This is a genomic window from Bacillus sp. EB600, assembly GCF_024494385.1.
Classification (GTDB): domain Bacteria; phylum Bacillota; class Bacilli; order Bacillales; family Cytobacillaceae; genus JAEVLT01.
In genome coordinates this window covers 1-57,671 of record NZ_JAEVLT010000017.1, presented here as the reverse complement: position 1 = coordinate 57,671, position 57,671 = coordinate 1, and the positions used below count along the sequence as shown (strand labels likewise).

The window sequence follows — 57,671 nt, the reverse complement described above, 5'->3', positions numbered from 1 at the left end:
AAAAGAAACGGCTTTATTGAAACATCAGGATGAAAAAACACTCCCTAAGGTTATTTTTGGAGGAAAGAAAAACTTCTATCTTCGGATGAAAAACAAACTATCAAAAGATGAATGGAAAGATCTTCGGTCGAACACCTTGTATTCCCGCGGGGATAAATCTAAAAAGGGCAACCTAAACACACGAGTAGTTGTATTTAATGAAGAGGATGAACAGTTTTATTTGGAAGTGGCAAACCCATTATTACAAGAAGAAGGTAAAAACAGCCCGCGAATAACATTTAATATCCATATTCCAGATAAATATTTCAATGAAATTCTAGATTTCATTATGCCAAATCAAATTGGACTTAACCCGAAAGGAAAACCGATTGAAGAGTATCAACCTTATTCGATTAAAATTAAAAGCAAGAATCAAAAATATTATGTTCATATCACCTATGATTTAGAGGTTCGGGGTTATGAATTAAAATGGAGCGAAAAAATCGCATCCGATCTCGTGGCCGGCATTGATGTAAACATTGACAGAATAGCCGTTTCTGTTCTAACAAGCCAAGGCAATCTTCTTGAGTCAAGGACCTTTTATTGTCACGAAATGGAGTATGTTAGAAGCAATCGAAGGACGAACATAGCTGGTGAAATGGCAAAGGAGATTATTGAATATTTAGTATCCTGGAACGTTGGTGCATTTGTTTTAGAGAACATCAAATTAAAACAAGATCATGATACTGACCACCGTTTTAACCGATTAGTAAATTCCTATGCAAAAAATAAAATACAAAAAGCGTTAATTTCAAGAAGATTGAAATTTGGGTTTAAAATCAAAAAAGTGAATCCAGCCTATACTTCCGTGATTGGAAGGTTTAAATACTCTGAGATGTACGGACTGTCCGTTCATGAAGCAGCTTCTTTCGTAATCGGAAGGAGAGGCTTGGATTTCGAAGAAAAAATCCCCACAGAATTATTGGAGGAACTTCGTGTTTTGGTCAAACCTTATTTGATTCAAACACTCGGGTCAATGGAAGAATCCGAGAAGAAATCAAATAGCGGCAAACAAATACGCAAATTTCTAGGCAGGATGCTCAAAAATATTGAAACATTTAAGGAAAATCACCATTGGAAATTGTGGAACGTGATCCACAAAACATTGATTTTAAAGAACCATGTTATTCAATTAAAGGAGGTTTAAACCTCGGTTACTAATTCAAATTTTGCGAATGGCTGACCCACAGAGGGAATGGACATTCGCAAATGCCGGCTCTAACAGAGCGCCGCAGGCTGCCTTGGACAGCAGGTTCATGGCGAGGGTTAGACTCCCTTCCTGACGGAATGACGTGGGAATCGTCACGGCAGCCCTTTTTACTTGGTTCGGGGGGCGATTATTCACTATTTGATAACTTTTAATAGTTTTCAATAGATTTTAGTAACCAGGACCAATACAGTCAAAATGAACTTTGAGAAAGGATGATGCCGTTTTTGCTGGACTCTTTCTCAGATGTAAAAAAAGAATTGAAAAAAAAGATGAAAAAGAAATCTTCCGGCCTTCTGCCCTGTTTATCAGAAAATGATAAACAATGTATTCACCTTATAAGAGAACAGACGAGACAACTTAACCAAAACAATCTAACACGGACGCAAGCTTATTTTCAGTTTTACCTTCAGCACCCTGAAATACATTGGGCCCTTCTCGGACATATGGTATCGCGAAACGTCGGATGGAACATGACGGATTTAAAAGGGGAATTGCTGACAAAACTTCTGCCTGAAAGAGATCAGAAAGCTTTTTTTTCCTTTTTGGAACGAGGCAGTTGGTTGATTTTTCAAGATGTGTTTCCTCAATTTTTGGTTTATGACCTGAGTGTGAGGGGTAGCCAAGAAATGTTCCATCTTTTACCTTTTTTTTACACTTCCACCTTCATGGAAACGATGTGGCGTTATTTTTGGCACAGCGGGGATAGCTATACGTTGGCGATTGCGACGGTGATAAACGAACAAAGCTATTTGGAAAAAAGATTGATTCAAAATAATCATTTCAAAAAAACTGTAACCGGTACGGTCAGCTTCAAAATGTATGAATTTTTGCGACTCAATAACATTCTTTTTCCCTACTGTGCAGGGGAAAAAAGGGAGAAAACTTCACTTGCCGGCGCCACCTCACGATATTTCACTTCGCTCCACGAAAGAATTTTATTCGGAAAAAAATTATATTCGCTTCTTTTTCAGCGTGAAAAGATTCTGGAGGGGGTCTTGAAATGGGCGCATGAACACCCTCACACGGGCTCACGGAAAGATTATTGGCCTGATTTGTTTAATGATGTAAATGAATCTTTTCCCCGATCCCTTTATAAGCGACGGGTCAAGAATTGCGTGTTGAGAAAGGGCGCCGAGCGGCTGTACAGCCCGCCTTTAAAATATGCCTGGCCGAATACCCCTCATGAAGAGGCGAAGAGCGGAGATTGGTTTGAGGATTGGCATGTTCTGGATTATATTCATGAAGAAGTCAGTTTGAATGGAGAGATTTTAAATCATTATTGCAAAACCCTTGAAACAATTGAGCTTGCGGTTATGGCGAAGGAAGCCCTTCTGTTACGAGAAGAAGAATAATCATGAACGAGCGGTGGTCCTGACACTGTTCAAATGATGCCAGTGTAGTGTGGAATGAATAAATGCATAAATTGTCAAAAAATCCACCTAACTTTCAAGTGTCCGAAACCAGTTCTTGTTTTCAAAGATCAAACAAAAAATCAGTTGAAAAAGAAGACCACGAGAATAGCCAAAAGACTGTGTAATCCCAGCTTTTCTTAGATGTTTTAGCACCTTTAATCCTTTAAATGTTGATGTTAGTTCATTAGGTAGTTGCTTATTTTGACCCGGGAGGCACCTCTTCTGTATCGTTATGGTGATTCTCGACAAATCAACTATAACAAACGATGAGGTGTTTTTTCATGCCTATTTTTAATGTCAAGACTATATTTCAACTACTCTGAACTTTACAGCCATTTAAACTCATCATATTTTTTAAGGTGCGAAAGTTGAGTTAAGAAAATTTTGAAAAAAAAAAGCGGCCGTAATGATATGGTAGACCAACCCCGGACAGCATTTACAAAGCTTGTCGTTCCTTTGTAAATAGTGGCGCTATAACTTTTTGATTCGAAACTTTAAATTTTTAAATTGAAGAGTTTCTAAATAATAAGGAGGAATGGTAAAATAAAATAGGGTGAAGATGAATGATAAAAAAATCATTACGAGATCGAATTATTGAGACATCGCTCCGATTGTTTGAAGCACAAGGCTTTCACAGGGTCACTGTTGACCAAATTGTTAAAGAGTGTGAATCATCAAAAGGAGGATTTTATCATAATTTTAAATCAAAGGATGAACTGCTTTATGTGATCCATGATCAATTTATTTCCTATGTATTAGAAAAGGGGCAAGCAGCTTGCGAACAGTGGAATACGCCAACCGAGAGGCTCCACAATATCATTAAATCCTTTGTTACCATGATTGATTTGTACAAATCAGAAGTTACTGTTTTCTATCAAGAAAGTTCATATCTGGCTCCTGAATACTTTAAAAAAATAAAGGTAAAAAGAGACCAGTATAAAAAATTAATGTTTAAAGTCATTCAGGATGGGGTCGAGTGTGGGGAGTTTCGTAAAGAACTGCCGGTGCCAATCATTGCGATGGCGGTATTTGGAATGATCAACTGGATTTATAAGTGGTATAATAAAAACGGTCGGTACACAATCGAAGAAATTGCCGATATTTATGCCGATATTATTTTACATTCAATTTTAACAAAGGAAGCAAAGGAAAATCCTGATTTTTCGAAATTTTTTATAAGGTCCTATCCTGAAGATCTTAGTTTGGGAAATAACTTTTTTTAATGCAGTAGTTGGTTTGTCTAACGCATGCAATCTATTTGCGGTAATGGCGGACCAACTAGTCAGTCTTATTGAAATAAAGTATTGACTTTTTTGACTGAATATTGCAAAATAGGAACCAACTAGTCGGTGCTAACTGTTACAAAATTTAATATTTTTATAATGTATCAGGCAAAAATGTTAAAAACGACTATTTTAGCTTTTTTTGATAGCAATTTCGGACCAACTAGTCCGTCTGAATGTGTACCCGATTAAAAGGGAAGTGACAATTACTATTCCAGTCGGACCAACTAGTCCGTCTGTGATGAAAATCCCATTATATAAAAATAATTATGTATTAATCGTTTGGGACCAACTAGTCGGTTTGAAGCTTGAGGGACTGCTTTTATTAGAATTACAGTTTAAAGGAGAAATCAGAGTTTTTTTCGACACATGAAAAGTAAATGAAAAAACAGTAAAGGAGTGTCAATCGATGATAAAAATGCTTGAACTGAGAGAAATGATTAAATTAGTAAATAAATCTTCCATTCAGGAATTTAATTTGAAGAATGGAGGAGTAAGGATTTCGATGAAAAAGCCTCTCCCTAAAATTATTGACCAGCAAATGGTTGAAACTCCACAGGAAATGCTGCAAACCGCCTTAAACGAAGCGGCAGCTACGTTAGAAGAATCTATACCTGCTGAACCGGCAGTAAAAGAGAAGGTCAAAGAGCACCAATTGCACACAATTGTTTCGACTTTTATCGGAGTGTTCTCTTCTTCCATCAAACCAGGTGCAGAACCTTATGTAAAGGTCGGAGACAAAATAACATCCAACAGTATTGTTGGCATGTGCAACATGGAGGCGTTAAAGCTCTCCCATGAGATTCTATCGGATGTAGATGGGGAAATCGTTGAAGTTCTTGTAGAAGAAGGTCAATTGGTGGATTACGGGCAGCCGCTATTTATAGTCATGCCGGAATAAGGGGAGGAATTATTGATGTTTAAGAAAGTACTTATTGCCAATCGGGGAGAAATTGCGGTTCGTGTGATCCGTGCTTGTCGGGAGATGGGGATTCATACTGTTGCCGTCTATTCGGAGGCAGACAAAGAGTCCTTGCATGTAAAAATGGCGGATGAAGCCTATTGCATTGGCCCAACAGCATCGAAAGACAGCTATTTAAATATGACAAATTTGATAAGTGCTGCTTTACTATCGAATGCAGATGCGATTCATCCCGGCTATGGTTTCTTAGCAGAAAATGCAGATTTTGCAGAGTTTTGTACCGAGTGCAATATTACCTTTATTGGACCTGCTGCTGAGGCAATCAATAAGATGGGGGAAAAAGCGGTTGCTAGAGATACGATGAAGCAGGCAGGCGTTCCTACTGTTCCTGGTACAGAGGGGTTAGTCGAGGATCTGGAAGAAGCAGTCAAGGTCGCAAATGGAATCGGTTACCCTGTTATCGTTAAGGCCACTGCTGGCGGCGGCGGAAAGGGAATGAGGGTAGCTAACGATGAAACCGAACTGAGAAAGGCCATCCGGCAAGCGCAGAAAGAAGCTGAAACCGCTTTTGGGAACTCGGGTGTTTATATCGAGAAGTATTTGGAGGAGCCTCGCCATGTAGAAATTCAGATTATTGCAGATAAAATGGGGAATGTCGTTTACCTTGGGGAACGGGATTGCTCAATCCAGCGGCGCCATCAAAAACTAGTTGAAGAAGCTCCATCACCGGCCCTTAATCAAGAACTAAGAGAGCAAATGGGAAATGCAGCCGTCGCAGCAGCTAAATCTGTTAACTATCACGGTGCAGGGACCGTCGAATTCCTTTTGGATAAACATGGACAATTCTTTTTTATGGAGATGAATACCCGCATCCAGGTAGAGCATCCCGTTACGGAGATGATTACAGGGGTCGATTTGATCAGGGAACAGATTACTGTAGCTGCAGGCTATCCACTGTCTTTTCAGCAAAGCGATATAAGGATAAACGGTTGGGCGTTAGAATGCCGGATTAATGCAGAAAATCCGGCAAAGAACTTTATGCCGTCACCAGGTAAGGTTGAAATGTACCTTCCCCCAGGTGGATACGGTGTAAGAGTGGATAGTGCAGTCTATCCGGGTTATCAGATTTCTCCATTTTATGATTCGATGGTGGCAAAAATCATCGTTTGGGGAAAGGACCGTAATGAGGCCATTCAACGGATGAAACGCGCTTTATCAGAGTTTGAGATAAGCGGTATTAAAACAACGATCCCATTCCATCTTCAATTATTAGAGCATGAAGCTTTTGTCAATGGTGATTTCAATACTAAATTTTTAGAATTGCATTCTATCAAAATAGAAGACTAATAAGGAGAGAATGAAAAATGTGGAAGATGCATGAAATTAGAGAAATAATCAACCTTTTTGATGAGTCAGCCCTTCAGGAATTGGAAGTTGATTTGGGGGAAGCTGAATCGAAGATTTCTTTAAAGAAGCAAGAAGGCGCTTTAGCCAGTTTTGTAAAGATAGAACCACCAAAAGCTCAGGTATTGCCTTTAGCTGTTAAAGAAGCTCCAACTCCGGCGGAAAAGGAAATCTCAAAACCTGCATTTCAACCCTTTTCAGTTGAAACGAAACCTGTAAAAGAAGAGCGTCAAAAGCCAATCGATGCAGATGATCCAAGTTTATTTAAGATTGTTTCGCCAATGGTAGGAACATTCTATCAAGCTCCGGGTGTGGATGCAGATCCGTTTGTGAAAATCGGTGATAAAGTCGAGAAATCGACCGTCGTATGCATATTGGAAGCGATGAAGCTATTTAACGAAATTGAAGCAGATGGTAACGGTGAGATTGTTGACGTGTTGGTTGAGAATGGCCAGTTAGTTGAGTATGGTCAGCCGCTCTTCCTTGTGAAAACAGAATAGCATGAAAGCTTGAAGAAGAGAGGGGGATAACGGATGTTAAAAGTTGATCAAAAGCAAGAATTAAGTGAGGAAAACCGGTTATTCAGCGAGTTTCCCGTCCCTACGTATCAAGAGTGGCGCAAAGCAGCGGAAAAGTCATTAAAAGGCGCCTCTTTTGAGGAGAAGCTTGTTTCGAAAACATATGAGGGTATTTCTCTGCAAACGATGTATCGGCAGGAGGATATTGAGGGGCTTTCACACCTATCTTCACTGCCGGGAACAGTTCCTTATGTGCGTGGAACACGCGCATTAGGTTATCAGGAAAAACCTTGGGAGGTATGTCAGGAGCTCGTCTATAGTACAGCTAAAGAATTTAATGAAGCCGCTAAACATGATTTAAACCGCGGCCAGACAATGCTCAACCTTGTTCTCGATCAAGCCTCTGCCTTAGGACAGGATCCGGATCAAGCCCTGCCGGAAAAAGTAGGGAACGGGGGAGTATCGATTAGTTCCTTACAGGATCTAAATCAAGCCTTAGAGGGAATCGACCTTGAACATACTCCACTTCTTATTCAGGCAGGTTGTGCAGGATTACCGATCTATAGCATGCTTGTTAGGCATACTCAACAGAAGGGAATGGATATAAGCAAGCTGCGCGGTTGTGTGGGTATGGATCCGTTAGGAACACTGGTAAAAGAAGGGACGATCCCGTTTTCGCTGCAGAAAGCTTATGAATTAATGGCAGACCTTACCTTATGGGCAAATAATGAAACCCCGGAATTAAAAACAATTCTGGTACAGGGAGATCCTTTCCATAATGCAGGAGCGAATGCTGTTCAAGAGCTGTCATTTGCGCTTGCTTCCGGTGTGGAATATGTTCGTGAAATGCAGGAAAGAGGATTGTCTATTGAAGAGATTGCACCGAAAATGCTCTTTTCCTTCTCGATCGGCTCCAATTTCTTCATGGAGATCGCCAAGCTTCGTGCCGGACGTTTACTTTGGTCTAAAATCATTGATGTGTTTGGGGGAAATGAAGAAGCACAGAAAATGACAATTCATGCCCGGACATCATTCTGGACCAAAACCGTGTACGATCCGTATGTCAATATGCTTCGTGGTACGGCGGAAGCTTTCGCTGCCATTATTGCCGGCGTTGATAGTCTTCATGTCTCGTCTTTTGATGAAGCAGTTCGGCCGGCAGATGAATTTTCGCGCCGAATTTCCAGAAATACGCAAATCATACTGGAAAAAGAAGCACACCTATCGAAGGTGGCGGACCCGGCAGGCGGCTCCTGGTACATTGAATCTTTAACCGATTCTCTTGCTAAACAAGCTTGGGAACAATTCCAGCTTATTGAAGGGAATGGCGGGATGTTTAAGACGCTTGAGAGCGGTTATGTACAAGCCCAAATCAAAGAGATCGCAGACCGGCGTTTTGTGAATATCGGACGGCGCAAAGATAAATTTGTAGGAACGAATATGTATCCAAACTTGAGCGAGCAAAAGCTTTCAGAGCATGAGGGGGATCGGGAATCTGCCTATCAATCCCGATGTTTAGAGGCATGTTCGTCCCGAAAATTAACGGATGGATTGAAAAAGGAAACATTGCTTAATCGATTGAGAACTACTAGAGAAGAAATCGTGGATACCTCACTAAAGGCGGTCCATGCGGGTGTCTCTTTAGGTGAATGGGTTCAGGCTGTCAGCGAATCAGATGAGGCTCCTCCGACAATTCAAGCATTAAATCTGCATCGTGGAGTAGAACGCTTTGAAGTTTTACGGCAAAAAGCTGAAATTTTTAAAGAAAATAACGGCTCCTATCCGAAGGTCTTCCTTGCCAATATAGGGCCGATTCCACAGCACAAAGCGCGGGCAGATTTTGCGAAAGGATTTTTTGAGACGGGCGGCTTTGAAGTGATTTCCAATAACGGATTTGACACCGTAGATCAAGCGGTTCATGCTGCACTGGAATCCGGTGCTTCCGTTGTTGCAATCTGTTCGAATGACGCCGTATATCCCGAACTAGTCCCACTGTTGGCGCGGGAGCTTAAACAGGAAAATCCTGAAATTACCCTGTTCGTAGCAGGGCTTCCAAATTTAGAACATATGGAACTTTATAAACAGGCCGGCGTGGATGAATTTGTCCATTTGCAATCAAATTGTTATAACGTGCTGTTTGACCTTCAACAGCGGAAAGGAATTGGACGATGAGAAGAAATCCGGATTTTACAACGATTACCTATACAGGAAACTCTCAATCTTCCAGCGCAAAGCCAATGGATCATGCTGCTATAGACAATTATAAATGGAAGACGATGGAGCAGATTGATGTAAAGCCAGTTTATGAAAATAAAGACTTGTCTGGGATGGAACATCTTGGGTATGTTGCCGGGATTGCTCCATTTTTGCGTGGGCCATATCCGACAATGTATGTGACAAAGCCATGGACAGTTCGTCAATATGCAGGATTTTCTACAGCCGAAGAAAGCAATGCGTTCTACCGCCGGAATCTGGCTGCAGGGCAGAAAGGGCTTTCAATTGCTTTTGACCTGGCTACACACCGCGGCTATGACTCCGATCATCCTCGTGTAGTCGGGGATGTAGGAAAAGCCGGGGTTGCCGTTGATTCGATTCTGGATATGAAAATTTTGTTTGAGGGCATTCCGTTAGATAAAATGTCTGTTTCGATGACAATGAACGGAGCGGTTCTTCCTATTCTGGCATTCTACATCGTTGCCGCAGAGGAACAGGGTGTTCATCAATCACAGCTGACCGGAACGATTCAAAATGATATTTTAAAAGAATATATGGTACGGAATACGTATATTTATCCTCCTGAAGCTTCGATGCGGATTATCGCTGATATTTTTGCTTACACTTCACAGCACATGCCGAAGTTCAACAGCATTAGTATTTCCGGTTATCACATGCAGGAAGCGGGAGCAACTGCGGATATTGAATTAGGCTATACGCTGGCGGACGGATTGGAATATGTAAGGACCGGATTAAAAGCTGGCATCGATATCGATTCGTTTGCACCACGTTTATCTTTCTTCTGGGCAATCGGGATGAACTATTTTATGGAAGTGGCCAAAATGCGGGCGGCCCGGATGATTTGGGCAAAGCTTATCAAACAGTTTAACCCGAAAAATGAAAAATCGATGGCTTTAAGGACGCACAGTCAAACCTCCGGCTGGAGTCTTACGGAGCAGGATCCGTTCAATAATGTGACAAGAACCTGTATTGAAGCAATGGCAGCGGCATTAGGGCATACCCAATCGCTTCATACGAATGCACTGGATGAGGCGATTGCCCTGCCAACGGACTTTTCAGCCCGGATTGCCCGCAATACCCAATTGTTTTTGCAGGATGAAACAGGGATCTGTAAAGTGGTTGATCCATGGGGAGGATCCTATTATGTAGAATCACTTACCCAGGATTTAGTCAATCGAGCCTGGGCACATATACAGGAGATTGAAGAACTTGGAGGTATGTCGAAGGCAATCGAAACAGGCTTACCAAAGATGCGGATTGAAGAAGCTGCGGCCCGCCGCCAGGCTCAAATTGATTCGGGGAAGGAATCGATCATTGGTGTAAATCAATATCGTTTAGATAAGGAAGATCCGCTTGAAATTCTCGAAGTAGATAATACTGCGGTGCGTGAAGCACAGATTCGGAGATTAGCAGAATTGCGGGCAAACCGTGATGAAGCTGTAGTCAAATTAACACTTGATGCCATTACCAAGGCAGCTGAGACAGGCGAAGGAAATCTATTGGCTTTAGCAATTAAAGCAGCAAGAGCAAGAGCGAGCCTTGGGGAAATTTCTGATGCTTATGAAAAGGCAGTCGGCCGCCATAAGGCTGTCATTCATTCCATAACCGGAGTATACAGTGCGGAATTTGGCGAAGGCGAACAGGTAGCACACGTAAGGAAAATGGCTGATGACTTTGAAAAACGGGAAGGCAGACGCCCAAGGATTATGATTGCCAAAATGGGACAGGACGGACATGACCGCGGGGCAAAGGTCATTGCTACAGCATTTGCTGATTTGAGCTTTGATGTCGATATTGGTCCTTTATTCCAAACACCGGAGGAAACCGCAATGCAAGCTGTAGAAAATGATGTCCATGTTGTAGGGATGAGTTCCTTGGCTGCAGGTCATAAAACATTATTGCCACAGTTAATAGAAGAATTAAGAAAGCTTGGACGTGAAGATATCGTTGTGGTTGTGGGCGGTGTTATTCCGGCACAGGATTATGAATTCCTAAAGGAGAATGGAGCGGCAGCAATTTTTGGACCGGGTACAGTGATACCTTCAGCAGCGCAAAAAGTACTCGAAGAGATCAACCGCCGTCTTGAGGACGAATGATGGATAAAAATGAGAAAAAACCGGAATGGGTACCTGAAGGCGGGGGATCTGAATTCGCTTCTCGTGTGCTGGAAGGGGTTACAGGGGAACATTCTGAACTGCCAGACTGTTTAAATCGTTCAGCACCGCCATCTCCGCCAAAAAGGCGCCGGTTATCTATAAGTGACTATGTTCAGGGGGTACTTTCAAAGAACCGGACAATCATCGCACAAACGATTACTCTGGTTGAAAGTAATAATGCGAAGCATTTGGAAACAGCACAAGAAGTGTTGAAGCAGCTGCTTCCCTACACCGGAAATTCGATACGGATCGGAATTACCGGTGTTCCCGGTGCAGGAAAAAGTACATTAATAGAAGCGTTGGGGACAATGCTTTGTGAGCAAGGGAATTGCGTCGCGGTGCTGGCGGTTGATCCGAGCAGCACGGTTACAGGAGGCAGCATTCTTGGAGACAAGACAAGAATGGACATGCTCTCACGGAATCCAAATGCCTTTATTCGCCCTTCGGCTTCTGGAGGAACCCTTGGCGGGGTAAACCGGAAAAGCAGGGAAACGATGCTTATATGTGAAGCAGCCGGGTTTGATGTCATTATTGTTGAAACCGTGGGGGTTGGGCAAAGTGAAGTAACAGTACGTTCAATGGTTGATTTCTTCTTATTGGTTATGCTGACGGGCGGCGGAGATGAACTTCAAGGGATAAAAAAGGGTGTCATGGAGCTGGCTGATGCGATCCTTGTTAACAAGGCGGATGGAGAAAATAAACAGCGTGCATTAACAGCAAAGGCTGAGTTTAATCGAATTCTACATTATTTACAGCCGATAACAGAAGGATGGTTTCCCCAGGCCTATACATGCTCGGCATTAACGGGTGAAGGGATTGCGGAAATGTGGCAGGTCATTCAAGATTTCCGCAGCAAAACATCTGAATCAGGTATGTTCAGTCAGCGGCGCCGAAAGCAGACCATTGATTGGATGTACACAATGGTAGAGGATTACCTGCGAACAAGCTTCTTTAACCATCCGGAAGTGAGCAGATTTATCCCGGTGATTGAAAAGGCATTGGTAAACGGTGAAATGTCGGCAACCATGGGTGCGCATCAATTATTGAAAACGTTTGAGGATATTAGAACGATATAGAGAGGAAGAAGAAGATGCCGGTTACACCACCAAAGCAAATTGCGCATATCGGGATTGCGGTAAAGGATTTAGAAAAGTCAGTTCAATTTTATACTGAACTGCTTGGATTAACTTTTCTCGGTTATGAAACGGTTGAAAGTGAGAAGGTTCGCACAGCATTCCTCCAAATAGGAGAGACCCGGCTGGAACTTTTAGAAGCAACCAGCCCGGACAGCCCGATTGCCCAGTTTATTGAGAAGAAAGGGGAAGGAATTCATCATATTGCCTTACAAGTGGATAATTCAATCGAACGCTTAGAGTTCCTGAAGGATCAAGGAATCAAGTTAATCAACGAAGTACCAAAACAAGGAGCACACGGCAATTTGGTCGCATTTCTTCACCCGAAATCAACAAACGGGGTATTGCTGGAATTGTGTCAGCCTCAATCACATGACAATCTAACTGAAAAATAGAATTATAAATTGCATTTGCAGAAGATTAATAGAAAGCCGGGTGAGTAACACTATGAGTACCATGTATGAAAAGATAAATGACTTAATGGAAAGAAAGCGTAAGGTAGAACTTGGCGGTGGGGATGATCGAATTGATGCCCAGCATGACCGCGGCAAACTCACAGCCAGAGAACGAATTGACCTGCTGTTGGACGAGGATACATTCGTCGAATTAAATTCGTTTATCCATCATCGTGCAACCAACTTTGGGATGGATAAGATGGAGGCCCCGGGTGAAGGCGTGGTCACTGGCTACGGTAAAATTAATGGCCGTCTTGTTTATGTGTTTTCCCAGGATTTCACCGTGTTCGGGGGAGCACTTGGTGAAATGCATGCACTGAAAATCTCTCGAATGATGGACTTGGCAGCCAAAAACGGTGCACCTGTAATCGGTTTAAACGATTCCGGCGGTGCCCGGATTCAAGAAGGGGTAGTATCCCTTGACGGTTACGGTGACATTTTTTACCGCAATGCGATTTACTCAGGTGTTGTTCCGCAAATCTCTGTTATTCTTGGACCATGTGCCGGCGGCGCTGTTTATTCCCCAGCCATTACAGATTTTGTGTTTATGGTCGAACAGACGAGTAAGATGTTTATTACGGGTCCTAAGGTAATTGAAGCAGTAACGGGTGAAAAAATTTCTGCGGAAAATCTCGGCGGTGCAAAGGTTCACTCCAGTATAAGCGGTGTTGCCCATTTCACAGCAGAGTCTGAACCGGAAGTATTAGATCAGGTAAGAAAGTTAATAAGCTATTTGCCACAAAATAACATGGAAAAACCGCCAGTGATGGAGGCGGAAAAAGATGATGGCTGGAACGATGAATTGGTAGATCTTGTACCGGTTGAAGGTACTAAAGTTTATGATGTGATCAAGGTGATTGAAGAGGTACTTGATGACGGTGACTTTTTCCAGGTTCAAGCGAACTTTGCAAAAAATATTGTTGTCGGTTTCGGAAGAATTGATGGCCACAGTGTTGGGATTATCGCGAATCAGCCGAAAGTGATGGCAGGAGGTTTAGATATTAACTCTTCCGATAAATTGTCCAGATTTATCCGCTTCTGTGATTCTTTTAATATTCCATTAATTACATTTGAAGATGTTACGGGATTTTTTCCAGGGGTAAATCAGGAGCACGGCGGCATTATCCGACACGGAGCAAAAATCCTTTACGCTTATTCGGAAGCGACCGTTCCGAAGATTACCGTCATTCTAAGAAAAGCATACGGCGGTGCCTATGTTGCCTTGAATTCAAAAGCAATTGGAGCAGATGTGGTTTACGCCTGGCCGAATGCTGAGATTGCCGTTATGGGACCAGCGGGGGCGGCGAATATTATTTTTGCAAAAGAGATTGACCAAAGCGAAGATCAAGCCGCAACCAGAGCCCAAAAAATCGAAGAATACCGCGACAAGTTTTCAAATCCTTATGTAGCTGCCTCAAGGGGAATGGTTGATGATGTCATTGATCCGCGTGAGACACGGAAGAAGCTTAAGGAATCTTTGGAAATGCTCCGTAATAAGAAAGAAACAAGACCAATGAAGAAGCATGGGAATATCCCATTGTAAATGGATTCTAAAGTCCTGGTATACATTTGAGAGTCTCGGAGACTTTTATCTTTTAAAAAGAAATTACTTTTTAAAAAGGAAGACACTAAACCAATGTTAGTGTCTTCTTTGTGCGCTAGGAGCGCTTCGGTCTAATAGGTGGAAGACCCTAATGAATTTGTGAATGAAGATAAAAAGGTTTACTATACTTCTGAGGAAATTGATTCATTAGGATCCTTTGAAGAATTTGAAGGAGTTAAAGTTGTACTTCCATGTTCTGAGGCATATAAAAAGTTATTAAAACTACCACAAGAGGAGTACTCTGTTGAAAAAGGTAATCCAATAAGTGATTTCTTTGTTTCCTAAGTACTTATACAAGGAAGTACAATCGTAGGTTATCTAATTGGGCAATATTATAATCAACAAAATGACACTAAATTGTATTCAGTTAAATCAAATGAAATTTCTAATTTCCTAGATAAAAACCCGGTAGTAAAACAATCAGGTTTTATTAATGCTCGGCTGGGTTTAAGAACAAACAAAACTACTTATGAAAAAACATACTATTTGAAAAGCTGTTTAACCAATCTATCTTTTAGGGATATTCCAAATCTCACCTCAAAGATAGATAATATTAATGATTTTTTTAATACAATTCAATGAACTTTCTTATTGTTTTCATTCTTAAAACTTGTTACTACACTCTTTGGAACAAGACTTGTATTTAGCAAGAACAATGGTGGGAGACTTATGGGATAAAAGGCTTGCTCTAATCACGTTTTTTTATTTAGTGATTTGTCCCTCTGATACCAGAACTAGAACTATATTCGCATTTACTAGAGAAGGTTACGATGTGACCTTCTCTTTTTATGTCCGCTTGGCAATGGGAATAAATAAAATTATTAGAAAACAAGGGTGTCAAAATAAATATTTATGATAAAAATTGAATTATTAGAAATAGCTTTCCATATTTTATCCTCTTGGTCCTACAAATTAAAATGATTTCCTAATATTTGGGTTATCAAAATATGAAAAAGTTCACCACTAAGTAAGTGTGCTATTTATATTTTTTTAAATATTTACAAATTCTTAAGATAATATTAATTGAATTATTGATTTTTTTATGCATATGGTAATGGTGAAACAAAGCCTCAACCCTTGCAGAATCTGGGTTAAGGACATGGTTTTTGTTGTTCACAAGGCCTTGTGGAAGGACTTCTCACTTTTCTTTTTGATAGCTTAGAACTATAATTATAGTAGAAATTTTTTAATTCTATAAAAAATAGTGTTATACTATAATCAATCATATTAAAATTGTTGCAGAATGGTGTATAACTTTGTCGTATCCTGGCTTGCATTGACACCTAAGCAGGAGCGCCTACCTTCTTTTTAAAAATCATAGGGGATAAGGATGGGGAAAATGAGTAACAGTCAAACTAGTACAGACGTTATCTTAATTGGTGCCGGTATTATGAGTGCGACTTTGGGAACATTGCTGAAAGAATTAGTACCGGACTTAAAAATTACAGTATTTGAGAAGCTCGCAAACGCAGGAGAGGAAAGCTCTAACGTATGGAATAATGCTGGAACGGGGCATTCAGCACTGTGCGAGCTTAACTACACCGTTGAAAAACCGGACGGATCCATAGATATTAACAAAGCTATAAAAATTAATGAGCAGTTTCAGGTTTCAAGGCAGTTTTGGTCTTATCTTGTAAACAGAAATCTGATACGTAATCCGCAGGACTTTATCAAGCCACTGCCACATATGAGTTTAGTACAAGGGGAAAAAAATGTAACGTTTTTGAAAAAACGTTTTGAAGCGCTTTCGAACAATCCATTGTTTCAAGGGATGGAATTTTCCGATGACCCAGGAAAACTGATGGAATGGATTCCACTTATTATGAAAGACCGTACATCGAATGAGCCTATAGCAGCAACAAAAACTGACTCTGGAACGGATGTTAACTTTGGCGCTTTAACGTGCATGCTTTTTGACCATTTAAAAAATAAAAACGTTGATATCAACTATAAACATAAAGTTGATGATATTAAACGTACTAGCGGCGGCTTATGGGAATTGAAAGTGCGAAACGAAAGCGGTCAAGTCGAACGTCATACTGCAAAATTCGTCTTTATCGGCGGCGGTGGCGGGTCCTTGCCTTTGCTTCAAAAAACTGGTATTCCTGAAAGTAAACATATTGGAGGATTCCCAGTAAGCGGACTATTCTTAGTATGTAACAATCCAGAGGTAATAGAGCAGCATCATGCAAAAGTATACGGCAAAGCTAAAGTTGGTGCTCCTCCAATGTCTGTTCCGCATCTTGACACGCGATTTATCAATAACAAAAAATCATTGCTCTTTGGACCGTTTGCCGGATTCTCACCAAAATTCTTAAAAACAGGTTCAAATATGGATTTAATTGGTTCCGTAAAACCGAATAATGTCATAACTATGTTAGCGGCAGGTGCAAAAAACATTCCTTTAACAAAATACCTGATCCAACAACTTATGTTATCGAAAGAACAGCGTATAGAAGAGTTACGCGAGTTTATTCCAACCGCCAAAAACGAGGATTGGGATATCGTGGTAGCGGGCCAACGTGTACAAGTTATTAAAGATACAGAAACTGGCGGCAAAGGAACGCTTCAATTTGGTACGGAAGTTGTGAGTGCAGCTGATGGCTCGATCGCTGCATTGCTCGGCGCTTCACCTGGTGCTTCTACCGCTGTTTCCGTCATGCTTAATGTAATCAAAAAGTGCTTCCCGGAACATCTAAAAGCGTGGGAACCGAAAATAAAAGAAATGATTCCGTCTTATGGCGTATCACTATTGGAAAACCCAGAGCTTATCCAAGAAATTCATACTTCAACTGAGCGAGCGCTTGGTCTAAGAGAAACCTTGCCGGTACAGATGGAGGACCGAAGCGAATTATTGGTAGGTACGGGTGTTTAAAGCTATAACCGATAATGAAACGACTTAAAGATTCAGGCGTATATATTATCATAGAATACGAGTTCTACTATTCTATTGAAAAAGGGCTTCTCACTCTGTGGGAAACCCTTTTTCTATTTTGATTAGGAGAAAAACGATGCGAATATATAGTATGGTCTATAGTTACCATATTGTAGTAATTTTAAAAGTAAGAAACCATCGAATGTGTTTTTACTGATTACAAAGGAGAAGCTTAGTATGAGTAGGACACCCTTAAGAGGGAATTAAGTTGTTTTTATTCATATTAATGAAGGAGTTAAAAATGGATAAACTAGGTAAAAGTAAAATTAAGAAAAGGGGATAAGATAATCCATGGAAGAAGTAAGCTTAGAAGAATTTATCAGCAGCCTTGATCCATCCTATCGAGCGGTATTTGACCTTTTGGAAGATAAAACCTTAATAAATTTTGCAAAAAGTATTATTCCCATTATGAAAGATAAAGGGATAACTGCCGAAACCATCTTATTTGATGAAGAAATTAAGGATCAAATTGACACAATCATTGACGGCAACGCTGATAAACTTCTTGCCATTGAAACATTACTTAAAGGACTTGAATACCTAGAAAGTTCCTTAGAATCTTTTAAAAGTAAGGAAAGTATTTCTAAGCTTGAAGATACAGCACCTAAAATGGTGACATATTATATGATTCACTATATTCTTTCAAAAAAATCAAATAAAAACATTCTATAATGCTAGATCAAATCGATTGCATATTGGCAGCTGTTGTTTGCAGCACCAATTTGCAAATGCCAATCTGATGAATAAACTTTGAAACTATCAATACTAAGAAAGTAATGCACTTCAGTGGGATTCCGCTACCAATGATGATTCATCGGGTCTTTGTCCATTCTGCAGGTCAGCAATTGTCAACCCAAAGTCCATTTGCAGATGGGGATAATCTTTAAATTTAGCCCAATCTCCGCCCCATGTAAACCCTACTGACTTTGCGATTTCCACTACCTCGGTCCAGTCGGTCCTTCCATTTTTATTGCCATCATATTTCCTATCCCAAATGACATTTCCAGAAGGGGTCTTAAGTGCAAAATCAACAGCAAGTCCATAATTATGATAGGATTCTCCTCCTTGTGCATTGGTGACAATAGTTCCCTGTGTGGTACGTCCTTGTTCATAAAGGCGGTTCTGCTCCTCCACACTGCGGAAGCCATTTGTAATCACGACAACAATGCCTTTTTTTGCTGCCTGTTGGATCAGTCGGTTGCTTCGCTCCTTGACAACCGGATCAAGGTCGGTTGGTAAAGGCACAGCTTGATTTTTGTTTGTGTCATTAGCAGGAGTAGGGTCCTTGTAAAATAATATGAAAATAGTGACTAGCCCGAGACTAATTAGAAAAAATGATAGTCTGTTCCATTTTCGTTTCCTTTTCCGTTTCATGTGGCACATTCCTCTCGTCTTATGAAAATCCCTTTATTTTGTAAGACAACAAATCGAGACTCATCGTTATAAGAATACTATTTAAGCCAGACATATTTTAGGTGAATGGGAAGCCTGGCTTTAGGTGCACTTCCTGTTTAATAAGGAGTTCCGAATAATGCTCCGGATTGTAAAGTTTCCATCATAACTTAATATACTATCTAATTTTACACCATTTAAGCTTTTCGTCATCATGGTTATCTCCTTTTTTAATGCAAGACATTAGTAAGGATAAACCTTTAGTAATTCTTAAATACTATAAAACTTAAAAAAGGTCATTAATGTTATTTACAAGTGTGACTGTATAGAGTGAAAAAATGGTGAAAAATAACATAATGGAATTTATGAACTTTGGTTTATGAAAAGGCTTGGATAGTATTAAAAATAGCCCCCATCCATCATGGTTGGGGGCTTCATAGAAGGAGATAAACTGATGTGGGGTGAAAAATTCATGAAAGCATTTCTGCTGCGATTAGCTTATACGATTCAATGCGGTCCTTTGGAGAGTGTGTAATCGTCACGATCATGATTTCATCCGCTTTATATTTAGCTTGTAACTGGATAAGTTTCTTACTTACTTCCTTCGGATTCCCAATGATCATATGTTGCTTCATTTTTGCTAATTGTTCTTTTTCTTTTTCGTTCAGTTCGTATTTCTTCGCTTCTTGGATAGAAGGAACAGATTGCCCTTCACCTTTTTCTTTTTGCAATGCCCAGAAAAGGGAACTTAAAGCAATTTCATCTGCTTTTTCAGCAGTTTCCGCACAAATCACGGAAACAGTTACCAATACTTGAGGAAATTGCCCGTTTTTCTTGGGTTGAAAGGCATCTAGATACTGCTGGATGATCGCTGCTCCGTCCTGCTCGCTCATGAACTGCCCAAATGCATATGGCACGCCATTTTCAGCAGCAAGCAAAGCACTTTTTTTACTTGTTCCAAGTATCCACGGCATCGGTGTATCTTGCGGGATTGGCGAGGCCGTCACTTTTGAATACTCGTGATCATCAGGAAAATCATGATTGATAAAATGAAGCAGGTCTTCTACTTTGGTTGGCATTTTCCATACCTGTTGTAAAAAATTATCGGATAAAGCGTTAGTTGCTTCAGCTGACCCACCCGGTGCACGCCCTAATCCGATATCAATGCGATTCGGATACAATGTAGCCAGCATATTAAATACTTCAGCCACTTTATATGGTTTATAATGCGGCAATAATACAGCCCCGGAGCCGATGCGAATCCGTTTTGTATGCGCTCCAATATAGCTAATCATCACTTCAGGTGCAGAACAGGCGAGTCCCGGTAAATCATGATGTTCTGCAATCCAATACCTTGTGAATCCAAGCGCTTCTCCGGCTTGAGCTAACTTCATCGATTCATGGAGCGCTTCGTTAGCTGTTTGATTGGAAGAGATTGGCGCTTGATCCAATATGCTTAATTTCACCACACCATGCCTTCTTTCTTATTTCTTGGCTTCAAGCAAACATAAATTAAAATCTCCAACTTGGCCTTTTTCATATAAGTTCGTTACAGAAGTGGAATAATGCTGAATACTTCCTCTAAATGCTAAGCCAGTTTCGGGAACTTTTACATCAAAGCTTCCTCCGTATAACAGTGTTGTAACGTCATGATATTCTTCACTGGTCACTTTAAAATGAATAGAGATTTTAAGCAAACCGTTCTCTGTCTCTTCTTTATAATCGTCTACCTGAATCGGTGTATCATTTAAGATTACTTCTCTTACCAAAAAATCGTCCCCTTTTTATGTTTATATAGAAATAATATCATTTGAATCCACCATTCTTCCATCCACCAGTATCGTACTCTCGGCAAGCGTCTTTTTCCTCTACCTACTATGTACATCAAATTCTCATTTCATAATCACGGGGACGGTTCTTGTGCGTACTTTTGTCGAAAAGTTAGCGCAAGAACCGTCCCCGTGAAGCGTGAAGTGACGATTTTTTTATGAAGAAAAAGCTAATCAATCATTCAGGATGCCGAGGCATTTGAGAATTGGTCCGTTCTTTGGAATATTCATGATAAAATTTTTTGCTCTCTGTGGGAAAATGCCTATTGTCACATACCAATACCAAAACAAATCACTTTTTTGTTTTCCAATGGTTCCGTCCATTATCATTCCAGGTACGATCAGATCATCTGGCAGTCCTTTTATGGAATAGGATTGCTTTGTTTTTAAATCCATCAAAATAACCGAGTCATCGAGGACACTCGTTACCTCATATATGCCGCCCAATTTAATAGGACATTGGTTAAATTGCTGATTGACTTTTTCAAAATCTTGTGAGGGATTATAGTCTTCGTGGTGAATTCGGGGATAGTCCCTGAGAAAGAGGGAATTCAGCAGTTTTTCACATTTTTGCAGTTCGGGAAAAGCGATCAAGGCATATTCTTCAACGGCGGGATACCAAGAGGTACCTGCTTGTTTATCAAGCCAACGGACAAACTTCAATAATTGTCCAATAAAATTTTCCGTTTCGTTGTTATTGGGTGAAATATTCATTGTATGGGGATAAAAAGTAAAGATCAATTCTTCCCAAAAAGAAGGCTGGCATTGTTTCCAAGAGGATGGGCAGTTATCTTCCAAACATTCTGACATAAACTTTGCTATAATTCGGAGAAACTCGTTGCGGGCTTGATCAAAGGGTTTTAGCCGTTTGTAGGTAATGAAATCCTTTCCGTAATATTCGAATAACCCTCGGTGCCTCATGTCAAATTCCGAGCTTGTCGCCAGGTCCCTTAACATTTGTTGGTGTTCCTCGGGACTGTTAAACGGGATCATTCGAACGCTGATCTGTGGCATCATTTCAGGACCAATACTTCTTGTTTTTTTCTTCATAAAACCTATCAACCTGCTTTCTATTCATTTTTAGGAGATGTATAAGTAATGCGGAGACTATTTGTATTATACCGTTGAATGAGGGAATTTTACCGAGATAATTGTTTATATTTTGTGAATTTTTTGACATAAGTCTCCTGGAAGTTAGCTAGTGGTTCAGCATACGCTGATCTGGAAGAGGAGTTGGTATTAAGTAAAAGGCTAAGCAAAGAACTCCACTGGGGAGAAATCATACATAAAGGAAACAGAGGATTATTATATATTTAAAATCATGATCCTTATCAAGTTGTTTCATTTCGCAAAATATTCACAATTATGATATATTAATAGTAACAATAGTGAAAATAAAATGTGAAGGGTGCATTGACGTCAGGTAATAGGTATTGCTTCGATATCCTGCTTCTTACACATGAAATAAATGGCGGGAATGATCGCTGGTATATAAAATGCTCAGATATTCTCCCCCATGAAACGGATTGTACCTATTTAGGTATGGCAACCGTTTTATGGGGGTTTTTTGTTTACAGGGGGGACTTAGATTGTCGGAAAAAGTGAATGTTCTTATAAATGGAACAACACATCAAGTAGAACAAGGAACACGTATTTTAGATTATCTTCTTTCACAGGAGGTCCAGCATCCACATATTTGTTATTCAGAAATTCTTGGTCCGGTTCAAAGCTGTGATACATGTATGTGTGAAGTAAATGGCAGCATTATGCGCGCCTGTTCTACTGTAATAGAGGATGGTATGAATATTCTAACCGCTTCTGAACTTGCAAAGAAGGCGCAGGATGAAGCGATGGACCGGATTTTAGAAAACCATTTATTATATTGTACGGTTTGTGATAATAACAACGGTAATTGCCGTGTCCATAATACAGCTGAAATGATGGGAGTGGAGCATCAAACACGTCCGCATCGTTCAAAAGGTTTTGAAGTGGATATGTCACATCCGTTTTATCGCTACGATCCTGATCAATGCATCTTGTGCGGCCGCTGTGTTGAAACATGCCAGGACTTGCAGGTAAATGAAACATTGACAATTAACTAGGAAAGCCAGCAGCCACGTGTATTGTGGGATGGCGGAAAAAGTATTAATGAATCCTCCTGTGTTTCATGTGGACAGTGTGTCACCGTTTGTCCTTGCAATGCATTGATGGAAAAATCAATGCTTGGTAATGCGGGAATCATGACGGGGATCAAGGATGACTTACTGACTCCAATGATAGATCTTGTGAAAGCGGTAGAACCTGATTACCAAACCATCTTTGCCGTTTCTGAAGTTGAAGCTGCCATGCGTGATACACGTACGAAAAAAACAAAAACGGTTTGTACCTTCTGCGGCGTAGGCTGCACCTTCGAAGTTTGGACAAAAGATCATGAAATTTTAAAAATTGAACCATCTGAATACGCACCCGTAAACAGTGTTTCTACATGTGTGAAAGGAAAATTCGGCTGGGATTTCGTCAATTCACCAGAACGGATTACATCGCCATTAATTCGGAAAGGCGATGTATTTGTTGAAGCATCTTGGGAAGAAGCATTGGGGCTTGTTGCGGAGAAATTAGGTGCGATTAAAGAAACTTATGGAAGCGATTCCTTAGGATTTATCTCTTCTTCTAAAATTACAAATGAAGAGAACTACTTAGTTCAAAAGCTGTCCCGTCAAGTATTTGGCACAAACAACGTGGACAATTGCTCCCGTTATTGCCAATCTCCCGCTTCTTGGGGCTTGCAGCAAACAGGCGGAATCGGCGGCGACTCGGCATCCATTACAGACATCGCCGGTGCTGGACTTGTGATACTTGTTGGATGTGCGCCTGCAGAGGGACACCCTGTCCTTGCATCCCGCATTAAGCGTGCGCACAAGCTTCATGGCCAAAAATTAATAACCGTTGACGTTCGCAAACATGAAATGGCAGACCGTGCTGATTTATTTGTTCGTCCAAAACAAGGAACTGACTATGTATGGCTGTCTGCTGTTACAAATTACATGATTGACCAAGGTTGGCACGAAGAAGCGTTCGTCCGCAATCATGTCAACCAATATGATGAATTTGTAAAAATGATCTCACCGTATACGCTGGAAGAAGCGGAGAAGATTACTGGCATTACCAAAGAGAACTTAATCCAAATCGCCGAAATGATTCGTGATGCCGATGGCACAGCTATTTGCTGGGGTATGGGTGTTACGCAAAACATTGCCGGTTCTTATACATCTGTTGCCATTGCCAATCTTCTTCTTGCAACAGGAAACATGATGCGCAGGGGTGCAGGTGCGTTTCCGCTGCGCGGACATAACAACGTACAAGGTGCGAGCGACATGGGAACAATGCCAAATATTTTCCCTGGATATCAGCAGGTAACGAACGAAGAAGCTCGTGCGAAGTTTGAAAAGGCTTATGGTGTAACGATTCCAGCCAAGCCTGGTCTTGATAATATTCAAATGCTCGAAGCAATCGACAAAGGCGAATTGAAAGCCATGTATATTGTTGGTGAAGATATGGCATGGGTAGATGCTGATTCCAACCATACACAAGACATGCTTTCTAAGCTTGATTTCCTTGTGGTCCAAGAAATCTTCTTAACAACAACGGCTCAATTCGCAGACGTCATTTTACCAGGGGCGCCTTCCCTTGAAAAAGAAGGGACATTTACCAATACTGAACGGCGTGTACAGCGTTTATACCAGGCATTAGAGCTAACAGGTAACAGCAAGCCGGACTGGTGGATTCTTCAACAGGTTGCAAAAAGAATGGGCTTTCATTGGAATTACAATCATCCAAGTGAAATCTTTGCTGAAATGTCTTGCTTAACACCATTCTTTACACATTGTAACTACGATGTACTTGAAGGCTGGAACAGTTTCACTTGGGGTTCCCCAAACGGAACAGATACTCCAGTGTTATACTTGGACGGCTTTAACTTCCCTGACAAAAAAGCTCGGTTTGGTTTATTTGACTATGTTCCTCCGGTAGAATTCCCGGAAGAATTTGACCTGTCGCTTGATAACGGACGTTTGCTTGAGCACTTCCATGAAGGAAATTTGACCCATAGGTCAGAAGGGCTTCAATACAAATTCCCGAAAGTATTTGTTGAAGTATCACCTGAGCTTGCGAAAGACCGCGGTGTGAAGGATGGATCGCTTGTCCGTCTCGTATCGCCATATGGTGCCGTGCGTCTTTCGGTTCTTGTAACAGACAGAGTCGAAGGCAAAACAGTGTATGTACCGATGCACTCCTCAAGCCACGAGAGCGCTGTTAACTTATTGACAGGCGGTGCAGTGGATGTGGCGACACATACACCTGCTTATAAACAGACAAAAATTCGGATGGAAGTGCTTACTATAGAGGGGGAAAATCCACTTCCAAAATTCAACCCGCGCAACGCAACACGAACACCGCAACTGGGTCTTGAAATTTACCGCAAATGGGAACGAGGAGATTATATGCCAATCGCCAGTGTGAACGAACATGTACAGCCTGGTCTGTATGACAGGAGGAACGCATAATGGCAAAGCCAATTAAATTGATTAAAAAAGTCGAGTTCACTGAAGAACAAAAAAAGTCACAATCCTTGGAAAGCCTTATTTCTGAGGTTGCCCAAAATAAAGATTCCTTGCTCGACACGCTTCAGCTAGTACAGGAGCTGCACAACAGCGGCATTTTAGAGGCACTTAACAGCCTTGTTAAAGCGAAAGAGGAAGTGGCAAAAATCGCTGTTGGCCAAATGATGCGGGAGCCCGTTGCGAATATTATTAATAATGCAATGGCAGCAGGAGGAGCATTGACTGCTCTGGAGCCTGAGACGACAAAGAAGCTAATGGGAAGCGTTGCGAAAGGATTGGAAAAAGCAGAGCAAGGGCTGCAATCGAATTCAAAAGTTGGAATCCTGGACCTATTAAAGGTATTGAACGATCCAGATATTAACCGTGCAATCGGATTCGGTTTAAATCTCCTAAAGGGTATCGGTGAGGGCTTAAAGGAATAGAAGCTGCGGAAATCCATTTGTCTTTGCAAGAATAATGGATTTCCTTGATTTAATAGAAACTATTCTGAGATGAAGGTAAGGGGAAGCAGACAATGGGCAAAAATTTGGAACATCAATTTAGTATGCTTGTTCGGGAAATTAGAAAGGAATATGTTGGAAATGGTCCAAAAGAAATTAGTACCCGATTTATGGGAAACTGGGCCGTTAGCGAAATGAAAGGAAACCTGACTAATGTTGAGAAGTTTATGATTAACTCTGAACAAGGCAAGCAAATGGTGCATGAGGCTCGGACGAAGATGGTAAAGGAAATCTATAAAAGGACAGAGGTGCTGGAAAAATTCGAGGCTTTAATCGGGGCAAAAGTATTGCGGCTTTTTTCAGATATTAATATTGATGAAGATATTGCAATGACAGTTTTTGTCTTCGATCAAACAGTTGATCTAAATGCAAAATAAGTTTACAAGGGAGACGGGAACTATGGATCAGCAAATGCAGGTAACCAATCAAGTGCTGCGTTATGAAAATGGAGTGGTTCAACTTGTAGAGGATGTAATCGTAACAGAGTATCCGATTACGATTATTTTAAATGGCCAAGAATTCGCAACCCTTGTATGCAGTCCAGAACATATTGAAGAGCTAGTAGTCGGATTTTTGGCATCAGAGGGTGTTATTAGCCGCTATGAGGACATAAAGGAACTTCAGGTTATAGAAACAATAGGAAAAGCCATTGTTATGACACATCGAGTGAATAAATTCAATGAAATGTTCCACTCCAAGCGATATGTGACATCATGCTGCGGAAAGAGCCGCCAAAGTTTTTATTTTTATAATGATGCAAGAACAGTGAAGCCGCTTGAAACGAAAAACAAAGTGCTTTCGATAGAGGATTGCTTCCGTCTCATGGAGATGATGCAGAAATCTTCGACAATTTTTCAAGATACGGGTGGTGTTCATAATGCAGCATTATGTGATCAGAATGGAATTGTTGTGGCGAGAACAGACATTGGCAGACATAATGCATTGGATAAAATATATGGATACTGTCTCAGAAACTCCATTTCAATAGAGGATAAAGTGATCGTGTTTAGCGGTCGTATTTCCTCAGAGGTATTATTAAAGGTAGCAAAAATTAAATGCGGTGTGGTTCTTTCAAAATCTGCACCTACTGAACTGGCATTGCGCTTAGCAAACGAACTTGGTATTACTGCTGTTGGCTTTATCCGTAAAAAAGCATTAAATATTTATACCAATCCAGAACGAATTATTAAAACTGGATTAGCTAAATAACTGAATAACAAAGAAGATAGTACAGCGTGGCTGCTACACGAGTTAACAAAAAATGACGAAAGAAATGCAATTATCAATATTACAGCAAATTCTATCAAGAAACTGGAAAATACAACAGTTAGCCTTGGAAAAAGTGATCAATCACATAAGACTGTTCAAATCGAGTTAATATAATTAATTTTCTAGCACTCAATTTTCAATGATATAAAGATCAGGTCAGTCCCACGGCAAATTAATACTTTAATCCGGTGGAGGACTGACCATAATCCTCTTTTTTCATATGTATGGCTCGTTTACAAATGTTTTACTTTTTGAATTAGTTGTTCCCATTGGAGATTCTCCGGCGCTAAGGGAGGGCTATAGAGAAATCCTTGCACGTGAGTACACTGTTTCTTTTGCAAAACATTCCTTTGCACCATAGTTTCTACTCCTTCTGCAATCACATCAAGCTGCAAGTGCTTCGCCATTGAAATGATGGTGGATACAATCGTATCATCCTGCTCATCTTCTGCGAGATCGCGGATAAAATATTGGTCAATTTTCAGGCGGTCAATCGGTAGGTGTTTTAAGTAAGGGAAGAATACCGCGTTCCAAAATCATCAATAGCAATTTTACATCCTAACCGTTTGAGGTCTTGCAAGGTTTTTGATACGTGTTCCATATTCATCGTCATGCTTTCTGTAATCTCAAGTTCCAAATTTTCGGGGGGTAATCCTGTTTCAAGCAATATCTCTTGCACCGTTCCGATTAAGTCTTGAGAATAAAATTGGCGAGTGGACAGGTTCACAGCGATGCCAAGGGATGAAAGCCCTTGATCGTGCCATTCTTTTAATTGTCTGCATGCGGTCCGAAGCACCCATTCACCGATTGGGATAATAAGCCCTGTGTTTTCGGCAATGGGGATAAATTGGGATGGAGAAATTGAGCCATAGCTTGGATGATCCCAACGAAGCAACGCTTCCAACCCTTGAATTTGCCCGGTTACAATATTGACCTGAGGATGATAGACCACACGGAGTTCGTTTTTTTGCAAAGCATGATGCAAATGGTTCTCCAAAACCAGACGATCGAATGCTTTGCCATCCATTGATGGCTGATACATTTGAAAAGGAACATTTTGTTGTTGTGCTTCCATGAGCGCCATATTCGCGTGCTTTAAAAGCTCGTCCCCCACATTTCCATGGTTGGGACACAAAGCGCCACCTATGGTTACCGACACGTTTAGGAGGAAATTCTCTACTTGCAATGGTTCGTTGATTTGGTTTTGAATCCACTTGCATACTGAGACCAGCTCGTCTTCTTGATTTAAATTAGGGTTTTTAGCAGTTTCTTTAAATGCATCTATTTATGGACAAATAGGTGATTTTACTGTAAAATTAAATAGAAACATATGTTTGTTTTAGTATTTGTTTTTTAAGCTTTATTTTCAAAAACCGGCTTACAGCCAAAACTTTCCTTTAGAACTCATACATGATCTTCATCACTTTTATGAGCAATTTTACCTCATGAGTACCTTAAATTTAATAGGATTGGAGGGAGGATGAGATGCTTCAAACGTATCAAACAAAACTAGGCAATATCCCAATCATTCATAATCTGACATCGGATATGTATCTTTCAGAATATGGCCACTTTTTCGGTATGCTCGAACAGAAATTATTTGTTCAATCCCACAGTAAAGGAATTTCAACCACTTCCCTGAAAAAGACTTTTTCCAAACAATACGGGTTAACCGCCAGACAATTCAACTCCCTGAGGATGCAACTGGATGGAAAGATCTCCTCTATTCTTGAAAAAAGGAAACTTGATATTCAAGATTTAGAATCTAAAATTGCCTGTTTACAAAAAATTATCCTCAAGAAGAGCATACAAAAAGAGAAGCTTCTTCAAAAACTTCTACGAATTCCTCAAACTAGTCAGGACTTCTCTAAACAAAGAAAAAAATACCATAATATAAAATTTTACTTTCACCAAAAAAAGCGGAGGCTCCGAAATTTACAGCACAAATTAGATAAATTGAAAACAGATGAGAAGAATCATAAGGTTCGGATCTGTTTTGGCTCTAAGAAGCTATTTCATAAGCAATTTCACTTAAAAGAAAATAAATATGAGAATCATGAACAGTGGAAGGAAGAATGGGTCGAGGCAAGAAGCTCCCAATTTTTAGTGGTTGGATCTAAGGATGAAACGTTTGGAAATCAATCGGCCACATACGATTTGAACAATATCTTAAGACTGCGGGTGGCCGATCATTTTATTTCAAAATATGGTAAATATATCACTTTTCCGGAAGTAATATTCCCCTATGGACAAGAAATCATAGATAAGGCAAAGGTTTCTTATATGGGCTATACCCAAAATGGCAAACCGCAAAAATATTATTCCTCCATTACCTATCGTTTTGTAAAGCAGAGAAAAGGATGGTATCTATACGCAACCGTTGAAAAAGAGACTCCCAAAATAGGAACATCCAACTTAAATGGATTGATTGGAATCGACCTAAATGCAGGATTTTTGTCTCTTTGTGAAATTGACCGATTTGGCAACCCGATTAAAAGCTGGAATCTGGACGTTCCGATGTACTGCCGGAGAAAAGAACAGGTAGAGGCTTCTTTAAGTGATGCGTTAAAAGAGATTCTAGACTATGCTGTTTTCGTACAAAAAGATGTTGTCATCGAGAAATTAGAATTCTCCAAAAAGAAAGCCAGTTTAAGAGAAACGGGGCCAAAATACGCACGGATGCTTTCTGGTTTTGCTTATTCCTCCTTTAAACAATTAATTGAAGCCAAAGGAAAGAAAGCGGGAGTAAGGATCAGAAAAGTAAACCCTGCTTATACAAGCCAAATAGGGCAGATGAAATTTATGGCGCGTTATGGCTTAAGTTCCCATAGTTCCTCTGCCTGCGTGATAGCAAGAAGAGGCTACTTTTTTAAAACAGAAAAACCAAAATATGATTCCGTGCTGTCATTCCCCCAAAAATTTGATAAGCAAAAGTCCAATTTCAGTAATTGGCGGTCGATTACACGGCATTTAAAGAAACAATATTCCTTCCAAGACAAAATTGAACTATTAAAGGCAGATGCTTGACAAAAAACAAGAGAATTGGAGCAACGCTTCCTATTTACCTGCAAGGAAGAATAGGACCACGTACTCCAATTTGAATGGTTATTCGTAAAACCAGCGTGGCTAACAGCCAATCTAGAGTATCTTATTGATATCCTGTGACGTGGATCTCATCGTAAGGATGAAGGAAATGTCACTGTGACGGAAACGATAAAGTTTGGAATGGCCGATAGACTCTTCCAAACGGATGTATCCATTCTAGAATTAGGGCGTGATTCCCTAACGCGATTCGCAAAAAGCTCTGTTCGTTTTGCGTGCTAAAGAATATTTCTTTAGATCATATATATACTTTTGTATATAAATGTATATAAATTTAAGAACGGTAATTAACAAGACGTAAAGTACACGATGCGCTCCTTCGTTGAGGTCGGGTAAATAGGCGCCAGCACAAACAATCCAATTCCAATTTGGATCTTTTTCCACATAGGTAATTTTTAGTACATGCACACTGGGTTTGTCGGGCAATGGTCATGCATAGGTGACAAACCCCCCGCCATGGTTGGCGGCTTTCACGACTTCTTGCGTAGAATAAACACCGTCGACAGTCTTTATATTCCATACATTTTGCCCTTCAAAGTTCGGGTGTGCGATTTCAACCCCCGCGGAATTGATAATAGATATAAAGCCGTGTTGCCCAAGGTTTAGACGCTGATTAATGGGGCGTTTCCCGTTGGCATCTCTTTTTCCCAAAACCGCCTCTTTGACTTCTTCCTATGCTTCCGCCAATGAAACCTTTCCTACTTTTACTTGTTTTTGTAACGCGTCAATCATTTCAATGGTCATTCGAACATCGGTTTGAAGACCTGAAGCTCCAAGTGTATTTAAACTATTTGCTGCAGATTGATAGCCGATGATTCCAATTAATAGACTCGGTACCGCAAGAAATAGTAAGGAAATAATAATGAGTTTTGTGCGTATGGACATTTTCAAAAAACTCTCCCCTTAGTGATCTAATAGTCCTATCTATTTAAATTGTTACTTGTAATTCGAATAGTTCAATAAATGATTTAGAAAAAATAGATAAAATTTCAAACTTTTTTCCGCTTAACCATCCGAAAAATGGAGTTGAACATGATCGAGATCAAATAAGGGGACATTCCTTTGTACAAAGGTTCTCTCCATTTGCTTATTAACATCAATAAATTACTAGGTTGAATCAATGAAACTCCTGAAATCAGCAGTTTCATGTGGGTATGATAGCCCGTTCTTTCAAAGGGAGACAGTGGGAAAATTTCAATCTGTCACGAGTTAAACGCTTTCTTTCTCGAATAACCGAGGGACACTTATATTTATGTCCTCTTCACTAAACCCTTTTGGAAAAGGGAAGTTTTCCTTTTCAAAAATGTCTTTAATTGTTTTCATGAACTCTTCGCATAATTTCAAGGCATTTTCTAATAAAGTTTTAATATTGTTATCCTCAACGTGTTGAAGGAAGTAGCTTAAAATACATTTTGACATGCTGTTTCCCATATATATAGCCCAAAGCTTACCCATTTCTGCCGATGTTAGCTTTTCGGTAGTGTTTGTTTTATAAGAATTTAATTTAATTGGTTTAATTGTTACCATGGTAACTCCCTTTATCTAATTTTTGGCTTATTGTTTTCCTCTATCCGCAATCATATTCCTAATGAGGGTTTACGGTATTACTTAAATTAATGCGTTTTATTTATTTTGTTCATGACTTTGATGAATTCTTTAGCAGCAATAATCCGCCGATGCGGTTATTCATATTTATAATTTTATTAAAAACCAAGCATCTTTTTTACCTTTCAACATATATTAGCTTCTGTGTGGGAAATAAGATTGGAAGGAAGAGCGTGTGATGAATAATAAAAAAGTAACGATATGTAACGACAAAGATTTTAAAAATGTAGGAAATGGATATAAGGTCGTTAAAGTCAATGTTTCTAATTCAGGAGAAAGTTTGTATGCAGTTTGTACACCTATTCAAAATCAATAATAAGTTTATCTCTAAAAAAACCATCTTTTTGTAAAAATACAAAAATAAGATGGTTTTTCTTATGTAAAGGTTTAATTTGAATTTTTTATAATAACTTTAATAGACTACTACTTAGTGCTCTCTATAGTGTACCTATGAATAGAAAGCCTTTCCTCTTAAAAAGTACTTTTTCGCATCAGGTTCCATGGTTCCTTGTGTAAAGCCTGTCATCAATTTCACCCTTATAATGTTGGTTTCATGGGATTGTTTGCAATTCGACTCGACTAATAGTTAGTCAACTAACTATGATATAATAATTGACAAGGGAGGGATTATGAATGGAACATCTAATTGAACAGTACAAACAAGGATACTCTAAGATCCTTAAAGAACTTGAAGGACTTACAGAAGAGCAATTATTGTTTAAACCATCTGAAAAAAGCTGGTCAATCAGGGAAATTATCATCCATGCTTCAGATGCGGAACTAGTACATATCCACCGTATGAAAGCTATTTTATCCGAGGACAATCCTGTTTTGACTGCCTTTGATCAGGATTTATGGACGAAACGTTTAAATTCCCAACAGATTGATCATCAATTATATCTTCAATTGTTCAAATCGATGCGTGAAAGTTTTCTGCCTATTCTTCAAAACTTAACTAAACAGGATTATTTGCGAATTGGGACACATAATCAAGCTGGTCCACTCACTTTTAAAGAAATCTTTGAACATTCCATTGAACATGTTGATACTCATATCGGACAAATAAAACGGGTGAAAAGCTTTTTTAAATAAAGAATGCTTTTGTAAAGTTTGTATTTTACTAAAACCTTGCGTATATATATGTCAGTCGCTTTCTACTATTGAGATGTAGGAGCTTTTTTTTTCTAAATTTGAAAATAAAAATTGTAAAGAATCCGTTGTGAAAAAAATATATTTTAGAGGAATTATTGACTGGACTATTGAATTTAAAATGGATGATTTCTTCGACTATCGTGGCAGATTAGCGGCATAAACTCCCTGCAACTTTCCAAGCCAGGTCTGCTTGACACGCCACCAATTATTGTCCTATTGAGAGTCGGACACAAATTGGAGTGCCAAGTGGGTCGTGGAAAATGATTTAATGTTGATGAATATTCAAGTAAAACCAAATAGTGACAGAAAGAATTTAAGAAATTGTGAATGATCATTCTTGACTGTCAGCTGATCGAAAATTGAAGAGGGGTATTCCTTGATGACAAATAGTAAAATGAATCCTAAGGTTGATGAATTTTTAAGTAAAGCTAAAAACTGGAAGGAAGAATATGAAAAGTTGAGAAATATCGTTCTTGACTGTGAGCTGACCGAAGAATTTAAGTGGATGCATCCTTGTTACACGTTTGAGAAAAAAAATATTGTTTTAATACATGGATTTAAAGAATATTGTGCGCTTTTGTTTCACAAAGGTGCCTTGTTACAGGATGCCCATGGGATTCTAATCCAACAAACGGAGAATGTACAGGCAGCGCGCCAGATTCGGTTCACCAACGTTCAAGAAATAATTAAAAAGGAAACCATTTTAAAAGATTATATTTATGAAGCCATTGAAGTGGAAAAAGCCGGTTTGAAAGTAAATACTAAAAAGAATACAGAATACATAATTCCTGAAGAACTTCAAAATAAATTCGATGAAACCCCTGCCTTGAAAACTGCTTTTAAAAGCTTGACGCCGGGACGGCAAAGAGCATACCTTCTTTATTTTTCTGCACCCAAACAATCCAAAACTCGCGAGTCAAGGGTTGAAAAATATATGCAGCAAATTCTCGATGGGAAGGGATTAAATGATTGCACTTGTGGACTATCTCAAAAGCAGCCCAACTGCGACGGCTCGCACAAGAATATTCGATGAGGAAAATAATCAAACTTTAAGATATTCCCTTCCTTTACGTTTATTTGAACACCTTTTTGGATCACAGGTAACACTTAGGTTAAATTATTTAAAATGGAAAAAAACAAAAAAGGTGATCCGTAGAGTATAAGAAAACTACTGGAACAATGACCCTTACACTAACACAATTTACAGAATAATTTACCTAAGGAGTGGTAGAAATGGCACGTGTTTTATTTATTAATGGTGGATCAGAAGGACATGTAAATCCAACCATTGGAGTTGTGCAAGAGCTTATTTCGCGTGGAGAAGAGGTAGTGTACTTTACGATAGAAGCTTTTCGAGAACGTATCGAGAAAACGGGAGCTACTGTACTAACATTTGATGGTAAAAAATTTATAAAAGCCTTTATCTCAGGTGGAAGAAATTATTTACTCGAAAGAATCAACGGTCTTTTGCGTACGGCAGATGTCATGATACCTAGCGTTCTTGAGCAAATCGAAGGAGAACATTTTGATTATATCATCCACGATTCCATGTTTGGCTGCGGACGTTTACTTGCCCAAATCCTAAAGCTTCCCGCAATCAATTCTTGTACTTCTTTTGCGCAGACAAGAGCAGGATTCGATAACATGCTTGAACAGCTTTCGAAAAACATTCCTACAGAAATATACGATGAATATCAAAGTCTGACGAAAATGGTGAAGGAAAAATATGGGGTAGAAATCCATTCTCCATACGAAGTTTTTTGTAATCCTGCACCACTTACAATCGTCTATACAACTAGGGAGTTTCAACCTTTTGGAGAAGCATTCGACCAAACTTACAAATTTGTAGGTCCATCCATCTCTTCACGATTCATTCAGGATAACTTTGACCTTGCTGCTATAAAAGGAAAAAGTCCCATTTACATTTCACTCGGGACAGTTTTTAACCGTGCTATTGATTTTTATAAGCTTTGTTTTGAGGCATTTGAAAATACCAATCATACGGTTGTCATGTCGATCGGGAAACAAACCCCACTACTTGAATTAGGAGAGATCCCTCAAAACTTCATTGTAAAAAATTATGTTCCACAAACGGAGGTGCTGAAATACACGAAATTATTTATCACACATGGTGGAATGAACAGTACCCATGAAGGTCTCTATTACGGGGTTCCGTTAATTGTAATCCCCCAAAGCGCGGATCAGCCGATCATTGCCGGGCAAGTTGCCAATATCGGAGCGGGTATTCAATTAGAAATGCAAAGCTTGACGGCAAACCAACTGCGTGAAGCCGCAGATCATGTGTTAAACCATCCATCTTTCCCAAAAGCTGTTGCAAATATTAGAGAATCCTTTCAAAAACCGGGTGGGTATCACCAAGCTGTTGATGAGATTTTCGAATTTAAAAGTCAAATATGATTTATAAATATAAATATCACTCATCTGCCATTATTGGTAGCTTTTTCTTGGTGGTATAAAATATTGTGAAGTTATACACTTAAACGAACAGGTGCTCTAACACAATAAGGAATAAAACGCGAGCAATGCCTCGTCTCTAGGTTTTTTATAGAGACGGGGCTTTTTTATACATTAATATAACAAAGGAGTGTTTTTGAATGAAAGATAATCCATTTTGGAAGTATATTCATCTTGAAGTGTTATCCTCAAGCAATGGTACTGCTAATGTTAAATGCTTCAGATTCTGTTCACGGAGGAGTGCTTGCAACACTCATTGATACTTAAAGTGGAAATGATGTTCTTTCCACACTAGATTCTAATTAAAGTACAGTAACAGTCGATTTAAATATAAAATACATAAAGCCAGCTAGGGGTAATGCATTGTTACATTTGAACAACCATCTGATGTAGCAATTAATGAAGTGATTATTCGTCCTACATATCAAGAGTTTTAGGTCAAACTCTTTGACAACAAATTGACACACTATATAATAGTAAACATTGGGATTTACTACAGTAAAAGCAAAAATACTTCATATATAAGTGTTCCTTCTTATTCAATTACAAAGCAAAAAATAACTTTGACTTTCAGTTTATTTAATAACTTCACCAAAAATTAATAATAAAAAGTACATATGGGGGAATTTACTTGTCAACCGCAGAAAAAAAATCAACGCAGCCACTTCGAATAATACCAATTTTTGCAGTTATGCTGGCTGGGGGCTTTATAGCATTTTTGAATCAAACCGTTATTAATGTGGCGCTGCCTCCAATTATGAGTTCTTTTAAAGTTTCAGCAGATACTGCCAACTGGTTAAGTACCATTTTCTTGTTAACAAATGGTATTGTCATCCCTATCACTGCTTTTTTAATGCAAAGATTTACAACTAGACAATTATTTTTGTTTTCAATGGGAATCTTCGCGGTTGGAACCGTTATTTGTGCGGTGGCACCTGCCTTCACAGTTATCTTAGTTGGAAGGGTCGTACAAGCTATTGGTGCAGGAATTCTTTTTCCATTAATTATAAATGTTATTTTTACGATCTTCCCAATAGAGCGGCGAGGGTTTGCTATGGGAATCTTTGGAATTGCTTTGAACTTTGCACCAGCTATAGGACCGACATGGGCCGGCTGGATTATCCAAACATATTCCTGGCATGTAATGTTTTATGTTATTGCGCCAATTGCTTTTATTGACTTTTTTATGGCCATTTTCTTTGTGAAAAATGTGACAGAGACCAGTCGCCCAAAACTTGATGTCCTTGGTGTTATTTTATCAACGTTTGGATTTGGCGGTTTACTTTATGCCTTTTCGACAGCAGGATCAAAGGGGTGGGGTGATCCAGAGATCGTTACCTTGTTTATTATCAGTGGGGGAAGTCTGATCTTGTTTGTATGGAGGCAGCTTACTGTAGGTCAACCTATTTTAGAATTTAGGATTTTCAAGTACAGGTTGTTTACGTTAACGACCATCATTAACGTTATTGTTACGATGGCCATGTTCTCGGGAATGATTTTAATGCCGATCTATATGCAAAATGTTCATGGCTTCAGCCCTCTGCAAGCAGGCTTCATGCTCTTGCCTGGTGGAGTGGTGATGGGGATTATGTCGCCAATCACTGGAAAGCTCTTTGATCGATATGGAGCAAGGTGGTTAGCAATTATCGGCTTAGCTATTACGATTCTTACCACCTATGCTCTGACAAGGCTACAAACTAATACAGCCTTTTCTTATGTTTTATGGGTTTATACTGTCAGGATGTTTGGTATTTCTCTTTTGATGATGCCAATCTTTACAGCGGGTCTTAATGACTTGGGACTTAGTTTAAATAAATATGGTACTGCTATGATTAACACATTAAGAATGGTTGCAGGGGCTGTTGGATTGGCGTTCTTTGTCTCCATCATGACCAATCAAGGGAAAAAACATATAGAAACAATGATGAGCCAATACCATATTTCTCCAACGGATAAAGTTCATATGGCAATGATTGTTAAGCAAGGAACGGTTATGGGAATTAATGATGCTTTTATGGTTGCAACCTATCTAACTATTTTAGCTTTTATATTGTCTTTCTTTATTCGAACAGGAAAGCCTAGCAAAGAGGGAGAAGTAGCTAATCAAAGGAGAGTTTTAAGAAAAGTACCAGAGCCACAGTGAACCAGTTAACTAATTGCCTGAACTCTGTGGAAATCACAAACAATGGTGAAAAGAAAAATATATAAACAAATGCAAAATGCTATTGCAAAAAATGGAAGGCGTTCAATTTTATCTTCATAGAAACATTTCGAAGAATTTCACTTAAACAATTGGGTAGCTTTAATACAATAAGGAGAAAAATTAAAGAGCCCGAAATATGTAGGTTTTTATGCACTTTTTGTATATTTTGGCTCTTTTTGCATTCATAAAACATACTGCTATAAACAGCATTTTTATATGCCGAACACAGTTAGGACTTTACTTGGAGAGGTTGGAATGATCGCCTCGTTTGCCTGATGAACAACTGCTTCAGCCTTTCAAGACAAATCATACCCACAGAGGGTCCAGGTCAAGTCCTTAAACGCTTATCTATGGATACAAAGATAAAAGGTGCACTATTCCAAGGATTTGCAGTTGTTACTGTATATATGCCCCCTTTTGTTGAATAAAACCATCAAAATATTATATTATACAAATAGAATCATTGCCTAAATATATTTAAAACGACTGTATGGAAAATAGGGTGTATTAAATGAAAAAGTCTTCTCCAAAACTACCTTTAACTGCCGAAGAAAAATTAAATTTAAGAAGATGTAAAGTAAAATTATGTGAGATTGCCGATATGGATGTCTCTTCATTATCCAAGTGTCTAAAATCTTCTTTTGAACGTGCCAAGTATCTTCGTGCTGTGGGCCAATTTCAATCTATACCTTCTATTGGACCAAAGTTGGCTCAATGGGTAACTGAATTGGGATTTTATTCTCTTGAAGAGATTAAGAATGAAGACGGTGCTAATCTAACTGATAAATTGGAAGAACTATTCGGATATTGGGAAGACCCTTGTGTGGAAGATTCTTTACGTTGTATAGTATATCACGCCAATTATCCTGATAGAGATAAGAGCTGGTGGTATTTTACAGATGAGAGGAAACAATATCGGGAGCAAAATGGGTATCCTGCTACAAGACCTACAACTCCTTGGTATGAAAAGAAACCCCGAAAATGAGTAGGGTAAATTTTATCTCACTTGAAATGGGGATGTTGCGGTCCCTTTTTTTGAGCTAAGAGTTCAGTTTAGTTCAACACTAAAAATATCTTTTAACGAAAAGAGCGAGGTACTCTCCGCCTGATTTTATACTTTTGGAACATATTGATCATGATGCCGCAGTCCACGATCGTCCCGTCGACCTTTTGGCACTAAATCGAGAAATTGGTATGTGATATTCATCATGTCAATGCCACGAGCGTAAGTCGAGTATGTATGAAATATATTTCCTTCTTCATCTTTGTAAAAAACGCTCACGCCCTCCCTGTCAGAACTCATAGGATTCTGGAGTGTATAGTTGTAAAATGCTTGCTTTTTCTCTACTTCATCTTCTGTGAAAGATGCCTGATAATCATAATTAAAATCTGTATGTCCTGATGAATACGAAGGAAATGTCCAACCCATTCGTTTTTTGAATGCTTCCAGCTTTTCTAAGGGTGCACGAGAAATACAGACAAAAGAGACATCACGGTGAAGTAAGTGCGGTATCATCCCACTGTAGTGATCTGCCCAAAAAGAACAATGTTTGCAGCCCTGATCCCAACTAGGATCGAACATGAAATGATACACAATCAGCTGACTTCTTCCAGCAAATAAGTCTGATAGTGGTACCTTACCGTTGGGACCGTCAAATGTGTAAGACTTGCTGACAGCTTCCCACGGCAAATCTCGTCTCTTCTGCGTGAGTTCATCCCGCAACTTCGTTGAATTCCTTTTCTTTCTGAAGCAGTTCTTTCCTCGCTTCGATCCATTCATTCCTGGGCAGAACTTTATGTTCCATAACAACACCTCATCATCTAGTTTTCACACCTATTCTATCCAATATCAAACCTGGTATGCTTTTGCCTCTTCAAACCAAAACAATCCAATAAACAGTTCTTCAGTAGAAGGAAGTTTTAATTAACGGTCTTATTTGGGAAATCTCCAAGGTATTGAAGCCTGAGTATCTTGGATACGGATTGGCAAGAAATCGCATAGACGAAAGTGAAAAAAGGGGCGCTGCAAGAATTTGGTTAAACGCATTTAAGGATGGAGAACATATGTACAAAAATGGGCTTTACTTATGAAAGTTAGTGAAATGGAGCTGTTTCTCTAATATGTTTATGAACATTATAATACGATTTTGTAGAAGGATTTTGATTTTTTAAGATTTTAATAACATCAGAAAAGTCTTCCAGGTTTAGAGGAAAAGAAGAGAACGAAATAACACAAGTTGTTGCTTAATTTGCCCATTGTTTTACAACTTGTTCTTGTGCTATTTGGTAAACCTCTTCTTCTGATTGTTGTTTGTTAGCTATTACATTGGTTTGATAAATTTTCCCCTTGAATGTAACGTATATTGTATAATTGTACATTTTGTGCTTGCTCCTTCCTTTATAATATTGGCTTAACAATTATATTATAAAAGTAAATTTTTAAGCTCCGATGGATTTTATGTAAAGGTTTATTAAGTTTTTCCCCTCTTGAAAAGGAAAGATAAAAATTAAATTTTACAGAAAATTAGGCTTGAATTTGGCTTGACATGATAAAGACACTGCTTTTTTTAGATAGAGGAAGGTAAAACGTTGAAGTAATAGCACCTTTTTAATGCGATTCGTAACGTTTAGATACTAGAAATAGAACGTTAGTTCGCGTATAATGGGATTGAGGTGCCAACATGTCATATCATATTATGCTGACAAGGAAAGTTTCTAATTTAGAAGGTCAAACACAAATTGCGGTTCAAGTAATGGATTTAAAGAATGGACAAATCATTTATTTTACGCTTGATGAACTTGAAAAAAATGAGTTGCCGGAAGAGCTGAAGGAATATATAAGGGGCATTTTACCCGACATTGTAGAAGGCAGATGGCTGTATAGTGGGAAATTCTATAAATGATAATGAATGACCAATTAGTGAATAGTGTATTACTTTCTCTTTAAAGGTACTCTACAATGGGAAACAATAAGTTTTTCATGACCAAATTCTACGCTTCTTGTATGACTCTATAATCCTCTTACTAATTCGGTTCATTAGGGTAAAAAAATCGTTTTTTAGCAGGGAGTAAGCTATACTATTTAATGTTCATTTTTTAAATGCCATTACTAATTTTTAAGGAGATAAGAAATATGTCAAAAACAATGACGAATCGTAAAATGGTAACAGTTGCGATGCTTGTTGCTATTCTTTTAGTCGCCATTGATGTCACTGTTGTCAGTACGGCGATGCCTCGGATTGTCAGTGATCTTAGTGGGTTAAAATTAATAAGCTGGGTTTTTGCTATCTATACCCTTACAACTTCTGTAACGACTCCCATTTATGGAAAATTAGCTGATTTATTTGGAAGAAAGAAAGTTTTTATTACCGGGGTCATTTTGTTTGTAATCGGCTCGATGCTATCTGGTGCTGCTCATACGATGACCCAATTAATTTGGTTCCGCGCCTTTCAAGGGATTGGTGCTGGTGCAGTGATGCCGATCACCTTTACGATTATCGGGGATCTCTACCCTGGTGAACAGCGCGCAAAAATGCAGGGAGTGTTTGGCGCGGTCTGGGGAATTGCAGGTCTTCTTGGCCCATTAGTTGGCGGCTTTTTTGTGGATCAAATCAGCTGGCGTTGGATCTTCTATATTAACTTACCTGTTGGTTTAATCTCACTCATTTTAATCACTACTTTTTTCCATGAAACGTTTGAAGAGAAAAAGGATCATAAAATTGATTATCTTGGAGCGATCACCTTTACAATTGGGATTTCATCTCTGTTATACGCTCTTCTAAATGCTGGTCCGGGGCAGAAATATGCTTGGAATTCAGCTCCAATCTATTTACTATTTGCAGTTGCGGTAATCTTTATTGTGCTCTTTGGCTATATTGAAACAAAAGTGAAAGAGCCGATGCTTCCACCATCGTTATTTCGGATACCTGTTATCTTAGTTTCAAATCTCGTGGGTTTTCTATCTAGTTGTGTCCTAATTGGGGTTAACGTTTATTTACCAATGTGGATTCAAACGATCCTTGGCCACAGTGCAACGAGCTCTGGACTGACCTTAATGCCAATGTCTATTGCTTGGCCATTAGGGGCAACTTTCGCCGGACGTTATATGTACAAAATCGGTTCTAAGCTAACTGCTGTCCTTGGTGCAATTTTTATTGCACTTGGGGGAACGTGGCTACTGGCCCTGGGACTTGGCTCACCGTATTGGTATTTCGTTGGGATTATGATTGTCATTGGCCTTGGGATGGGTTATGCCACAACCCCAACGACGGTTCTTGTCCAATCAGCGGTTGGCTGGCAAATGCGTGGAGCAGCAACCGCTTCAAACACATTTACTCGTTCCATTGGCCAAACAATTGGGATTGCTATCTTTGGTACCATTTTTAATAACTCGCTCCTGACTTATGGAAAAGAACATTCAAATGGAGCATGGGGCGGAGGAGGCAATATTAGTAATGTATTAAGTTCAGGTGCCATTAATAAGTTGCCTGCAAACGTTATTGATATGATCCATCAAGCGCTCTCCCATGGGATGCACCTTGTGTTTATATTGGTGTTTTTCCTCGGGATCGCAAACCTCATTGTTTCTCTCTTCCTTCCTGCACACAAGAAGGTAATGGAACAGCAAAAGCAAGTCCAACAGTGAACGTCTAACGAAAAGCCGCCAATCTTGGCGGCTTTTCGTTTGTTACTATTTTTTAACATAGAGTTTTTCAGGTTGATTTATCATTACTTTTGCTTCCTTTAAAAAGATGAATACAAAGACAATTACAGTAACGAAGGCTGCCAATCCACTATACAAGAATACTGTTCGCAATCCCACGTAATCGCTGGCAACACCTCCGGCCATACTTCCTATGATTCTAGCTAATCCCAAACCAATTAATCCATTCAGTGTCTGTCCAGAGGCCTTTAGTTCCTTTGGTACTTCTTGATTGATGTAAATGGCTAGTGTTACCGTTAACACGATGAAAATTAAGCCATGAAGCAATTGAATCGGCAGGACGAGATAGGGATTATGGACAAAGTAAAGCAAAACCCAGCGGAGTCCGGCAAAGAAGGCGGTACTTAGAAGGACAGCAGGAATGCCAAACCGTTCAACAATCTTATGTCCAAAAAGTAAGAAAGGCAGCTCACTCATTGCTGAGACAAGCATGGACCAGCCTAGTAATCCATTATCTGCGCCTAATTGTTGGTAGTAGATTGGAAAAAAAGCATAGTAATAACCTAAAGTAATCTGAACAATAAAATTCAGCAGCATAAACAGCATTAGCTTTCGGTTTTTTAGTAAGACAAGCAGGGAGACCTTTTCTCTATTAGACTGATGACCCTTTATTTTTGGCAGTCCAATGATGATGACTAAAGCAAGCAGCATAACAACCGAGTAGACTGAAAAAAGACTGTTTATATTCCTTTTTGCCATCATACCAAAAACAACAGACATCACAGCAAATCCAATGGTCCCTGCTAATCGAATCGGTCCAAAAGTCCATTTCGTTCGTGACAGATGTTCTAATGTGATCGCATCACTTAATGGAAAAATAGATGCTTGAAAAAATGTGATCAGGCAAATCATGAGCAATAAATAGATGTATTGATTGGATAGAGGAAAAAACAATGCAGAGACAGCGCTCCCCAAAATAAGGATTTGCAGTACATTATTTTTACTCTTCGAACGGTCTCCTATGCTTCCCCAAACAGGCTGAGCCAAAATGGCAACTAGAGGTCCAAAACTTAATAACGTTGCAATCGAAGTCTGACTTAAGCCAATACTCTTCAAGTAGACAGGTATAAAAGTATTGTATACCGCGCTTCCCATATAAGTTATCGCATACAAACTAAGAAAAAATAGATAAACACGGATGGATTTGTCATTCAATCATTTTCACCCCAAAATCCAAAATCAAGTAATATTCATTTTACCTCGATAATGGATTTCAGTCTATTTTTGACAAAATGATTTTTAGACAGCAGGGGGCAGCAACCTGATGAATAAATCACTTGAAAAAATTTTTTCATCAAAAGTATTGTATAGGGAAATCAGCAAGACAAGAAAATCCGGGCGTTCCGGGCAGTAACTAGGCATTGGAGATTTTTGAATAATCTTTGGGAGCTAAGCTCCCTTTTTTTTAGTCGGTCCTAAATATTGATAATCACTTGGATTGATCGGTTTAAAACCATTTGGATGATAAAAGCGAAGCAAATCTTGGTTTACGACCATGTCAGACATCTGTAGTTCAGTTTTCACTTTGTCAACGAAGCTATTGCAGTCTTTTTGATCAGCAGCGAGATCCTGTGTTTCCACGCTATAGCATTTGTCACCGGATTTAATCAAATCAGTTGAAACAAAATCTCCATTCCTAAATGCAAGCCAATTCCGGTGCTGTGGCGATAATAGATCGGAACCAAATTCGATATAATCTTTTGTATCAATTCCAAGTAGATGAAGAAGAGTTGGCCGAACGTCAACTTCACCGCCCACTTGATGTTCTACTCCTCCTTTAACGCCTGGAACATGTATGAACAATGGAACCCGCTGGAGATTAGAGTCCATTACCGGTGCGATGTTATCCACTCCCAGCGCTTTTGCCAGGGCAGGATAATTGTTACTGGAAAGTCCGTAATGGTCACCATAAAGAATAATCACCGTCTTGTCGTACAATCTATCTTTTTTAAGGGCAGCAAAGAATTGCTGCAGTGCCTGATCCATATAATTTGCAGATTGCACGTATTGATCTACGGCCCAGTCCCCAAAATTTCCTTTTGGAAAATCGGTATCGCCTGGATCAATCTCAAAGGGAAAATGGTTCGAAAGCGTGATGAATTTCGTATAAAACGGTTGTTTTAGACTTTCGAGCATCGGCATGCTTTCAGCAAAAAACGGTTTATCCTTCATTCCGAAATTCTTTGTATTTTGCGGTGTCATGCTGAAATAAGAGGCATCAAAAAACTGGTCGTACCCTAAGGACTTGTACATAACATCCCGGTTCCAGAAAGTCTTATAGTTTCCGTGGAAAACCGCCGAATTGTATCCGAATCCTTTTAAAATGGCAGGTGTTGCTTGATAGGTGTTCTGCGCTTTGTTTATAAACGCAGAGCCTTGATTCAAAGGATAAAGCGAATTTTCCATTAAAAACTCCGCGTCGGACGTTTTTCCTTGGCCGGTTTGATGATAAAAATGATCAAAATAAAAGGTATTGTCTTCATGAGCCAATGAGTCCAAAAAAGGTGTGACAGGTTGCCCATTCGGCATTTTCAAATCAATCATGAAATTTTGGAATGATTCCATTGAAACAAATAGGGCGTTCATCTCCTTCGCTTTTCCAAAAAGTGCAGGATTAGGAGGGGTATAGCTTGCCTTTCGGTAATTCTCCACATTTGTAAGATTGCTGCTGGACGCGAAAACACGCTGACTTGATGTTTGGATATTTTGAATAATGTCAAAGATAGTAAAATTGTACGCGCCCAAATATTTAACAATATAATTCCGGTCAAAGGTGAGGGACAAAAGGTGTGGTCGGTCTTTTTCTGCGAGACTTAAATTAAGTAAAAAAACGATGATCGAAAACAAAAAAACGAATTTGTAGGTTCTCCGAGTTTTGACTTTCACCTGTTTAAATAAAGTGCAGGCAAGAACAATCAAGAGAATCGTGTCGGTAAAATAAAAAATATCAGTTAGTGACATCAAACCTGCAGCACTGTCACCTAAACCCCCCGCATTGGATTTTGCCTGAAGCAAAACAGGGACAGTAATAAAGTCATTGAAGAAGCGGTAATAGACAATATTGGCATACAATAAAAAAGACAAGAAAAAATGGATTCCAATCAATACATGTTTAAAGTACTTTTTGGAAAGAAGAGCGAAAGCTAAATAGAAAAGAGCGGAGCTCAAAGGATTAATAAATAATAAAAACTTTTGAAGAGTATTTTCGGTATCCAGTCTAAACTCAAATTGATAAGCAATATACGTTTTAATCCATAACAACACAACTGCAATGACATAAAAAACCAGATAGTTTTGAGCAGCTTTTTTCATGTTTTTCTCCTTTCAAGCCGAACTCAATAACTATATCATGCTAGTTTTTAAAAAGAAAATACACCTATTCATTGCAGTTGATTAGATGTAGCTTCTGGGCTATACCCATGCAAAGGGCTTTATCCTGACGTTACAGTATTTGGTTCAAGAGTTGAATTTCAAAACAACAGGTTGGGGTGCTTTTGTATTTTTTTGAATGTTTAAAAATTTACTTAGGATTTACATAATTTTAATGCTTGGTTTGAACATATGTTATATACTTATTCCTTAAGGGATAAGTACATATGATTAATACCTTTTGCAACATGCATAGAATTTATGCAACAGGAGGGGAGTAATTCCTTTACGAAACTTTATCCTTTTCTTTGAAATCCGCTACACCCAGCAATATGACTTTGACTTTTAGATCCATTATTCTGCACAGCTTTCATGATCATGCAGGTCAATGGAAAAGCAGCGGAAGAATGTAAAAAAATAAAATGATAATATCATGGGGGTATCAGCTTGGACTTGACAGTATCAGCTTTTATTAAAGATTTTAATATGATCATGTTCCTATTATTTGCTTTGATGTATTCGTATCAAATTGTATACATGTTTGTTTCATTTAAAGCCAAACAGGAAAAAACTCCTAGGATGCGGAATGTTCATTTTCGCAAATACGCTGTGATCATCTCAGCGCGAAATGAAGAACTCGTCATCGGACAACTGATTAAAAGTATAAAAAACCAGAAGTATCCCGAGAAATTGATTGATATTTTCGTTGTAGCAGACAACTGTACCGATAATACAGCCCGGGTTGCAGAGGCAGCGGGGGCTATTGTCAGGAAACGCTTCAATAAGGCTTTGATTGGAAAGGGGTATGCCCTCGATTATATGTTGAATATCATCGAACGGGAATATTCATCCAGAAAGTATGATGGATATTTTGTGTTTGATGCCGACAATCTCCTTGATGAGAATTATGTTGCGGAAATGAACAAAACCTTCAATCAAGGATACAGGGTAATCACCAGTTATCGAAACTCCAAGAATTACGATCAGAATTGGATTTCTGCAGGTTATGCACTCTGGTTCCTGCATGAGGCTGAATATCTCAACCTGCCAAGAATGGTCCTTAACTCCAGTTGTGCGATTTCTGGAACAGGATTTCTTTTACATGCTGATTTGATCAAAGAAAATGGAGGGTGGATCTATCATCTCCTTACAGAAGACATTGAGTTTTCAGTTTCTCAGATCATTAAAGGCGAAAAGATCGGATACTGCAGAAGCGCCATGTTCTATGACGAGCAGCCAGTCACCTTCGAACAGTCTTGGCATCAGAGATTACGTTGGGCGAAGGGCTTCTACCAGGTTTTTTCTAAATATGGAAAGGATTTGTTTGGCGGTATTTTTCAAGGAAAGCGTAACAGCTTTTCATGCTACGATATGGCCATGACGATCATGCCAGCTATGCTCGTTTCTAGTATCAGCATTATGGTGAATGGATTATTCTACTTAGCGGGTTTATTTGAATTAATTGAAGGGAAAAGGATTATTCATGCCACCATTCTGGCAATGGTAAAGTCCGTTGGCTGGTATTATGGGGTACTATTTACCCTTGGTTGCATTACAACATTGACGGAGTGGAGAAAAATTCATTGCTCCGGCTGGAAAAAAATCGCTTATACAATCACTTTTCCGTTTTTTATGATGACCTATATACCAATTTCTGTCGTAGCCCTGTTTAAGGACGTTCAATGGAAACCAATTGCTCACACAGTGGCGAAATCGCTTGATGACGTACGATAATAGCATGATTCGATATGAATCACGGGTGAATCACGGGGACGGTTCTCGCGTCACCTTCGGGGAACGCGAGAACCGTCCCCGTGAAGTATGCATACAAAAAGCCAGATGCACTAGTGCATCTGGCTTCAATTATTCCAAAAATTTAATGGAGAAACATTCATGGGTATTATTGAATATTGATTTTATAATTTTGTTCTAAGTTTTTTTGATCATTTTTAGGCAAATTAATATTTAATACGCCGTTTTCGTATTTGCATTCAATGCCATCAAATTTAATATTATTCATGATAAATTGACGTTTAAAGGAACGACTTACGCGTTCACGGCGAAGATAGTTAGTTGCTTCATCACTGTTTTCGGTTTCTTGGTTAGATTGAGCTTCAATTGTTAATAAATTGTTATTGTACGTTACATTGATATCTTCTTTATTCATACCAGGAAGATCAATAGCCATTTTATAATTATGTTCGTTTTCTTTAATGTCTACACTTGGTTGATTCGTTTTTGTAAAGAAAGAATCAAATGCATGATCGAAGAAATGAGTTTGTGGAAAAAAGAAATCACGACTTGTTGGAAATAAGTTTGCCATAAGACATTACCTCTTTTATAAAATTTTTTCTTCGGGGGATCTGGCTCATCCCTCTTTACATATATTATAATACAACTTATTAGCACTCACTTCAATAGAGTGCTAATAAGTTTTAATTTTCAAAAAATCTCATCGCTAGTACAATTTATTATCAAGTCTGATAGAATTGGGAACCAAACTGGAATACTTTTTTCCTCCAAAATTTATGAAGATATTCGCTAATTGAATTAAAAACGTTGATAAAATTAATGGATACTTTATAAATGAAGGTTTGATTGAAGAGTTGAGCTTGGTTTAGTACCAATTGAAGATGGTGCATCTGTTTCCTTACACTGAATCACGGGGACGGTTCTCGCGTCACCTTCGGGGAACGCGAGAACCGTCCCCGTGAAGTTCTTTAGTATAACATTTATGTGCAATTCCAAAACACCAAGTGTTAAAATAAGGTAATAAGGCAATAGTACTATTACACAAGTTGCCAACAGGAGCGAAAATTATGAAAGAAATAATACAAAAGGTTCTAGCCTTCCGTGATGAAAGAGGCTGGAAAAAGTACCATAAGGAAAAGGATTTGGCCATTTCAATTTCCCTGGAAGCAAATGAATTGCTTGAAAATTTTCAGTGGAAGTCAAGTGAAGAGGCAGTAGCAGCATCAGAAGAAAATATTAAAGAAGAGATAGCTGATATTTTAATTTATTTAATACAACTTGCAGATAAAATGGATATTAACTTAGAAGAGGAAGTCTCTAAAAAGCTGGTTAAAAACGCAGTGAAATATCCAGTGAACAATAGTGAGAAAACAGTAAAATGATTATATACAATGAGACCTCTTCTGCTTTTTTAAATCATATTTACGAGAATAAAATTGGCTACGTACTCAAAGAAAAAGTGTTAAAGAAAATGAATAAGGTAGTATCACCTAGTGAGTTGAGATCATGGGAAAGATCACTTCCTCAAATGGCAAAGGTGTTACGTGATGCCGATTTAAAAGAGGATACACATGTTTTATTAGAATATAAGCTGCCCTCCACGGAAAAGAGAATTGACTTCCTCATTACAGGTCAAGATGAACAGGGATCAAAAAATGCAGTTATTATTGAACTAAAGCAATGGGAAAAGGCAAAGACTGCCGAAGGAGATGGCATTGTAAGAACATTTTTGGGAGGTAGAGAAAGGGAAACAGTTCATCCCGCATACCAAGCATCATCGTATAAAAGATATCTACTGAATTTTAACGAATCATTATATACTGACACATCTATCAAACTTCACGCTTGTGCATACTTACATAACTATATTATGGCAAGTTTCAGTGAGCCGCTGCTGGACAAACGGTATGGTAAATATATTGAGGAATCTCCCTTGTACTTCCAATTTAACGATAGGGATTTAGCAAAGAATATTCGGCATTTAGTTTCAAATGGAAAAGGAAAAGAAATTGCAGAAACGATTGAACATGGCAAAATCCGTCCTTCAAAAAAACTGGTGGAGACTGTTGGATCATTGATTGCTGGCAATGAAGAATTCGTGTTGCTTGATGAACAAAAGGTTGCCTATGAAAAAGTGGTAAGCCTGTATAACAAATTGAAAACAGAGACGGACCAAAAGCAAGTCATAATAATAAAAGGTGGTCCGGGTACTGGAAAATCTGTCATTGGATTAAATGTAATGAGCTATATGCTTAGTTCGAGAGCATATGTAGAGTATATAACTCCAAATCAAGCATTTCGGGAAGTCCTGCGTAAAAAGTTAATTGGGTCATCAGGGCATGTAGAAGTTAGAGATTTATTTAAAGGTTCAGCATCTTATGTAGAAACACCTAAAAATTACTTTGATGTCCTTATTTGTGACGAAGCCCATCGTTTAAAAGAGCAAGGACATATGAAAAAGAAAATCGCAGGAGAAAATCAAATAACACAAATTATAAGATCTTCCCGTATAAGCGTATTTTTTATTGATGATACTCAAAAAATCTCTAAAAAAGATATTGGCAGTGTTATGGAGATAGAAAAAGAAGCCTCGAGATTTGGAGTAAGCATCTACATTGCCGAACTCGAATCACAGTATCGATGCTCTGGTTCGGGAAATTATATCTCATGGCTGGATAGTTTATTAAATAATGAAGAAGTAGATTCCCCGCTTGAAGGAGATTTTGATTTTAGGATTATTTCAAGTCCTCACCAATTAAAAGAGGAAATCGTGGATAAACTCGGGGGTCGGCTATTAGCCGGTTATGCATGGGATTGGACGAAAAATATTGTGGACGGTAAGTTAGCCGATGATGTTGTCATCGAGGAGCAAAACTTTTCCATGCCATGGAATGATCCAAATAGAATTGACTGGGCTATTCACCCAGATTGTGCATACCAAATCGGGTGTATTCATACAGTCCAGGGGTTAGAAATGGACTATGTAGGTGTGATTATTGGTAAAGATCTTGGCTATGACGAAGAAAATAAAAAGCTCATTGTAAGAAGAGATGAGTTCAAAGATAAAGGTGCTAAACCGGCTAAGCCAAAAAAAGGGCAAGTAGATCCTCTTGAACAACTTGTTCGCAATACGTATAAAACGTTAATGACCAGAGGCATGAAAGGTTGTTATGTCTATTGTTGTGATAAAGGGTTGGAAAGATATATTAAAGAGCGTATAAAGGGTATAAGCTAGTAACTTTGATTCGTTTTAGGCACATTCATTTTTTTGAATGTGCCTTTTCTGTGCTTTACGGATTACAATTTTAAATATTTTATTTTTAAAAGGAATTCAATTACCTACTATTTCACAATGTATTATGCTTTGAATTAGTTGACGGCTGAATCTTCCAGTGGTGACAAACTGGTTTGTGACATCAGGAATATTTTTGAGAGTTTAGAAAGAAAGAATGGTAAAATATGATTATAGAAAAATAGTAAAAAGGGGCTAGTTAGTATGAAAAAAATTTTGTTAATTATAGGTGTTATTGTGGTTTTAGTAGTTTCGTATAGTATTGGTCGTAGCGGTGCAAGTACAGAAATAAATGGTCAGAAGGTTAAATATGATGCTCTAGTTAAAAAGACTACAGATACTAAAAAGAATTTAAACGCTGTTCAAGACAAATCAAATAAATTAGAGGACCAGTTTAAAGGTAGAAAAGCTCAATTTGATCATGCTGCTGAACTTGCAAGTAAAATAGACAGTCTTCAATCTGATATCGATAAAAAAACAGGAGAATTAAACGGGCTTACTGATAAAATCAATACTGCCAATTCAGATATTCAATCCAAGCAAGCGGAATTAGATAAGCTTACAGCTGGTGTAAAAGCAAAACAAGATGCGCCTAGACAATTTAGTGCTGGACAATATACAGTGGGCAAAGATTTTCCCGCTGGACGTTATAAGGCTGTTCCTGTAGGAGAAGGTTCAAACTTTTTTATTCATGATGGTGATACTGGTATGTCAACGGTAAATACAATCCTTGGAAGTGCATCACAGGGATACGAGCCTGAGTATGTTTTCAATTGCAAAGATGGTGATATCATGGAAACTCATTCGAGTGTTAAGCTAATTGCGGTCGAATAATGCATAAAAATATGTATAGGTAAGTGTCCGAAATAGACTCTGATGCACAGGCACCACTCGAAATTTTTGTTTTAAAAAGGTTTCACGAGAATGTATAATTCCAGAAGTTTAGTATTTCGATACCCTTCTTTTTAACTTTGTTTGTAAAAAATAATTAGGATAAATACCTATAAAAAAAGCCCCTCATTCTAGCAAATCGTTCTAGAATGAGAGGCCTTCGCGTTATGCACTTAATTTTTCAACTGTGTTGTGATCTTTTGCTGTTGTTTTGCGGATGAATGGAATCACCCAGCGGTCTAGACCAATCCGGCCTGCATTAAAACCTGCAGCTATTATGAATACACCCAATAGAATGCAAAGTGCGTTAGTAGAAATCGTACCGGCCATTACGTAAGAGAAGTTCATTACGAGTGCAAAGAAGGCAGCGGCGGTTGTCAAGCAGCCAAGAATTAACCCTAAGCCCACCAGAAACTCACCTAATGGAACAATTGTATTGAAAAGGTGGGCATTTGGCAGTGCAAAGTGTTTTAAAAAGCCAACATAAGTTGCATAGACAATACTACCGTCCGGACCTTTCACCGGATTGGCAATTGCCCCTTTTAATAAGAATCCAGATGTATCGAAACCTCCTGCTGCAAGTTTATGGTAGCCGGCAATTAAGAATTCATAGCCAAGATACAAGCGAACGACAGTTAGGATAGCGGCAGCGATTTTGTTTTCTCTTAAAAATCGATTAAACATGTGGAAGACTCCTTTATTTAAAAGCTTTATAATTAACTTGATTACACTGTTATTATAATTCTATTATCTCGAATAAAATATAATTTGTTCAACTGTTCATATGTTTGTAAAAAAGATTTGAACACAATTGTCACGAATAAGCATTCGTGCATTTCCTGGCTAAGAAAGTCCGAGCCGCTCACAACTTTCTATTATGTAAAAATTTTTTCTGAATCGTCACTTTGAAGAGAGTCTATAGTTAAGTTGGGAGAGTATCATATAACAAGAGGATGGAGACAAAATGGAAAAGAAAAATCTGGAGTTAGCTAAACAGCTGCGTCATGAATTACATCAACACCCTGAACTTTCAAATCACGAGGCATGGACAAAACAACACTTAATCGATTTTCTTAAAAAACATACAAAGCTTGAAATCGTAGACAGGGGCCTTTGGTTCTATGCGATTTATCACACTGGTGAAGACAAAAAGAACATTGCGTACCGGGCAGATTTTGATGCTCTCCCTATTGAGGAGACCATCGACATCCCCTATGCTTCGGAGTTCCCGGGAATTTCACACAAATGCGGACATGATGGTCATTCCGCATCCCTTGCAGGGTTTGCACTGGAAATTGACCAGAAGGGTGCTGACAAAAACATCTTTTTCCTCTTCCAACATGCGGAAGAAACAGGAGATGGTGCTGCTCGGTGTTGTGAGATGATTAAGGAAAATAATATTGAAGAAATTTTCGGTTATCATAACATGACTGGCATACCTCTCAAGTCCATTGGCATTATTGACGGAATCACTCACTGTGCATCTAAGGGAATGACGATTCACATGGAAGGTGCACCAGCTCATGCCAGTGAACCTGAGAATGGAGTCAATCCTGCTTTTGCAATTGCCAAGATAATTGATGCGATTCCTGAATTCATCTCTACAGAAAAAAGCAAAGGTTTAATCCTTTGCACTGTTGTTCAAGTAGCGATCGGCGAAAGAGCTTTCGGTATGTCCGCAAGTAAGGGTGATTTGCTCTTAACGATTCGTGCTCTCTACGAAGAGGAATTGGATAAGCTGCAGAAAAACCTTGAAGATCTTGCTAAAGCTCAGGCAGAAGAATTCGGCCTGAAGGTAAGCTTCGCCTACAACGATGAATTCCCTGAAACGGTTAACCATAAGGAAAGCGCTGATAAGGTCCGCAAAGTCAGCCAAGAAAAGAGCTTTCAGTTAGTGGAACTAGAAGAAGCCTGGCGTGCATCTGAGGACTTCGGCTACTATACCAAGCTGACAAAAGGTGCATATTGCTACATTGGAAACGGCGAAGATTATCCAAATATTCATACTTATGAGTATGATTTCCAAGATGAACTGATCGAAACCGCAGTTGAGCTTTTCAAAGGACTTGCTGAACTCTAAATCGTACTCAAATGAATATTATTACTCAAGGTGAACTAGAATATTTTCTGGAATGGTTGAGAATGGCTTCATGATATGATCTCCTGACAATTGATTAATAATCTGGTGGTAGAATCAGCGATCTGAAGATTGAGAGAGTACCGCTTGTAGAAGTTGAAAAATGTAAGTCTATTTTGCTCAAAAATGGAAAGACCCTAGCAAACGGTGCTTAGGGTCTTTTTCCTATAAAAACACGAACAAAGGGGATGGGGAGAATTTTTCACTTTCAAACAAAGGGGATAAGTTTGTTGTGATCAAATTCACATACTAAATATAACATGGAGCCCAAGGTTTTTCATCACTTTGTGATTTGTTTAACAATATTGTCAAATTCATAAATAAAACTAACAAGGATTTTAGATGGTAAGAATTTTGCTTAAAGCAGATCATAAAATCATGAAAGGGAATTTATGGCATTTCGTACTTTCTTTGCAAATGACAAAGGCTCATCAATGGACCTAAAATTCACATGAAATATTTTTGGCTCATTGAATAACCAATGTGCTTTTACTGCAGAAATTTTAATCCCTTGCATACGTAGCTCTTGAATAAAAGGGATGACTTCTTTTTCAAGAAGTGGAAAATCACCTATGTTTAGCTCCATTTCATTTTTCTTATTGATCGAATCAAACGCGAAAAAACCGAATGAAGTGGTTGAACTAGGATGTCCCATGATTGTCAATTGAATATTACGAGTTACTTCTACAATACACATATTTTTTTGAAAAGAATGGCATCCTTCCAATATTTGAGCGAAATTATTGCACAAGGTTTTAGTGCTCGATTCTTCCATATTTTTAGCACTCCTGCATGTCAAAGTTTTGTATAAACAACTCTTTTCTTTGATGTGTCGTCACAGGCAAACAAATAACTTGGTTCCCAGTGTAGGTAATAACTCAAAAGATAACGATCAAAAATGAATCCTTTTTTATACTTTGGGTATTCGGAAAGTGACTTGTTCTTGGTATTATTTTATGTACAGAGTGTTAAGGTGCTTGGATTATGTGTTTTCTTCATAAAAAATTTTTGCTGCAATATTACTTTAGCGATCATATGAAGGTACTAATACATTTGGGAGAATTGAAATGGAAAAAGATCCCTAAAAATATAGAAGGAGGGGAGTAAAAAACGCAGATATTGAACAAAACGTTTCACGAGTATGGCTATCAAAAGAGTATACAAGAAGTTTGGATGAAAAAAGCCCCTCATTCTAGAACGAGGGGCTTTTGCGTTAAGCACTTATTTTTTCAGCAGCATTATGATCTTTTGTTGTAGTTTTACGGATGAATGGAATCACCCAGCGGTCTAGACCAATCCGGCCTGCATTAAGTCCGGCAACTATAATGATGACCCCTAGTAGAATGCAAAGTGCGTTAGTAGAAATCGTACCGGCCATTACGTAAGAAAAGTTCATCACGAGTGCAAAGAAGGCAGCGGCTGTTGTCAAGCAGCCAAGAATTAACCCTAAGCCGACCAGAAACTCACCTAATGGAACAATCGTATTGAAAAGATGTGCATTTGGAAGAGCAAAATGTTTTAAAAAGCCAACATACGTAGAATAGACGATACTGCCATCTGGACCCTTCACCGGATTGGCAATAGCACCTTTTAAGAAACCAGAAGTATCAAAACCTCCGGCAGCGAGTTTATGGTAGCCGGCAATTAAGAATTCATAGCCAAGATACAAGCGAATGACAGTTAGGATAGCGGCAGCGATTTTGTTTTCTCTTAAAAATCGATTAAACATGTGGAAGACTCCTTTATTTAAAAGTTTTATTAGTAACTTGATTACACTGTTATTATAATTCTGTTATCTCGAATAAAACATAATTTGTTCAATAATTCACATGTTTGTAAAAAAGATTTGAACGTAAATTGTCACAATAGGAATTTTGTGCATTTACCAATTTTTATTTATCTTCTTTTTATAGTAAGGTTTTAGAACCATATAAGAAATCTAAAAAGGAAGTTCAAATCATTAAGGAAAAACTAAATGATTTAAAGGCTTTTCTGGATATTAACAGGGGAATCAATTTGTACAGATATATCTAAGTGGAATTCAGGAGGTGAAATCGTATAAAATGCTTGCGGATCCAGATAAATTGGAACGCAAATCTCTTGGCTTGAGTCTTGCATAATAACCTGCACATCATAAACAGATTTTTATTAGATATCTCATTTGACAAAGGATTACATCCCACTACAATTAGTTATTATCTTGACATAATATTGCTTTAACATTAACAATAAATACATACTTCTACTTTTGCTGTTGCTGTAGCTAAAACTATAAATGACTAAGAAAAACTATGAAACAGCTCATACTGAAATGGAAAGTTTGAGGGAGACGAAAAATGAAGGTTAATGAAAGATCACTAATCGAAGGATTATCATATGCTTTAGACGTAGCGGAGAAAAGCTATTTCTCTCACGCAAAACATGTAGCCTATACCTCATTTATGATCGCTAAAGAATTAAATTTGCCAAAGGAACAGCAAACAGATATTTATTATGCAGCTCTACTGCACGACATAGGGGCAAGTAATTCCTGTTCCATTGAAGATCATTGTATTGTAGGTAGAGATATCATCAACAATTTACCTGTTAAAAATAGTATTTCGGAATATGTTTTTTACCATCATGAGCATGTAAATGGAACTGGACCGTTTCATTTAAAAGGAGAAGAAATCCCCTTTCCTGCGCAAATTATATGTTTTGCAGATTTTTTTGATACAGGCTTTAGTGGTCCAAAAAACATAAATTATGCTTCATTTAAAGAAATAACTGGTTGGTTAAATGAAATTAAAGCTCTGTTTGATCCAGAAATATTTACTGCTTTTCGAAAACTGATTGAGAAGGAATATTTCCTTTTAGACTATTTCAATTATGAATTTAATAATATTCTATCTAGAAGAATCGAAGTACAAGAGAATGAATTGAATTGGGAAGGAATAAAAGGGTTTGCACAGGCTTTTTCTAAAATCATTGACATGAGAAGTCCCTTTACCCACCGTCATTCTATTGGTATTGCTGAATTAGTGAACAAAATAACGAAAGAGTTAGGTTATGATTATGAAATACAAAATAAGATGTATGTTGCAGCTTTATTACATGATGTAGGAAAGTTAGCAGTCTCAAATGATATTTTAGATAAAGAAGGAAAGCTAACTGAGAAGGAACGTTATGAAATCAATAAACATGCCTATTATACAAGATGGATATTAGAACAAATTGAAGGATTTGAAGAAATTACGGAGTTTGCGTCCAACCATCATGAAAAGCTCAATGGAAATGGCTATCCATTACATTTATATGAAGATCAAGTAGGAGAACTAGATAGAATCATGACCATATGTGATATCTATCAGGCTTTGACCGAGGAACGGCCTTATAGAAAACAAATGCCAATTGCAAAGGTTTGGGCACTAATTGATGAAATGGTTGAGCAAAATCAGTTAGATGGAGTTTTAGTAGGCAGAATAAAGACGATATTACCATAAAAGTAAACAGCAAAAAGTCGGTTGGGAACGTTTTAAGAGGGGCAGCCATTCAGAACTGGAATGAACCCATATTGGGTGGCATTTTTGGTGCAGTTTTAGGGTTAATTCTGTTTTCGATAACATATAAAAGTTCCCGTACTTTCTTTAAGCAGATTAAAAAGTCTGACCCAGAGGGTGTACTTTTCAAGCGGTATGATTACCATTTCAGCTCAAATCTCTGTCACTGCGTCAATGATATATATTCCCATTTCGATTGCAAATTTAATTACGATGTCTACCCCAGTGATTGTTACGCCAATCAGTTATTTCCTTTTTAAAAATCAAGAAGGTATAACCTTACGCACGGTGGCAGGGATTATTCTAGTTATGGCGGGTATATTTTGTATTATATTAATTTAAGGATTTAACGAATCCCGAAAGAATTCCCCTTCCTCAAACCTGTGAAAGGCAAAGCCCAAGGTTAGGGAGGGGATGAATTTCGGTTGGCGTAAGACAAAACATTTGTTCTCTTTCCTTTTCATTTGGTATAATTAAACATATATATATTTCGAGGTGATGGTAGTGTTGTTGAATC

At 38.7% G+C, this 57,671-nt stretch carries 48 protein-coding genes and 4 pseudogenes (1 of these 52 running past the window's edge); 35 read left to right on the top strand and 17 right to left on the bottom strand.

Annotated features, from left to right (window positions below; all coding sequences use genetic code 11):
• The 3 genes from JN080_RS17040 to JN080_RS17030 form a co-directional block, all read left to right on the top strand.
• Positions 1–1,186, top strand: the 3' portion of a protein-coding gene (locus JN080_RS17040) for an IS200/IS605 family accessory protein TnpB-related protein (RefSeq protein WP_256237187.1). Its footprint begins 386 nt before the window's first position; 1,186 of the gene's 1,572 nt are visible here — the last part of the coding sequence; its start codon lies beyond the left edge, outside the window; the stop codon is at positions 1,184–1,186.
• A 62-nt stretch (positions 1,187–1,248) separates the two neighbouring features.
• The gene (locus JN080_RS17035) at positions 1,249–1,401 is read left to right on the top strand and encodes a hypothetical protein (protein WP_256237186.1); all 153 of its coding nucleotides are present in this window, start codon (positions 1,249–1,251) and stop codon (positions 1,399–1,401) included.
• A gap of 63 nt (positions 1,402–1,464) precedes the next feature.
• Entirely contained in the window at positions 1,465–2,601 is a 1,137-nt protein-coding gene (locus JN080_RS17030; protein WP_256237185.1) for a DUF2515 family protein, read from the top strand.
• A 90-nt stretch (positions 2,602–2,691) separates the two neighbouring features.
• On the opposite strand, the pseudogene JN080_RS30150 reads toward JN080_RS17030, so the two are convergent.
• Positions 2,692–2,889 (bottom strand): annotated as a pseudogene (locus tag JN080_RS30150) (IS4 family transposase); the annotation flags it as partial.
• A gap of 335 nt (positions 2,890–3,224) precedes the next feature.
• On the opposite strand from JN080_RS30150, the gene JN080_RS17020 reads away from it, so the two are divergent.
• The 12 genes from JN080_RS17020 (at position 3,225) to JN080_RS16965 (ending at position 17,977) form a co-directional block, all read left to right on the top strand.
• On the top strand, positions 3,225–3,884 hold the full coding sequence (locus tag JN080_RS17020) for a TetR/AcrR family transcriptional regulator (RefSeq protein WP_256237184.1): 660 nt from the start codon (positions 3,225–3,227) through the stop codon (positions 3,882–3,884).
• Positions 3,885–4,353: 469 nt separating this feature from the next.
• Complete coding sequence (locus JN080_RS17015) at positions 4,354–4,845, top strand: acetyl-CoA carboxylase biotin carboxyl carrier protein (protein WP_256237183.1); 492 nt, start codon at positions 4,354–4,356, stop codon at positions 4,843–4,845.
• A 15-nt stretch (positions 4,846–4,860) separates the two neighbouring features.
• A complete protein-coding gene (gene accC, locus JN080_RS17010) occupies positions 4,861–6,213 on the top strand; it encodes an acetyl-CoA carboxylase biotin carboxylase subunit (protein ID WP_256237182.1) in 1,353 nt (450 codons plus the stop codon).
• Positions 6,214–6,230: 17 nt separating this feature from the next.
• Positions 6,231–6,770 (top strand): acetyl-CoA carboxylase biotin carboxyl carrier protein, encoded by a 540-nt coding sequence (gene accB / locus JN080_RS17005; protein ID WP_256237181.1) that lies wholly within the window; start codon positions 6,231–6,233, stop codon positions 6,768–6,770.
• 33 nt (positions 6,771–6,803) lie between these two features.
• Positions 6,804–8,960, top strand: a complete 2,157-nt coding sequence (locus tag JN080_RS17000; protein WP_256237180.1) for a methylmalonyl-CoA mutase family protein — start codon at positions 6,804–6,806, stop codon at positions 8,958–8,960.
• Entirely contained in the window at positions 8,957–11,119 is a 2,163-nt protein-coding gene (gene scpA, locus JN080_RS16995) for a methylmalonyl-CoA mutase (RefSeq protein WP_256237179.1), read from the top strand. The genes JN080_RS17000 and scpA overlap by 4 nt, the downstream gene beginning before the upstream one ends.
• Positions 11,116–12,255 (top strand): methylmalonyl Co-A mutase-associated GTPase MeaB, encoded by a 1,140-nt coding sequence (meaB, locus tag JN080_RS16990; protein ID WP_256237178.1) that lies wholly within the window; start codon positions 11,116–11,118, stop codon positions 12,253–12,255. The genes scpA and meaB overlap by 4 nt, the downstream gene beginning before the upstream one ends.
• A gap of 14 nt (positions 12,256–12,269) precedes the next feature.
• Positions 12,270–12,707, top strand: a complete 438-nt coding sequence (gene mce / locus JN080_RS16985) for a methylmalonyl-CoA epimerase (protein WP_256237177.1) — start codon at positions 12,270–12,272, stop codon at positions 12,705–12,707.
• Positions 12,708–12,768: 61 nt separating this feature from the next.
• On the top strand, positions 12,769–14,310 hold the full coding sequence (locus JN080_RS16980) for an acyl-CoA carboxylase subunit beta (protein ID WP_256237215.1): 1,542 nt from the start codon (positions 12,769–12,771) through the stop codon (positions 14,308–14,310).
• 159 nt (positions 14,311–14,469) lie between these two features.
• A complete protein-coding gene (locus JN080_RS16975; RefSeq protein ID WP_256237176.1) occupies positions 14,470–14,655 on the top strand; it encodes a hypothetical protein in 186 nt (61 codons plus the stop codon).
• 1,054 nt (positions 14,656–15,709) lie between these two features.
• Positions 15,710–17,245 carry a malate dehydrogenase (quinone) gene (gene mqo, locus JN080_RS16970; RefSeq protein WP_256237175.1) on the top strand — a complete coding sequence of 512 codons (1,536 nt, stop codon included), beginning with the start codon at positions 15,710–15,712 and terminating at the stop codon, positions 17,243–17,245.
• 351 nt (positions 17,246–17,596) lie between these two features.
• Positions 17,597–17,977: a hypothetical protein gene (locus JN080_RS16965; RefSeq protein WP_256237174.1), complete on the top strand. Its 381-nt coding sequence runs from the start codon at positions 17,597–17,599 to the stop codon at positions 17,975–17,977.
• A gap of 111 nt (positions 17,978–18,088) precedes the next feature.
• On the opposite strand, the gene JN080_RS16960 is transcribed toward JN080_RS16965, so the two are convergent.
• The 4 genes from JN080_RS16960 to JN080_RS16945 form a co-directional block, all read right to left on the bottom strand.
• Positions 18,089–18,679 carry a M15 family metallopeptidase gene (locus tag JN080_RS16960; RefSeq protein ID WP_305474132.1) on the bottom strand — a complete coding sequence of 197 codons (591 nt, stop codon included), beginning with the start codon at positions 18,677–18,679 and terminating at the stop codon, positions 18,089–18,091.
• A 488-nt stretch (positions 18,680–19,167) separates the two neighbouring features.
• A complete protein-coding gene (locus tag JN080_RS16955; RefSeq protein WP_256237171.1) occupies positions 19,168–20,163 on the bottom strand; it encodes an LLM class flavin-dependent oxidoreductase in 996 nt (331 codons plus the stop codon).
• A gap of 18 nt (positions 20,164–20,181) precedes the next feature.
• Entirely contained in the window at positions 20,182–20,466 is a 285-nt protein-coding gene (locus JN080_RS16950; protein ID WP_256237170.1) for a DUF3219 family protein, read from the bottom strand.
• A 234-nt stretch (positions 20,467–20,700) separates the two neighbouring features.
• Complete coding sequence (locus JN080_RS16945; protein ID WP_256237169.1) at positions 20,701–21,576, bottom strand: hypothetical protein; 876 nt, start codon at positions 21,574–21,576, stop codon at positions 20,701–20,703.
• Positions 21,577–22,082: 506 nt separating this feature from the next.
• Here JN080_RS16945 and fdhF point away from each other — a divergent pair.
• From fdhF to fdhD, 4 genes and pseudogenes are all read left to right on the top strand, one after another.
• A pseudogene (fdhF, locus tag JN080_RS16940) lies at positions 22,083–25,088 on the top strand (formate dehydrogenase subunit alpha).
• Positions 25,088–25,567: a helical membrane plugin domain-containing protein gene (locus tag JN080_RS16935; RefSeq protein WP_256237168.1), complete on the top strand. Its 480-nt coding sequence runs from the start codon at positions 25,088–25,090 to the stop codon at positions 25,565–25,567. Before fdhF ends, JN080_RS16935 begins: the two are co-directional and overlap by 1 nt.
• A 92-nt stretch (positions 25,568–25,659) precedes the next feature.
• The gene (locus JN080_RS16930; RefSeq protein ID WP_256237167.1) at positions 25,660–26,022 is read left to right on the top strand and encodes a Na-translocating system protein MpsC family protein; all 363 of its coding nucleotides are present in this window, start codon (positions 25,660–25,662) and stop codon (positions 26,020–26,022) included.
• 22 nt (positions 26,023–26,044) lie between these two features.
• Positions 26,045–26,854 carry a formate dehydrogenase accessory sulfurtransferase FdhD gene (fdhD, locus tag JN080_RS16925; RefSeq protein ID WP_256237166.1) on the top strand — a complete coding sequence of 270 codons (810 nt, stop codon included), beginning with the start codon at positions 26,045–26,047 and terminating at the stop codon, positions 26,852–26,854.
• A 293-nt stretch (positions 26,855–27,147) separates the two neighbouring features.
• On the opposite strand, the pseudogene JN080_RS16920 reads toward fdhD, so the two are convergent.
• Positions 27,148–28,199 (bottom strand): annotated as a pseudogene (locus JN080_RS16920) (putative bifunctional diguanylate cyclase/phosphodiesterase).
• Between the two features lie 200 nt (positions 28,200–28,399).
• Between JN080_RS16920 and JN080_RS16915 the strand changes: the two are divergent.
• Positions 28,400–29,941 carry an IS200/IS605 family accessory protein TnpB-related protein gene (locus JN080_RS16915; RefSeq protein WP_256237165.1) on the top strand — a complete coding sequence of 514 codons (1,542 nt, stop codon included), beginning with the start codon at positions 28,400–28,402 and terminating at the stop codon, positions 29,939–29,941.
• A gap of 255 nt (positions 29,942–30,196) precedes the next feature.
• On the opposite strand, the pseudogene JN080_RS16910 reads toward JN080_RS16915, so the two are convergent.
• From JN080_RS16910 to JN080_RS16900, 3 genes and pseudogenes are all read right to left on the bottom strand, one after another.
• Positions 30,197–30,676 (bottom strand): annotated as a pseudogene (locus tag JN080_RS16910) (cache domain-containing protein); the annotation flags it as partial.
• Between the two features lie 12 nt (positions 30,677–30,688).
• Positions 30,689–30,901 carry a hypothetical protein gene (locus tag JN080_RS16905; RefSeq protein ID WP_256237164.1) on the bottom strand — a complete coding sequence of 71 codons (213 nt, stop codon included), beginning with the start codon at positions 30,899–30,901 and terminating at the stop codon, positions 30,689–30,691.
• Between the two features lie 324 nt (positions 30,902–31,225).
• Entirely contained in the window at positions 31,226–31,543 is a 318-nt protein-coding gene (locus JN080_RS16900) for a DUF3231 family protein (protein WP_375141682.1), read from the bottom strand.
• Between the two features lie 256 nt (positions 31,544–31,799).
• Between JN080_RS16900 and JN080_RS16895 the strand changes: the two genes are divergently transcribed.
• From JN080_RS16895 to JN080_RS16870, 6 genes are all read left to right on the top strand, one after another.
• Positions 31,800–31,937, top strand: coding sequence for a hypothetical protein (locus tag JN080_RS16895; RefSeq protein ID WP_256237163.1), 138 nt, complete (start codon positions 31,800–31,802; stop codon positions 31,935–31,937).
• A gap of 317 nt (positions 31,938–32,254) precedes the next feature.
• Complete coding sequence (locus JN080_RS16890; RefSeq protein ID WP_256237162.1) at positions 32,255–32,713, top strand: DinB family protein; 459 nt, start codon at positions 32,255–32,257, stop codon at positions 32,711–32,713.
• Positions 32,714–33,152: 439 nt separating this feature from the next.
• Entirely contained in the window at positions 33,153–33,806 is a 654-nt protein-coding gene (locus tag JN080_RS16885) for a DUF1801 domain-containing protein (RefSeq protein WP_256237161.1), read from the top strand.
• 200 nt (positions 33,807–34,006) lie between these two features.
• Positions 34,007–35,191 (top strand): macrolide family glycosyltransferase, encoded by a 1,185-nt coding sequence (locus JN080_RS16880; RefSeq protein ID WP_256237160.1) that lies wholly within the window; start codon positions 34,007–34,009, stop codon positions 35,189–35,191.
• A gap of 688 nt (positions 35,192–35,879) precedes the next feature.
• Positions 35,880–37,391 carry a DHA2 family efflux MFS transporter permease subunit gene (locus tag JN080_RS16875; RefSeq protein WP_375141681.1) on the top strand — a complete coding sequence of 504 codons (1,512 nt, stop codon included), beginning with the start codon at positions 35,880–35,882 and terminating at the stop codon, positions 37,389–37,391.
• 571 nt (positions 37,392–37,962) lie between these two features.
• Positions 37,963–38,436: a helix-hairpin-helix domain-containing protein gene (locus JN080_RS16870; protein ID WP_256237159.1), complete on the top strand. Its 474-nt coding sequence runs from the start codon at positions 37,963–37,965 to the stop codon at positions 38,434–38,436.
• Between the two features lie 126 nt (positions 38,437–38,562).
• Here the strand turns inward: JN080_RS16870 and JN080_RS16865 are convergent, their stop codons facing one another.
• Together JN080_RS16865 and JN080_RS16860 are read right to left on the bottom strand one after the other, a co-directional pair.
• Complete coding sequence (locus JN080_RS16865; RefSeq protein ID WP_256237158.1) at positions 38,563–39,141, bottom strand: DUF899 domain-containing protein; 579 nt, start codon at positions 39,139–39,141, stop codon at positions 38,563–38,565.
• A 554-nt stretch (positions 39,142–39,695) separates the two neighbouring features.
• Entirely contained in the window at positions 39,696–39,830 is a 135-nt protein-coding gene (locus tag JN080_RS16860) for a BA3454 family stress response protein (protein WP_256237157.1), read from the bottom strand.
• Between the two features lie 302 nt (positions 39,831–40,132).
• Between JN080_RS16860 and JN080_RS16855 the strand changes: the two genes are divergently transcribed.
• Together JN080_RS16855 and JN080_RS16850 are read left to right on the top strand one after the other, a co-directional pair.
• Positions 40,133–40,354, top strand: coding sequence for a hypothetical protein (locus JN080_RS16855; RefSeq protein WP_256237156.1), 222 nt, complete (start codon positions 40,133–40,135; stop codon positions 40,352–40,354).
• A 230-nt stretch (positions 40,355–40,584) separates the two neighbouring features.
• Positions 40,585–42,096: an MDR family MFS transporter gene (locus tag JN080_RS16850; protein WP_256237155.1), complete on the top strand. Its 1,512-nt coding sequence runs from the start codon at positions 40,585–40,587 to the stop codon at positions 42,094–42,096.
• A 45-nt stretch (positions 42,097–42,141) separates the two neighbouring features.
• Here the strand turns inward: JN080_RS16850 and JN080_RS16845 are convergent, their stop codons facing one another.
• Both JN080_RS16845 and JN080_RS16840 read right to left on the bottom strand, forming a co-directional pair.
• On the bottom strand, positions 42,142–43,329 hold the full coding sequence (locus JN080_RS16845) for an MFS transporter (RefSeq protein ID WP_256237154.1): 1,188 nt from the start codon (positions 43,327–43,329) through the stop codon (positions 42,142–42,144).
• A gap of 234 nt (positions 43,330–43,563) precedes the next feature.
• Positions 43,564–45,486 carry an LTA synthase family protein gene (locus JN080_RS16840; RefSeq protein WP_256237153.1) on the bottom strand — a complete coding sequence of 641 codons (1,923 nt, stop codon included), beginning with the start codon at positions 45,484–45,486 and terminating at the stop codon, positions 43,564–43,566.
• A 504-nt stretch (positions 45,487–45,990) separates the two neighbouring features.
• Between JN080_RS16840 and JN080_RS16835 the strand changes: the two genes are divergently transcribed.
• Complete coding sequence (locus tag JN080_RS16835; protein ID WP_256237152.1) at positions 45,991–47,277, top strand: glycosyltransferase family 2 protein; 1,287 nt, start codon at positions 45,991–45,993, stop codon at positions 47,275–47,277.
• A gap of 166 nt (positions 47,278–47,443) precedes the next feature.
• On the opposite strand, the gene JN080_RS16830 is transcribed toward JN080_RS16835, so the two are convergent.
• Positions 47,444–47,866 (bottom strand): Hsp20/alpha crystallin family protein, encoded by a 423-nt coding sequence (locus JN080_RS16830; RefSeq protein WP_256237151.1) that lies wholly within the window; start codon positions 47,864–47,866, stop codon positions 47,444–47,446.
• A gap of 496 nt (positions 47,867–48,362) precedes the next feature.
• Between JN080_RS16830 and JN080_RS16825 the strand changes: the two genes are divergently transcribed.
• The 3 genes from JN080_RS16825 to JN080_RS16815 all read left to right on the top strand — a co-directional run bounded on the left by JN080_RS16825 (position 48,363) and on the right by JN080_RS16815 (position 51,421).
• Positions 48,363–48,677: a nucleotide pyrophosphohydrolase gene (locus JN080_RS16825; protein ID WP_256237150.1), complete on the top strand. Its 315-nt coding sequence runs from the start codon at positions 48,363–48,365 to the stop codon at positions 48,675–48,677.
• Between the two features lie 89 nt (positions 48,678–48,766).
• Positions 48,767–50,530, top strand: coding sequence for a DUF2075 domain-containing protein (locus JN080_RS16820; protein WP_256237149.1), 1,764 nt, complete (start codon positions 48,767–48,769; stop codon positions 50,528–50,530).
• Positions 50,531–50,791: 261 nt separating this feature from the next.
• Entirely contained in the window at positions 50,792–51,421 is a 630-nt protein-coding gene (locus JN080_RS16815; RefSeq protein WP_256237148.1) for a coiled-coil domain-containing protein, read from the top strand.
• Between the two features lie 222 nt (positions 51,422–51,643).
• Here JN080_RS16815 and JN080_RS16810 read toward each other — a convergent pair whose 3' ends face one another.
• Complete coding sequence (locus JN080_RS16810) at positions 51,644–52,162, bottom strand: DoxX family protein (RefSeq protein ID WP_256237147.1); 519 nt, start codon at positions 52,160–52,162, stop codon at positions 51,644–51,646.
• Between the two features lie 280 nt (positions 52,163–52,442).
• Between JN080_RS16810 and JN080_RS16805 the strand changes: the two genes are divergently transcribed.
• Entirely contained in the window at positions 52,443–53,558 is a 1,116-nt protein-coding gene (locus tag JN080_RS16805; RefSeq protein WP_256237146.1) for a M20 metallopeptidase family protein, read from the top strand.
• A 433-nt stretch (positions 53,559–53,991) separates the two neighbouring features.
• Here JN080_RS16805 and JN080_RS16800 read toward each other — a convergent pair whose 3' ends face one another.
• Both JN080_RS16800 and JN080_RS16795 read right to left on the bottom strand, forming a co-directional pair.
• On the bottom strand, positions 53,992–54,390 hold the full coding sequence (locus JN080_RS16800; protein WP_256237145.1) for a DUF1259 domain-containing protein: 399 nt from the start codon (positions 54,388–54,390) through the stop codon (positions 53,992–53,994).
• A 438-nt stretch (positions 54,391–54,828) separates the two neighbouring features.
• Positions 54,829–55,344: a DoxX family protein gene (locus JN080_RS16795; RefSeq protein WP_256237144.1), complete on the bottom strand. Its 516-nt coding sequence runs from the start codon at positions 55,342–55,344 to the stop codon at positions 54,829–54,831.
• Positions 55,345–55,951: 607 nt separating this feature from the next.
• Here JN080_RS16795 and JN080_RS16790 point away from each other — a divergent pair.
• Both JN080_RS16790 and JN080_RS29900 read left to right on the top strand, forming a co-directional pair.
• Positions 55,952–57,097: an HD-GYP domain-containing protein gene (locus JN080_RS16790; protein WP_256237143.1), complete on the top strand. Its 1,146-nt coding sequence runs from the start codon at positions 55,952–55,954 to the stop codon at positions 57,095–57,097.
• A gap of 174 nt (positions 57,098–57,271) precedes the next feature.
• Positions 57,272–57,496, top strand: coding sequence for a hypothetical protein (locus JN080_RS29900; RefSeq protein WP_375141679.1), 225 nt, complete (start codon positions 57,272–57,274; stop codon positions 57,494–57,496).
• Positions 57,497–57,671: the final 175 nt, after the last annotated feature.

What these genes read in the sequence shown, in the direction of transcription:
- JN080_RS17035 (WP_256237186.1), top strand. Translation starts at nt 1,249, where the DNA reads ATGCCGGCTCTAACAGAGCGCCGCAGGCTGCCTTGGACAGCAGGTTCA.
- JN080_RS17030 (WP_256237185.1), top strand. Translation starts at nt 1,465, where the DNA reads ATGCCGTTTTTGCTGGACTCTTTCTCAGATGTAAAAAAAGAATTGAAA.
- JN080_RS17020 (WP_256237184.1), top strand. Translation starts at nt 3,225, where the DNA reads ATGATAAAAAAATCATTACGAGATCGAATTATTGAGACATCGCTCCGA.
- JN080_RS17015 (WP_256237183.1), top strand. Translation starts at nt 4,354, where the DNA reads ATGATAAAAATGCTTGAACTGAGAGAAATGATTAAATTAGTAAATAAA.
- accC (WP_256237182.1), top strand. Translation starts at nt 4,861, where the DNA reads ATGTTTAAGAAAGTACTTATTGCCAATCGGGGAGAAATTGCGGTTCGT.
- accB (WP_256237181.1), top strand. Translation starts at nt 6,231, where the DNA reads ATGTGGAAGATGCATGAAATTAGAGAAATAATCAACCTTTTTGATGAG.
- JN080_RS17000 (WP_256237180.1), top strand. Translation starts at nt 6,804, where the DNA reads ATGTTAAAAGTTGATCAAAAGCAAGAATTAAGTGAGGAAAACCGGTTA.
- scpA (WP_256237179.1), top strand. Translation starts at nt 8,957, where the DNA reads ATGAGAAGAAATCCGGATTTTACAACGATTACCTATACAGGAAACTCT.
- meaB (WP_256237178.1), top strand. Translation starts at nt 11,116, where the DNA reads ATGATGGATAAAAATGAGAAAAAACCGGAATGGGTACCTGAAGGCGGG.
- mce (WP_256237177.1), top strand. Translation starts at nt 12,270, where the DNA reads ATGCCGGTTACACCACCAAAGCAAATTGCGCATATCGGGATTGCGGTA.
- JN080_RS16980 (WP_256237215.1), top strand. Translation starts at nt 12,769, where the DNA reads ATGTATGAAAAGATAAATGACTTAATGGAAAGAAAGCGTAAGGTAGAA.
- mqo (WP_256237175.1), top strand. Translation starts at nt 15,710, where the DNA reads ATGAGTAACAGTCAAACTAGTACAGACGTTATCTTAATTGGTGCCGGT.
- JN080_RS16965 (WP_256237174.1), top strand. Translation starts at nt 17,597, where the DNA reads ATGGAAGAAGTAAGCTTAGAAGAATTTATCAGCAGCCTTGATCCATCC.
- JN080_RS16960 (WP_305474132.1), bottom strand. Translation starts at nt 18,679, where the DNA reads ATGAAACGGAAAAGGAAACGAAAATGGAACAGACTATCATTTTTTCTA.
- JN080_RS16945 (WP_256237169.1), bottom strand. Translation starts at nt 21,576, where the DNA reads ATGAAGAAAAAAACAAGAAGTATTGGTCCTGAAATGATGCCACAGATC.
- JN080_RS16935 (WP_256237168.1), top strand. Translation starts at nt 25,088, where the DNA reads ATGGCAAAGCCAATTAAATTGATTAAAAAAGTCGAGTTCACTGAAGAA.
- JN080_RS16930 (WP_256237167.1), top strand. Translation starts at nt 25,660, where the DNA reads ATGGGCAAAAATTTGGAACATCAATTTAGTATGCTTGTTCGGGAAATT.
- fdhD (WP_256237166.1), top strand. Translation starts at nt 26,045, where the DNA reads ATGGATCAGCAAATGCAGGTAACCAATCAAGTGCTGCGTTATGAAAAT.
- JN080_RS16915 (WP_256237165.1), top strand. Translation starts at nt 28,400, where the DNA reads ATGCTTCAAACGTATCAAACAAAACTAGGCAATATCCCAATCATTCAT.
- JN080_RS16905 (WP_256237164.1), bottom strand. Translation starts at nt 30,901, where the DNA reads ATGTCCATACGCACAAAACTCATTATTATTTCCTTACTATTTCTTGCG.
- JN080_RS16900 (WP_375141682.1), bottom strand. Translation starts at nt 31,543, where the DNA reads ATGGTAACAATTAAACCAATTAAATTAAATTCTTATAAAACAAACACT.
- JN080_RS16895 (WP_256237163.1), top strand. Translation starts at nt 31,800, where the DNA reads ATGAATAATAAAAAAGTAACGATATGTAACGACAAAGATTTTAAAAAT.
- JN080_RS16890 (WP_256237162.1), top strand. Translation starts at nt 32,255, where the DNA reads ATGGAACATCTAATTGAACAGTACAAACAAGGATACTCTAAGATCCTT.
- JN080_RS16885 (WP_256237161.1), top strand. Translation starts at nt 33,153, where the DNA reads ATGACAAATAGTAAAATGAATCCTAAGGTTGATGAATTTTTAAGTAAA.
- JN080_RS16880 (WP_256237160.1), top strand. Translation starts at nt 34,007, where the DNA reads ATGGCACGTGTTTTATTTATTAATGGTGGATCAGAAGGACATGTAAAT.
- JN080_RS16870 (WP_256237159.1), top strand. Translation starts at nt 37,963, where the DNA reads ATGAAAAAGTCTTCTCCAAAACTACCTTTAACTGCCGAAGAAAAATTA.
- JN080_RS16860 (WP_256237157.1), bottom strand. Translation starts at nt 39,830, where the DNA reads ATGTACAATTATACAATATACGTTACATTCAAGGGGAAAATTTATCAA.
- JN080_RS16855 (WP_256237156.1), top strand. Translation starts at nt 40,133, where the DNA reads ATGTCATATCATATTATGCTGACAAGGAAAGTTTCTAATTTAGAAGGT.
- JN080_RS16850 (WP_256237155.1), top strand. Translation starts at nt 40,585, where the DNA reads ATGTCAAAAACAATGACGAATCGTAAAATGGTAACAGTTGCGATGCTT.
- JN080_RS16840 (WP_256237153.1), bottom strand. Translation starts at nt 45,486, where the DNA reads ATGAAAAAAGCTGCTCAAAACTATCTGGTTTTTTATGTCATTGCAGTT.
- JN080_RS16830 (WP_256237151.1), bottom strand. Translation starts at nt 47,866, where the DNA reads ATGGCAAACTTATTTCCAACAAGTCGTGATTTCTTTTTTCCACAAACT.
- JN080_RS16825 (WP_256237150.1), top strand. Translation starts at nt 48,363, where the DNA reads ATGAAAGAAATAATACAAAAGGTTCTAGCCTTCCGTGATGAAAGAGGC.
- JN080_RS16820 (WP_256237149.1), top strand. Translation starts at nt 48,767, where the DNA reads ATGAATAAGGTAGTATCACCTAGTGAGTTGAGATCATGGGAAAGATCA.
- JN080_RS16815 (WP_256237148.1), top strand. Translation starts at nt 50,792, where the DNA reads ATGAAAAAAATTTTGTTAATTATAGGTGTTATTGTGGTTTTAGTAGTT.
- JN080_RS16810 (WP_256237147.1), bottom strand. Translation starts at nt 52,162, where the DNA reads ATGTTTAATCGATTTTTAAGAGAAAACAAAATCGCTGCCGCTATCCTA.
- JN080_RS16805 (WP_256237146.1), top strand. Translation starts at nt 52,443, where the DNA reads ATGGAAAAGAAAAATCTGGAGTTAGCTAAACAGCTGCGTCATGAATTA.
- JN080_RS16800 (WP_256237145.1), bottom strand. Translation starts at nt 54,390, where the DNA reads ATGGAAGAATCGAGCACTAAAACCTTGTGCAATAATTTCGCTCAAATA.
- JN080_RS16795 (WP_256237144.1), bottom strand. Translation starts at nt 55,344, where the DNA reads ATGTTTAATCGATTTTTAAGAGAAAACAAAATCGCTGCCGCTATCCTA.
- JN080_RS16790 (WP_256237143.1), top strand. Translation starts at nt 55,952, where the DNA reads ATGAAGGTTAATGAAAGATCACTAATCGAAGGATTATCATATGCTTTA.